56 protein-coding genes, 2 tRNA genes and 1 pseudogene (2 of these 59 running past the window's edge) are annotated in these 55,733 nt (G+C 62.9%); 33 read left to right on the top strand and 26 right to left on the bottom strand.

What is annotated here, in order from left to right; all coding sequences use genetic code 11:
- Positions 1-65, top strand: the 3' portion of a protein-coding gene (locus FJ940_RS08200; RefSeq protein WP_140515740.1) for a glycerophosphodiester phosphodiesterase family protein. The gene continues 994 nt to the left of window position 1, outside the view; the window shows 65 of its 1,059 coding nt (coding positions 995-1,059); the start codon falls outside the window, past its left edge; its stop codon occupies positions 63-65.
- A gap of 81 nt (positions 66-146) precedes the next feature.
- A complete protein-coding gene (locus FJ940_RS08195; protein ID WP_224619368.1) occupies positions 147-1,535 on the top strand; it encodes an MFS transporter in 1,389 nt (462 codons plus the stop codon).
- Positions 1,536-1,595: 60 nt separating this feature from the next.
- Here the strand turns inward: FJ940_RS08195 and rpsI are convergent, their stop codons facing one another.
- The 4 genes from rpsI to FJ940_RS08175 all read right to left on the bottom strand — a co-directional run bounded on the left by rpsI (position 1,596) and on the right by FJ940_RS08175 (position 3,974).
- Positions 1,596-2,078: a 30S ribosomal protein S9 gene (gene rpsI, locus FJ940_RS08190; protein WP_140493960.1), complete on the bottom strand. Its 483-nt coding sequence runs from the start codon at positions 2,076-2,078 to the stop codon at positions 1,596-1,598.
- Between the two features lies 1 nt (position 2,079).
- Positions 2,080-2,544 (bottom strand): 50S ribosomal protein L13, encoded by a 465-nt coding sequence (gene rplM / locus FJ940_RS08185; RefSeq protein WP_010915638.1) that lies wholly within the window; start codon positions 2,542-2,544, stop codon positions 2,080-2,082.
- 273 nt (positions 2,545-2,817) lie between these two features.
- Positions 2,818-3,426 (bottom strand): LysE family translocator, encoded by a 609-nt coding sequence (locus tag FJ940_RS08180; protein ID WP_246670993.1) that lies wholly within the window; start codon positions 3,424-3,426, stop codon positions 2,818-2,820.
- Positions 3,427-3,527: 101 nt separating this feature from the next.
- Positions 3,528-3,974 (bottom strand): PaaI family thioesterase, encoded by a 447-nt coding sequence (locus FJ940_RS08175; RefSeq protein ID WP_140493956.1) that lies wholly within the window; start codon positions 3,972-3,974, stop codon positions 3,528-3,530.
- A 152-nt stretch (positions 3,975-4,126) separates the two neighbouring features.
- On the opposite strand from FJ940_RS08175, the gene FJ940_RS08170 reads away from it, so the two are divergent.
- From FJ940_RS08170 to FJ940_RS08145, 6 genes are all read left to right on the top strand, one after another.
- Positions 4,127-4,948 (top strand): enoyl-CoA hydratase, encoded by an 822-nt coding sequence (locus FJ940_RS08170; protein ID WP_140656099.1) that lies wholly within the window; start codon positions 4,127-4,129, stop codon positions 4,946-4,948.
- 11 nt (positions 4,949-4,959) lie between these two features.
- Positions 4,960-5,382, top strand: a complete 423-nt coding sequence (locus FJ940_RS08165; RefSeq protein ID WP_140521831.1) for a VOC family protein — start codon at positions 4,960-4,962, stop codon at positions 5,380-5,382.
- Positions 5,382-6,164 (top strand): AAA family ATPase, encoded by a 783-nt coding sequence (locus FJ940_RS08160; RefSeq protein ID WP_140521833.1) that lies wholly within the window; start codon positions 5,382-5,384, stop codon positions 6,162-6,164. The genes FJ940_RS08165 and FJ940_RS08160 overlap by 1 nt, the downstream gene beginning before the upstream one ends.
- Positions 6,161-6,682 (top strand): CoA-binding protein, encoded by a 522-nt coding sequence (locus FJ940_RS08155; RefSeq protein WP_140521835.1) that lies wholly within the window; start codon positions 6,161-6,163, stop codon positions 6,680-6,682. Before FJ940_RS08160 ends, FJ940_RS08155 begins: the two co-directional genes overlap by 4 nt.
- A 157-nt stretch (positions 6,683-6,839) precedes the next feature.
- A complete protein-coding gene (locus FJ940_RS08150; protein WP_140493947.1) occupies positions 6,840-8,120 on the top strand; it encodes an O-acetylhomoserine aminocarboxypropyltransferase in 1,281 nt (426 codons plus the stop codon).
- Between the two features lie 84 nt (positions 8,121-8,204).
- Complete coding sequence (locus FJ940_RS08145; protein WP_140656096.1) at positions 8,205-8,555, top strand: cupin domain-containing protein; 351 nt, start codon at positions 8,205-8,207, stop codon at positions 8,553-8,555.
- A gap of 42 nt (positions 8,556-8,597) precedes the next feature.
- On the opposite strand, the gene FJ940_RS08140 is transcribed toward FJ940_RS08145, so the two are convergent.
- Complete coding sequence (locus FJ940_RS08140; protein ID WP_140583434.1) at positions 8,598-9,848, bottom strand: cytochrome P450; 1,251 nt, start codon at positions 9,846-9,848, stop codon at positions 8,598-8,600.
- Positions 9,849-9,952: 104 nt separating this feature from the next.
- Between FJ940_RS08140 and FJ940_RS08135 the strand changes: the two genes are divergently transcribed.
- Entirely contained in the window at positions 9,953-11,056 is a 1,104-nt protein-coding gene (locus FJ940_RS08135; protein ID WP_140656093.1) for an FAD-dependent oxidoreductase, read from the top strand.
- A 2-nt stretch (positions 11,057-11,058) separates the two neighbouring features.
- Here the strand turns inward: FJ940_RS08135 and FJ940_RS08130 are convergent, their stop codons facing one another.
- Positions 11,059-11,649, bottom strand: a complete 591-nt coding sequence (locus tag FJ940_RS08130) for a hypothetical protein (protein WP_140521843.1) — start codon at positions 11,647-11,649, stop codon at positions 11,059-11,061.
- Between the two features lie 338 nt (positions 11,650-11,987).
- Between FJ940_RS08130 and clpP the strand changes: the two genes are divergently transcribed.
- The 4 genes from clpP to FJ940_RS08110 all read left to right on the top strand — a co-directional run bounded on the left by clpP (position 11,988) and on the right by FJ940_RS08110 (position 17,340).
- Entirely contained in the window at positions 11,988-12,617 is a 630-nt protein-coding gene (clpP, locus tag FJ940_RS08125) for an ATP-dependent Clp endopeptidase proteolytic subunit ClpP (RefSeq protein WP_027028064.1), read from the top strand.
- Between the two features lie 295 nt (positions 12,618-12,912).
- Positions 12,913-14,187 (top strand): ATP-dependent Clp protease ATP-binding subunit ClpX, encoded by a 1,275-nt coding sequence (gene clpX, locus FJ940_RS08120; RefSeq protein ID WP_140493939.1) that lies wholly within the window; start codon positions 12,913-12,915, stop codon positions 14,185-14,187.
- Between the two features lie 272 nt (positions 14,188-14,459).
- Entirely contained in the window at positions 14,460-16,871 is a 2,412-nt protein-coding gene (gene lon / locus FJ940_RS08115; protein WP_140656090.1) for an endopeptidase La, read from the top strand.
- A 196-nt stretch (positions 16,872-17,067) separates the two neighbouring features.
- Positions 17,068-17,340 carry an HU family DNA-binding protein gene (locus FJ940_RS08110; RefSeq protein ID WP_006201846.1) on the top strand — a complete coding sequence of 91 codons (273 nt, stop codon included), beginning with the start codon at positions 17,068-17,070 and terminating at the stop codon, positions 17,338-17,340.
- A gap of 93 nt (positions 17,341-17,433) precedes the next feature.
- On the opposite strand, the gene FJ940_RS08105 is transcribed toward FJ940_RS08110, so the two are convergent.
- Positions 17,434-18,456 (bottom strand): aldo/keto reductase, encoded by a 1,023-nt coding sequence (locus tag FJ940_RS08105; RefSeq protein ID WP_140515754.1) that lies wholly within the window; start codon positions 18,454-18,456, stop codon positions 17,434-17,436.
- Between the two features lie 208 nt (positions 18,457-18,664).
- Here FJ940_RS08105 and FJ940_RS08100 point away from each other — a divergent pair, with 208 nt between their 5' ends.
- On the top strand, positions 18,665-19,210 hold the full coding sequence (locus FJ940_RS08100; RefSeq protein WP_140656290.1) for an SIS domain-containing protein: 546 nt from the start codon (positions 18,665-18,667) through the stop codon (positions 19,208-19,210).
- Positions 19,211-19,214: 4 nt separating this feature from the next.
- The gene (locus FJ940_RS08095) at positions 19,215-19,958 is read left to right on the top strand and encodes a creatininase family protein (protein WP_140656088.1); all 744 of its coding nucleotides are present in this window, start codon (positions 19,215-19,217) and stop codon (positions 19,956-19,958) included.
- A 47-nt stretch (positions 19,959-20,005) separates the two neighbouring features.
- On the opposite strand, the gene FJ940_RS08090 is transcribed toward FJ940_RS08095, so the two are convergent.
- The 3 genes from FJ940_RS08090 to FJ940_RS08080 form a co-directional block, all read right to left on the bottom strand.
- Positions 20,006-20,923 carry a carbohydrate ABC transporter permease gene (locus FJ940_RS08090; protein WP_140515758.1) on the bottom strand — a complete coding sequence of 306 codons (918 nt, stop codon included), beginning with the start codon at positions 20,921-20,923 and terminating at the stop codon, positions 20,006-20,008.
- Positions 20,924-20,936: 13 nt separating this feature from the next.
- Positions 20,937-22,058, bottom strand: coding sequence for a sugar ABC transporter permease (locus tag FJ940_RS08085; RefSeq protein ID WP_140521848.1), 1,122 nt, complete (start codon positions 22,056-22,058; stop codon positions 20,937-20,939).
- A gap of 87 nt (positions 22,059-22,145) precedes the next feature.
- Positions 22,146-23,810, bottom strand: a complete 1,665-nt coding sequence (locus FJ940_RS08080; RefSeq protein WP_140493924.1) for a sugar ABC transporter substrate-binding protein — start codon at positions 23,808-23,810, stop codon at positions 22,146-22,148.
- 288 nt (positions 23,811-24,098) lie between these two features.
- On the opposite strand from FJ940_RS08080, the gene ugpC reads away from it, so the two are divergent.
- Genes ugpC through rbsK form a run of 3 tightly spaced genes read left to right on the top strand, consistent with a single transcriptional unit; the run spans position 24,099 to position 26,562 of the window.
- Positions 24,099-25,148 (top strand): sn-glycerol-3-phosphate ABC transporter ATP-binding protein UgpC, encoded by a 1,050-nt coding sequence (gene ugpC / locus FJ940_RS08075; RefSeq protein ID WP_140493922.1) that lies wholly within the window; start codon positions 24,099-24,101, stop codon positions 25,146-25,148.
- 27 nt (positions 25,149-25,175) lie between these two features.
- Complete coding sequence (locus FJ940_RS08070) at positions 25,176-25,628, top strand: RbsD/FucU family protein (RefSeq protein WP_140493920.1); 453 nt, start codon at positions 25,176-25,178, stop codon at positions 25,626-25,628.
- A gap of 4 nt (positions 25,629-25,632) precedes the next feature.
- Entirely contained in the window at positions 25,633-26,562 is a 930-nt protein-coding gene (rbsK, locus tag FJ940_RS08065) for a ribokinase (protein ID WP_140656085.1), read from the top strand.
- Between the two features lie 25 nt (positions 26,563-26,587).
- Here the strand turns inward: rbsK and FJ940_RS08060 are convergent.
- Positions 26,588-26,663: transfer RNA gene (locus FJ940_RS08060), tRNA-Val, on the bottom strand.
- 216 nt (positions 26,664-26,879) lie between these two features.
- Between FJ940_RS08060 and FJ940_RS08055 the strand changes: the two genes are divergently transcribed.
- Positions 26,880-26,956: transfer RNA gene (locus FJ940_RS08055), tRNA-Asp, on the top strand.
- A 187-nt stretch (positions 26,957-27,143) separates the two neighbouring features.
- Here FJ940_RS08055 and FJ940_RS08050 read toward each other — a convergent pair.
- The 7 genes and pseudogenes from FJ940_RS08050 to FJ940_RS08020 form a co-directional block, all read right to left on the bottom strand.
- Positions 27,144-27,549 (bottom strand): annotated as a pseudogene (locus tag FJ940_RS08050) (methyltransferase); the annotation flags it as partial.
- A gap of 379 nt (positions 27,550-27,928) precedes the next feature.
- Positions 27,929-28,132, bottom strand: a complete 204-nt coding sequence (locus FJ940_RS08045; protein WP_140493912.1) for a CsbD family protein — start codon at positions 28,130-28,132, stop codon at positions 27,929-27,931.
- Positions 28,133-28,289: 157 nt separating this feature from the next.
- Positions 28,290-29,075, bottom strand: a complete 786-nt coding sequence (locus tag FJ940_RS08040) for an SDR family oxidoreductase (RefSeq protein WP_140522020.1) — start codon at positions 29,073-29,075, stop codon at positions 28,290-28,292.
- Positions 29,072-30,067 (bottom strand): ABC transporter permease, encoded by a 996-nt coding sequence (locus FJ940_RS08035; RefSeq protein ID WP_140556947.1) that lies wholly within the window; start codon positions 30,065-30,067, stop codon positions 29,072-29,074. Before FJ940_RS08035 ends, FJ940_RS08040 begins: the two co-directional genes overlap by 4 nt.
- A gap of 105 nt (positions 30,068-30,172) precedes the next feature.
- Positions 30,173-31,213 (bottom strand): sugar ABC transporter substrate-binding protein, encoded by a 1,041-nt coding sequence (locus FJ940_RS08030; RefSeq protein ID WP_140515774.1) that lies wholly within the window; start codon positions 31,211-31,213, stop codon positions 30,173-30,175.
- 39 nt (positions 31,214-31,252) lie between these two features.
- Positions 31,253-32,017, bottom strand: coding sequence for an ATP-binding cassette domain-containing protein (locus FJ940_RS08025; RefSeq protein WP_140493903.1), 765 nt, complete (start codon positions 32,015-32,017; stop codon positions 31,253-31,255).
- The gene (locus tag FJ940_RS08020; protein WP_140515776.1) at positions 32,017-33,180 is read right to left on the bottom strand and encodes an ROK family transcriptional regulator; all 1,164 of its coding nucleotides are present in this window, start codon (positions 33,178-33,180) and stop codon (positions 32,017-32,019) included. Before FJ940_RS08020 ends, FJ940_RS08025 begins: the two co-directional genes overlap by 1 nt.
- A 166-nt stretch (positions 33,181-33,346) precedes the next feature.
- Here FJ940_RS08020 and FJ940_RS28410 point away from each other — a divergent pair, with 166 nt between their 5' ends.
- Positions 33,347-33,496, top strand: a complete 150-nt coding sequence (locus FJ940_RS28410; RefSeq protein WP_181171747.1) for a hypothetical protein — start codon at positions 33,347-33,349, stop codon at positions 33,494-33,496.
- A 36-nt stretch (positions 33,497-33,532) separates the two neighbouring features.
- On the opposite strand, the gene FJ940_RS08015 is transcribed toward FJ940_RS28410, so the two are convergent.
- On the bottom strand, positions 33,533-34,837 hold the full coding sequence (locus FJ940_RS08015; protein WP_140656082.1) for a M23 family metallopeptidase: 1,305 nt from the start codon (positions 34,835-34,837) through the stop codon (positions 33,533-33,535).
- Between the two features lie 158 nt (positions 34,838-34,995).
- Complete coding sequence (locus tag FJ940_RS08010) at positions 34,996-35,463, bottom strand: peroxiredoxin (protein ID WP_140493897.1); 468 nt, start codon at positions 35,461-35,463, stop codon at positions 34,996-34,998.
- Between the two features lie 95 nt (positions 35,464-35,558).
- On the opposite strand from FJ940_RS08010, the gene FJ940_RS08005 reads away from it, so the two are divergent.
- The gene (locus FJ940_RS08005; protein ID WP_140656079.1) at positions 35,559-38,948 is read left to right on the top strand and encodes a DUF3971 domain-containing protein; all 3,390 of its coding nucleotides are present in this window, start codon (positions 35,559-35,561) and stop codon (positions 38,946-38,948) included.
- Between the two features lie 7 nt (positions 38,949-38,955).
- Here the strand turns inward: FJ940_RS08005 and tyrS are convergent, their stop codons facing one another.
- A complete protein-coding gene (gene tyrS / locus FJ940_RS08000) occupies positions 38,956-40,209 on the bottom strand; it encodes a tyrosine--tRNA ligase (protein WP_140493893.1) in 1,254 nt (417 codons plus the stop codon).
- Positions 40,210-40,508: 299 nt separating this feature from the next.
- Here tyrS and FJ940_RS07995 point away from each other — a divergent pair, with 299 nt between their 5' ends.
- Genes FJ940_RS07995 through FJ940_RS07980 form a run of 4 tightly spaced genes read left to right on the top strand, consistent with a single transcriptional unit; the run spans position 40,509 to position 44,120 of the window.
- Positions 40,509-41,243, top strand: coding sequence for a glycosyltransferase family 2 protein (locus FJ940_RS07995; protein WP_140515786.1), 735 nt, complete (start codon positions 40,509-40,511; stop codon positions 41,241-41,243).
- Entirely contained in the window at positions 41,236-41,568 is a 333-nt protein-coding gene (locus FJ940_RS07990; protein WP_140493889.1) for a lipid-A-disaccharide synthase N-terminal domain-containing protein, read from the top strand. Before FJ940_RS07995 ends, FJ940_RS07990 begins: the two co-directional genes overlap by 8 nt.
- A 43-nt stretch (positions 41,569-41,611) precedes the next feature.
- A complete protein-coding gene (locus FJ940_RS07985; RefSeq protein ID WP_181167567.1) occupies positions 41,612-43,261 on the top strand; it encodes a glycosyltransferase family 39 protein in 1,650 nt (549 codons plus the stop codon).
- Positions 43,262-43,286: 25 nt separating this feature from the next.
- Positions 43,287-44,120, top strand: a complete 834-nt coding sequence (locus FJ940_RS07980) for a phosphatase PAP2 family protein (protein WP_140656077.1) — start codon at positions 43,287-43,289, stop codon at positions 44,118-44,120.
- 17 nt (positions 44,121-44,137) lie between these two features.
- Here the strand turns inward: FJ940_RS07980 and FJ940_RS07975 are convergent, their stop codons facing one another.
- Together FJ940_RS07975 and FJ940_RS07970 are read right to left on the bottom strand one after the other, a co-directional pair.
- Entirely contained in the window at positions 44,138-44,788 is a 651-nt protein-coding gene (locus FJ940_RS07975; RefSeq protein WP_140656074.1) for an FMN-binding negative transcriptional regulator, read from the bottom strand.
- A 16-nt stretch (positions 44,789-44,804) separates the two neighbouring features.
- Positions 44,805-45,479, bottom strand: coding sequence for an alpha/beta hydrolase (locus tag FJ940_RS07970; protein WP_140493883.1), 675 nt, complete (start codon positions 45,477-45,479; stop codon positions 44,805-44,807).
- 241 nt (positions 45,480-45,720) lie between these two features.
- Between FJ940_RS07970 and FJ940_RS07965 the strand changes: the two genes are divergently transcribed.
- The 7 genes from FJ940_RS07965 (at position 45,721) to sufA (ending at position 52,962) form a co-directional block, all read left to right on the top strand.
- A complete protein-coding gene (locus FJ940_RS07965; RefSeq protein WP_140656072.1) occupies positions 45,721-46,884 on the top strand; it encodes a cysteine desulfurase family protein in 1,164 nt (387 codons plus the stop codon).
- A gap of 185 nt (positions 46,885-47,069) precedes the next feature.
- Entirely contained in the window at positions 47,070-48,587 is a 1,518-nt protein-coding gene (sufB, locus tag FJ940_RS07960) for a Fe-S cluster assembly protein SufB (protein WP_140493879.1), read from the top strand.
- 26 nt (positions 48,588-48,613) lie between these two features.
- Entirely contained in the window at positions 48,614-49,369 is a 756-nt protein-coding gene (sufC, locus tag FJ940_RS07955) for a Fe-S cluster assembly ATPase SufC (protein ID WP_140564708.1), read from the top strand.
- Positions 49,370-49,394: 25 nt separating this feature from the next.
- Positions 49,395-50,663 (top strand): Fe-S cluster assembly protein SufD, encoded by a 1,269-nt coding sequence (gene sufD, locus FJ940_RS07950; protein ID WP_140515796.1) that lies wholly within the window; start codon positions 49,395-49,397, stop codon positions 50,661-50,663.
- A 183-nt stretch (positions 50,664-50,846) separates the two neighbouring features.
- A complete protein-coding gene (locus FJ940_RS07945; protein ID WP_140494998.1) occupies positions 50,847-52,082 on the top strand; it encodes a cysteine desulfurase in 1,236 nt (411 codons plus the stop codon).
- Between the two features lie 5 nt (positions 52,083-52,087).
- A complete protein-coding gene (locus FJ940_RS07940) occupies positions 52,088-52,480 on the top strand; it encodes an SUF system Fe-S cluster assembly protein (protein WP_140493873.1) in 393 nt (130 codons plus the stop codon).
- Between the two features lie 101 nt (positions 52,481-52,581).
- Positions 52,582-52,962 carry a Fe-S cluster assembly scaffold SufA gene (gene sufA / locus FJ940_RS07935; RefSeq protein WP_006206001.1) on the top strand — a complete coding sequence of 127 codons (381 nt, stop codon included), beginning with the start codon at positions 52,582-52,584 and terminating at the stop codon, positions 52,960-52,962.
- A 161-nt stretch (positions 52,963-53,123) separates the two neighbouring features.
- Here sufA and FJ940_RS07930 read toward each other — a convergent pair whose 3' ends face one another.
- On the bottom strand, positions 53,124-53,621 hold the full coding sequence (locus FJ940_RS07930; RefSeq protein WP_140583375.1) for a GFA family protein: 498 nt from the start codon (positions 53,619-53,621) through the stop codon (positions 53,124-53,126).
- A 92-nt stretch (positions 53,622-53,713) separates the two neighbouring features.
- Between FJ940_RS07930 and FJ940_RS07925 the strand changes: the two genes are divergently transcribed.
- On the top strand, positions 53,714-54,037 hold the full coding sequence (locus tag FJ940_RS07925) for a TfoX/Sxy family protein (protein WP_140493867.1): 324 nt from the start codon (positions 53,714-53,716) through the stop codon (positions 54,035-54,037).
- Positions 54,038-54,163: 126 nt separating this feature from the next.
- On the opposite strand, the gene FJ940_RS07920 is transcribed toward FJ940_RS07925, so the two are convergent.
- Together FJ940_RS07920 and FJ940_RS07915 are read right to left on the bottom strand one after the other, a co-directional pair.
- On the bottom strand, positions 54,164-55,081 hold the full coding sequence (locus FJ940_RS07920; RefSeq protein WP_140656069.1) for a pseudouridine-5'-phosphate glycosidase: 918 nt from the start codon (positions 55,079-55,081) through the stop codon (positions 54,164-54,166).
- Positions 55,082-55,157: 76 nt separating this feature from the next.
- Positions 55,158-55,733, bottom strand: partial view of a carbohydrate kinase family protein gene (locus FJ940_RS07915; RefSeq protein ID WP_140560979.1) — the 3' portion only. The gene runs 369 nt beyond the window's last position; only the last 576 of its 945 coding nucleotides appear in the window; its start codon lies beyond the right edge, outside the window; it ends in the stop codon at positions 55,158-55,160.

The raw sequence follows: 55,733 nt of genomic DNA, 5'->3' as shown, positions 1-55,733 counted from the left end.
TTCGCGTGCCCTATGCGGAGACGGGCGAACGCGTCGAACCTGCCGCGACCGCCAGCATCAATTGATTTGCCGCGGCTGAAGTTCCGGCCTTGTTGTCGCAGGCCGGCGCCTGCTGACGCAACGGTGTCAGGGGAAACCCGTTATCCATGGGCATGCCCGATACCATCGTTCTCAAGCGCCCTGCCGCCTATGCCGCCACCGTTGCTGCGACCAGCCTCGGCTTCGTCGTCGTGCAGCTTGATGTCTCCATCGTCAACATCGCGCTGAACAGGATCGGTACTGGGCTGTCGATGGGGGTCGGCGGCCTGCAATGGGTCGTCGACGCCTACACACTTGCCTTCGCCTCGCTGCTGCTCGCCGGCGGCGCCCTCGGCGACAGGGTCGGCGCTCGCCGCGTTTTCGTTGGCGGCATGGCGCTGTTCAGCATTGCTTCGCTGGCTTGCGGCCTGGCTCAGAGTGCCTGGTTGCTGATTGCGGCGCGCGCTGCACAAGGCGCGGGTGCCGCCTTGCTGATGCCGTGTTCGCTGGCACTCCTCAATCGCGCCTACGCGTCCGACAAGGCGCGCCGGGCACGCGCCGTTGGGCTGTGGACGGCGGCGGGCGGCATCGCGCTGTCGGCAGGGCCGGTGCTCGGCGGCTTCATGGTCGCGTCGCTTGGCTGGGCCAGCATCTTTCTGGTCAACCTGCCCATTGGCGCTCTCGCCATCTGGATGGCTTATCGGTTTCTGCAGGAAACGCCGCTCAAGGCCGAGCGGCCGCCGATCGACTGGGTGGGGCAGGGACTTGTCGTGCTGGCGCTGTTTTCGCTGACCGGCGCCTTTATCGAAACCGGTTCATCGGGCTGGACCTCGATGCCGGTCATCGGCGGACTGGTATTGGCGGCGGTGGCCGCAAGCCTGTTCCTGCTGGTCGAGAGCCGGACGAGGGCGCCGATGTTTCCGCTCGGTCTCTTTGCCAGCCGCGTGCCGGCTGTGACGAGCCTTGTCGGACTGGCCGTCAACCTGACGCTCTATGGCACGATCTTCATGCTCAGCCTGTATTTCCAGCAGGAAAGGCATTTTTCTCCCGAGATGACAGGGCTCGCCTTCCTGCCGTTCATGGCGGCGGTCACCCTGTCGAACATTGCCGCCGGGCGCATTGCCGCAAACCATGGCCCACGATTGCCCATGGCGGTTGGCCTGTTCGTCGGAGCAGCCGGTTTCGGACTGATGGCGCTGATCCAGGCCGAAACATCCTACCTGTCGCTGCTGTGGCGCCTGCTGTTCCTGCCGGTCGGCATCGGCCTTGCCGTACCGGCCATGACCACCGCGCTCTTGTCTTCCGTTCCGGCGGAGATGTCGGGAACGGCATCGGGCGTACTCAACACCGTGCGCCAGTCGGGTGGCGCGATCGGGGTGGCGCTGTTCGGGTCCGCCTTGGCGCTGGGCACGATCGATGGCATGCAACTGGCATTCCTGGCCTCGGCGCTCGCGGTGGCCGGCTCGGCACTTTGCGCGTTCCTGTTCATCCGCGACGCCGACCATTCCGCTCAATAGTGATGCGCAACGCAAAAAGGCCGCCCGGAGGCGGCCTTTCGATTGTGAAGCTGCCTGCGCCTAGCGCTTCGAGAACTGGAACGAACGACGGGCCTTCGCCTTGCCGTACTTCTTGCGCTCGACGACGCGGCTGTCGCGGGTCAGGAAGCCGCCCTTTTTGAGCACGGCACGCAGCGCCGGCTCATAATAGGTCAGCGCCTTGGAGATGCCGTGACGCACAGCGCCGGCCTGGCCCGAAAGGCCGCCGCCGATGACGGTGGCGACGATGTCGTACTGGCCCGAGCGGTTGGCGGCGATGATCGGCTGGTTGAGGATCATCTGCAGGACCGGACGCGCGAAATAGGTCGCGAATTCCTTGTCGTTGACGACGATCTTGCCCGAACCTGGCTTCACCCAAACACGCGCGATGGCGTTCTTGCGCTTGCCGGTGGCATACGCGCGGCCCGACTTGTCGAGCTTCTGGACATGGACGGGTGCCGCGGCCTGCGTATTGGTGTTGCCGGTGGCGGCGCCCAGTTCTGCGAGCGAGGAAAGCTCAGCCATCTTATGCGACCTTCTTGTTCTTGGAATTCAGCTTGGCCACGTCGAGGACTTCTGGCTGCTGGGCGACATGCGGATGCTCGGCGCCTGCATAGACGCGCAGGTTCTTCATCTGGCGACGGCCGAGCGGGCCACGCGGAACCATGCGCTCAACGGCCTTCTCGACGACACGCTCGGGGAAACGGCCTTCGAGCAGTTGGCGCGCGGTGCGCTCCTTGATGCCGCCGGGGTGCCCGGTGTGCCAGTAATAGACCTTGTCGGTGAACTTCTTGCCGGTGAACACCACCTTGTCGGCATTGATGACGATGACATTGTCGCCGTCGTCGACATGCGGGGTGAAGGTCGGCTTGTGCTTGCCGCGAAGATGATTGGCGATAACGGTGGCGAGCCGGCCGACGACGAGACCTTCGGCGTCGATCAGGATCCACTTTTTCACCACATCCGCAGGCTTCTGCGAAAAGGTTGTCATGTTTTCTGCTTTCGGTTCGGACCTTCCCCAATCCACAAACGATAAGGAAGGCGTTTCTTGTTGCTTGGATTGGCGAAAAGCGCTTGCCCGCCGCCAATAACAAAACGGCGGCCTTTGCGGGCCGCTGCTTCGTGAGGGCTTATAGGGGAGAGAGTAGCCCTCGTCAAGCATCATTGGGAGTCAACGAAATCGAAAAACCGTTAAATTTCAAGTGCTAAACTATGTGGTATTATTTTACAACACGGCCTACCGCCAAAACGGCTGGTATTTCGCTCACCGCCGGCCACTCGTCACTGCAAGCAGGAGTCTGATGCCAACGCCGACCATAATGGCTCCGGCCAGCCTTCCCTGCCACACGACGAAGCTGCTTCGGCGCGACAGCCAGCCGCCGACCGCGCCGGAGGTCAGCGCGACAGCGCCGAGGACAAACATTCCCATCATCTTCATAGTCGTGCCGAGAATGACGAACTGCAACGCCGCTGGACCGGCCCAAGGGTGAACGAATTGCGGCAGCACCGCTAACATGAAGGCAAGCGTCGTCGGATTGGTGAGATTGCAGATCATGCCCTGCCGGAAAGCGGCTGTAGTGCCACCGGTGTTGGCAAAGGCAAAGGTACGACTTTCATCCTGCCGGCGCGCCAGCAGGAATTTGACCCCGATGGCGATCAGATAGATGGCGCCGACGATTTGGAGAAAGCTGTAAAGAGGCGGCGAGGATGTGATCAGCGTGGCAAGTCCCATCGCAAGTAATGGAATTTGCACGACGCCGGCCGATACGCAGCCCGTCGCGGCCGCCAGCGCGTGGCGCCAGCCCTGTCCGACGCCGCGACTGATCACAAGCATCATATCGGGCCCGACGCCGGAAAGCTGGTAGGCAAGCACGGCGCCGAGAAAGGCAAGGTATGTGGTCAGATCGGGCATGCCGCAAAACGGACGTGTCGATCGGGAGTTCCGGCCAGGATGCCGGATCGGCCTTCTCCGTGTCAGCGTTTCGGCGGGATCGAATAGGTTCCGGTGGCGTGCGCCACTGTCTGCCCCTCCGGGCCGGCGACGATGTCGATGTCGAAGACCATCAGGTTCTTTCCGAGCTTCAGAATGCGGCAATGGCCATCGATCGGTCCTGCCTCGGCCTTGCGGACGAAATTGATGTTCAGATTGGTGGTGACCGAGAGCGCATCGGGCCCGGCATGGCTGAGCACGCAGACATAGCCGCCAATGTCGGCCAGCGTGAACAAGGCAGGGCCGGACACCGTACCGCCGGGACGCAAATGCCGTTCGCCGGCATTGAGCCGCACGGTGCAGCCGCCGGGAAACACGTCGGTTGCCTCAAAGGCCGCGCCCTTTTCGTTGAGCTGCGGAAACACGGTCTCCATCAGCGCATTGACCTGGGCTGCTGTCAGCACCGGCTCGAGCTTGGTCTGGGCGGGCATCTCGGTCCTCATTCTGCGCCAAGCCTGTATGGGCGAAGCGGCGCGTTTCTGGCAACACCTTCATCCTACTGGCGCAAGCGATACGGTGTTGATGAAACCCCAGCCGATATTAGATACCTTGCCAGCGGAACGGAATCGCGGAGACCTTAGCCATGGCCGAAATCCTTGCCATCAAGCCTGTCGCAGTTGAAGGGCCGGTTGTGGCTAGGCGCGACGAGGGCCTGCTGCGCCTGACGCTTGCCAATCCCCCCGCGAACGCGCTTTCCCTGGCGGCGATGACGGCGCTGACGGAGGAACTGGACCGTGCCAGGGCCGACAAGGCCGTTCGCGTCATAGTGCTGTCGGCGGCCGGAAAGGTATTCTGCGCCGGCCACGATCTCAAGGAGATGACAGCGCGCCGCGCCGACGCCGATCGCGGCAAGGCCTTCTTCGAAGAGACGTTTGCCGCCTGCGCTACGCTGATGCAGGCGATCGTGCGCCACCCCAAGCCGGTGATCGCCGAAGTGGATGGCCTTGCCACCGCCGCCGGCCTGCAGCTTGTCGCCAGTTGCGACCTCGCCATCGCCTCGCATGAGGCGACGTTCTGCACGCCGGGCGTCAACATCGGCCTGTTCTGCTCGACGCCGATGGTGGCGTTGTCCCGCAACGTCTCGCGCAAGCACGCCATGGAAATGCTCCTGACTGGCGAAACCATCGATGCCGCGACCGCCAAGGAGTTCGGCTTGGTCAACCGCATAGTGCCGCGCGAGTACCTGAATCAGATTGTCAACAAATACGCGCAAACCATTGCTTCAAAATCACCTTCGGTGCTGAAGACCGGCAAGGAAGCGTTTTATGCGCAGGCCGAGATGGGGCTGGCGGATGCCTATGCCTATACCGGCCGGGTCATGGTCGAGAACATGCTGGCGCGTGACGCCCAGGAGGGCATCGGCGCCTTCATCGGCAAACGCAAGCCGGAATGGATCGACGAATAGGGACGAAAGTCATGGAGCCGCGCATCTCCATCATCACCATCGCCACCGACGATCTCGATCGTGCGGTGCGCTTCTACGAGACGATGGGCCTGAAGCGTCATGCCGGCATCACCGATGGCGTCGCCTTCTTCCAGATGGGTGGTGTTATACTCGGCCTGTTCCCGCGCGTCAGCGCCGAGGAGGATTCCGGCATCACCTTCGCCAAGGCGCCTTCCGCCGTCTATCTCGCCTACAACACCCGCTCCGATGCCGAAGTCGACGCGGTGCTTGCGATGGCTGAAGAGGCCGGCGGCCGCATCGTCAAGCCGGCAGGCCGTGCCTTCTGGGGCGGCTGGTACGGCTATTTCGCCGATGCCGACGGACATGTCTGGGAAGTGGCGCACAACCCGGCCTTTCCGATCGCGGAAGACGGTACGATCTCGCTGCCCGATTGATGGCTCACCGCAGGCAGTTGACGCGGCTCAAGGCGCCCTATCTCAAGCGCATTCTGCTCGATTCCGAGCGGGTGACCGATTGGGAAAAATACCCGTGGAACCTGCCGCTGTTTCGCGGTCACGCCTTCGAACTCGAATTCACCACACCAATTACCATCATCGTCGGTGAGAACGGCACCGGCAAATCGACATTGCTCGAGGCGATCGGCGCGCTCGCCGGTTACGACGAAGCCGGAGGCGGCAAGGGCTACCGGCCTGTCGACCATTCCGGCGCCATCGACAGGAGTGGTGCCGCGCTGGCAGATACCTTCCGTGGCCATTGGTTGCCAAAAGTCACCGCCGGCTGGTTCTTTCGCGCCGAATCCTTCTACTCGGTGGCTCGCTATCTTGACCAGGTGGCCCTGGAAGATCCGTTCAAGCCACCTCCGCCCGACTTTCTGTCCTGGTCGCATGGCGAAGGGTTCATCCGCTTCTTCGAGGAACGTTGCCGCAGGCAAGGCATCTACATCCTCGACGAGCCCGAAAGTGCGCTGTCTCCATCGCGCCAGATCGAACTTCTCAAGATGCTGCGGCGCATGGATCGGTCGGGCACTGCGCAAGTGATCATGGCGACGCATTCGCCGCTGCTGATGGCCTGTCCAGGCGCGCGGCTGTTCCGCATCAGCCGGTTCGGGCTAGATTCGACCGATTTTCGTGATACGGACCACTTCCGCATGATGCGCGATTTCAGCAGTGATCCTGATGGCTTTCTCGCCGAGGCGTTGTATGAGGACGAGCCATGAATCACGATAGCTATGACAACGCCTACATCGCCGGCATCCTCAATTCGGTGAAGACCATCGCCATGGTCGGCGCGTCCGCCAACGACGTTCGTCCAAGCTATTTCGTGTTGAAATACCTGCTGGCCAAGGGGTTTGAGGTGTTCCCCATCAATCCGGGCCATGCTGGCAAGGAGATACTCGGCCGTACGGTCTATGGCAGCCTTGCCGAGATTGCCCAGCCCATCGACATGGTCGACATCTTTCGCGCCTCGGCGGCGGTGGCCGGCGTTGTCGACCAGGTACTGAAGCTCGATCCCCTGCCGAAAGTGATCTGGATGCAACTCGGCGTGCGCCACGACGAAGCCGCCGCACGCGCCGAAGCCGCCGGCGTTAAGGTGGTGATGAACCGCTGCCCCAAGATCGAATATGGCAAGCTGTCCGGCGAGATCGGCTGGACCGGGGTCAATTCCGGTGTGCTGTCGTCGAAGAAGCCGCTGATGCGGTCGGGATTCCAGAGTTTCGGCGTGCGGCAAAAATAGACAACGGGAAGGCGCAAAATTATTCCGGCAGGAGCCGTATTTTCCTGCTGCCTGGTCGAAGATGACACGCCGAAGGGTATTTTCTTCTTTGCATTCGTGGTTGAGCTTGGCCAAGAATGGCCGGCGAATTTCAGAAGTTTTTTCGAGGGAGGTTTCAGTGACCCGCACGCCCGGTTTCAACACGCTCGCCGTCCATGCCGGCGCCAAGCCCGATCCGGCCACCGGCGCACGCGCCACGCCGATCTACCAGACGACCTCCTTTGTTTTCGACGACGCCGATCATGCTGCCTCGCTGTTCGGGCTGAAGGCCTTCGGCAACATCTACACCCGCATCATGAACCCGACGCAGGCGGTGCTCGAAGAACGCATAGCGGCGCTCGAGGGCGGCACGGCCGCCCTTGCGGTGGCGTCCGGCCACGCCGCCCAGGTAATCGTGTTCCACAATCTGTTGCAGCCGGGCGACAATTTCGTTGCCGCTAACAAGCTCTATGGCGGTTCGATCAACCAGTTCGGCCATGCCTTCAAGAACTTTGGCTGGGAGGTGCGCTGGGCCGAAGCGAACGATCCGTCAACCTTCGAGAGCCAGATCGATGACAAGACCAAGGCGATCTTCATCGAGAGCCTGGCCAATCCCGGCGGCACCTTCGTCGATATCGAGAAGATCGGCGACATCGCGCGCAAGCATGGCCTGCCGCTGATCGTCGACAACACCCTGGCCTCGCCCTACCTGATCCGGCCGATCGAGCACGGCGCCGACATTGTCGTCCATTCGCTGACAAAGTTCATTGGCGGTCACGGCAACTCGATCGGCGGCGCCATCGTTGATGGCGGCACGTTCGACTGGTCGAAATCAGGGAAGTACCCGATGTTGTCGGAACCGCGCCCCGAATATGGCGGCCTGGTACTGCACGAAACCTTCGGCAATTTCGCCTTCGCCATCGCCGCGCGCGTGCTTGGTCTGCGAGATCTCGGCCCGGCGATTTCGCCGTTCAACGCCTTTCTCATTCTGACAGGCCTCGAAACTTTGCCGCTGCGCATGCAGCGCCATTGCGACAATGCGATCACCGTCGCGGGCTGGCTGTCCAACCATCCCAAGGTGGCCTGGGTCAACTATCCCGGCCTTCCCAGCGACAAGAACAACGCCCTGCAAAAGAAATACTCGCCGCAAGGCGCCGGCGCGGTCTTCACCTTCGGCCTCAAGGGCGGTTACGAGGCCGGCGTCAAATTCGTCGAAGCGTTGGAGTTGTTCTCGCACTTGGCCAATGTCGGCGACACCAAGTCGTTGGTCATCCATCCGGCGTCGACCACGCACCGACAGCTGTCCGACGAGCAGAAGGTCAAGGCGGGTGCGGGACCGGACACGGTGCGGCTGTCCATCGGCATCGAGGACGTCACCGACATCGTCGCCGACCTCGAACAGGCACTCGCCAAAGTTTGATCTATTCTCTCCCTCGTTGGAGGGTCGGCGCAAAGCGCCGGGGTAGGGCGAGCCGGCCCGAGGCCGGTTCTTTCATGGAGGCAAATCCTGTCCGCGCATTACCTGACGATATCGACGGACTCTGTCGACGCCGAAGAAGGCGCGCCGGCGCCCGATCGCCTGATCTCGGGCGATCCGAAATTCCGCACCTGGAACGTCGAGGAGCGCGAAGGCGGTCTTTATGCCGGTATCTGGGAATCGACTCCGGGCAAGTGGCGCATCGTCTACGACGAATGGGAATTCTGTCACATCCTTTCCGGCGTTTCGGTGATCGAAGAGGAGGGTGGCGAAGCGCGCACCGTCAGGGCCGGCGACAGCTTCGTGCTGCGGCCTGGCTTTAAGGGAAGCTGGGAAGTGCTTGAAACCACCCGCAAGGAGTATGTGATCAGGCTGTGATCACTTTGCTGCGCGCAGCTCACAGCTCAGGCCTGCGCTCCTTCAGAAGCCGACGGTGAGCGCTTCCAGCCCGTGGAAGTGATACGTGTCGCGGAAGCTTGGGCTTTCGGCAAGACGAAGCTTTGGGTGCCGCTCGAACAATGTTTTCAGCGACACCTGCAATTCGAGCCTGGCCAGGGGCGCGCCGATGCAGAAATGGATGCCGGCGCCGAACGACACGTTCTTCTGGTCGGCACGATCCGGCCGGAAGGCTCGCGGCTCGGCAAAGGCATGAGGGTCATGGTTGGCCATGCCAAGCAGCAGGCCGATCGTCTGGCCGGGCTGCACGACGATCCCGGGAGCGATTTCGATCTCCTGGTAGGCGTAGCGGGTGAACATGTGCAGCGGCGCGTCGAAACGCAGGCATTCCTCGACAGCGGCCGCCGTTGCCTCGGCTGAGGTGAAGAAACGGCGCGGGTCGCCGCCTTGCGCCAAGATCGAGCGCACCGCATTGCCGGTCTGGTGCACGGTCGCTTCGTGGCCGGCATTGAGCAGCAGGATCGCCGAGGACACCATTTCGTCTTCCGACAATTTTTGGCCGCCCTCCTGCGCCGAGATCAGCAGCGACAGCAGGTCGTCGCCGGGATTTTTGCGCCGTTCGGCGATGGTGCCGCGCAGGAAATCGGCGAAATCCTGAGTCGCGCGATTGGCCGTCTCCTCGATCTCGCGAGTGCGGCCATGCACGTACATGGCGACCATTCGATGTGACCAGTCGAGCAGTTGCGGTCCCATTTCGACCGGCACGCCGAGCATCTCGGCAATGATGGTGATGGGCAGGGGAGAAGCGAAGGCGGGCAGCAGGTCGACTTGCTTGCCCGGCTCGAAACGATCGATCAGTTCGTTGGCGAGTGCCTCCACGCGCGGCCGCAGCCGCTCGACCTGGCGCGACACGAAGGCGCGGTTGACCAGTGTTCGAAGCCGCGTGTGTACCGGCGGCTCCAGTTCCAGCATGGAATTGGCTTCGATGCCGTCGAATGCCTTGAGATGTGTTCTATCCCGGCCGATGCCACGACTGTCGGGAATGCCCGCCGGGTTCTGGCGGCCGAAGCGGCGGTCGCGCAACAGCTTGTTGACGTCGTCGAAGCCGCCAAAGCACCAGAATCCGAATTCTTCCCAGAAAAAGACGTTCGATGCATCGTGCAGGAACGTGTAGGCCTCGTACGGATCCTGGAAGAAAGCCCACTCGTGCGGGTCAAGCCTCAGGCGACGGGTCGCTGGATCAAAGGCTAGGTAGGATGGCGTCGATTTGGTCATGCCAGACCAATAGCGCGGCTTGCCAGCCTGGTTCCAGACCGTATGTTGGCGCCCGCAATCCAATGCGTTGAGCCAGCCGCAACGGCTGCGGAAAGTCTGATTTGATGAATGTGATCGTTGTCGGCGCGGGCATCGCCGGTCTCTCCACCGCATGGTCGCTGGTCAAGGCCGGCCATAGCGCTTCCATCGTCGAGCAGGGGCCGATCCCCAATCCGTTGGCGGCATCCGGCGACCATCACCGCATCATTCGCCGTGCCTACCGGGCCGGGACCGGCTACGGCCGGCTGATCGGCGAGGCCTATGAAGCCTGGGACGAGATGTGGGCCGACCTCGGCGAGAACCATCTCGATTCCAGGGGCTTCCTCTGCGTCTCGCGCGAGCCGGGCGACGAAGCCGAGGAATACCGGGAAGGGCTGGAGGAGGGAAACTATCCGTTCGACCTGCTGGAACCTGATGCCGCGGTCGAACGCTGGCCTTTCCTGGAGCCGGGCTCGTTCCGCTACGCCTATTTTTCGCCGGAAGGCGGCGCGCTGCATTGCCGCAAGATCGCGTCCGGCCTGGCCAAGTGGCTGCGCGCCAACGGCGCCAACGTCTACGAGAACAGCAAGGTGACGGCGGTCGACTCCGAGGCAGGGCATATCGTGCTCGCGTCCGGCGAGACGATGCAGGCCGACCGCATCGTCGTCGCTGCGGGCGCCTGGGTGCTGAAACTGTTCCCCGAACTCGGCGGCGAACTGAAGACGTACCGAACCGCGCTCGCCTATGTCGAACCGCCGGCGGACCTCAAGGCCGTCTGGGAAGTTGCGCCCGTAGTCCTCGATGTAGGTGGCAAGACCGACGGTTACATGATCCCGCTGACCCGAGGTGCCGGCATGAAATTCGGTTCAGGCCTGCACAGGGTGCCGACCAGCGACGCCGACTGGAACCGGGAGCCGGTGCCGGGCGAGGGCGAGGCGATTCGCAACCTGTTTTCGCCGCCGATCGCCCGCATCGAGGAGTATGAGGTGACCGAAGTGGTCACCTGCGCCTATACATTCACGGACGATGAGAAATTCCTGGCGCATGAGACGGGCAAATGCCTGATCGTCTCGGCCTGCTCGGGCCATGGCTACAAGTTCGGCGCGGCGGTCGGCCGGCGCGTGGCGGCGGCTGTCGATGATGGCGATATTGCCGGCCTGAAACGTTGGTTGCGAGCCGAAATCGCCTGAATTCAGTCCTGGCAATGCCTGGGAATATGCACGCGCCGCCAGCCGGATGAGCCTTCGCGCACCAGCACGCGCCGCGCGACGGTCTGGTAGGCGGCGGGAATGTCGACGACGCGCCTTTGCTCCGGTCGCACCAGCACCTCCTCGGCGATCCTGTCATATTGCGCCGGGATGACGGTGCGCCTCGTGCGCTCCGGCCGGATCACCACCGTTTCGGCGACGCGTTCATAGCGCGCCCCGTGCCGGACCTTGCACAGCACCTTGCGGCCGTGGATGACGCGCCATTCCCAGGAATAGCCGCCATCGTCGACCTTGACTGTGTGGTAGACGGTGCGGGTGATTGCGGGCACCACCTCATAGGTCACCTGTGCCGGAACCGTCATCACCACGCGCTCGCGCGTGCCGTAGATCGGCGCTTCATAATCGACCTGCTGGCTGGGCGGACTGATCATCACGTCCTCATACACGGTATCATAGACATCAGGCGTGCGGACCGGCTCATAGCATTCGACGGCGCGGCCGCCCGCGGCCGTCTGCGAAATCGAGCCAAGCATGGTCAGCCCGGCCATGGCGAAGCATGCGGTTTTCCTGGACATCACATTCCCCCTGTTGAACCGTGGACACAAGTTCAACGTTGAATTGTAGGGGAAGCGGTCCGCGAGAAAAGCAGTTTCGGCGCATTTCGTTAAGTGATGCGGTTAAGAAACTGCTACCTGTCTTCGGCCGCAGGTGCCGTCGCGAGCCTGCGGAAGCGCCCGCCGCTGCGAATCTCGCCTGGAAAGCTTGATTCGACTTACCCAGATGGCTAGGAGGGGTCGGCCTTGCACAAGGATGAGCCGGCATCCTATTTACACAATAACGATCCAGAACCGATTCTGCCCGAGTTGCCAGCATGTCCGGCGCCGGAATCCCACCGCGAGACAAGAGATAACGAATGAAGAACCCCGTCGAAACCTACATGAACCTCGTTCCGATGGTGGTCGAACAGACCAATCGCGGCGAGCGGGCCTACGACATTTTCTCGCGCCTCCTCAAGGAGCGCATCATTTTCATCACCGGTCCGGTCGAGGACGGCATGGCGACGCTGGTCTGCGCGCAGCTTCTGTTCCTGGAAGCCGAGAATCCGAAGAAGGAAATCAACCTCTACATCAATTCGCCCGGTGGCGTCGTCACCTCGGGCATGGCCATCTACGACACCATGCAATTCATCAAGCCGGCCGTGTCGACGCTGTGCATCGGCCAGGCGGCCTCCATGGGCTCGCTGCTCCTGACCGCCGGCCACAAGGACATGCGCTTCGCCACGCCGAACGCCCGCATCATGGTTCACCAGCCGTCCGGCGGCTTCCAGGGCCAGGCGTCCGACATCGAGCGTCATGCCCAGGACATCATCAAACTGAAGCGCCGCCTCAACGAGGTGTACGTCAAGCACACCGGCAAGAGCTACGACGAGATTGAAAAGACGCTCGACCGTGACCATTTCATGACCGCGGACGAGGCCAAGGACTTCGGCCTGATCGACAAGGTCATTTCGTCGCGCGAAGCGGCCGAAGGGGCGCTGGCATAACGGCATATTGGCAGTTGGATGGCGGCATCACGCGCTTTTGGCGCGTCTTGCGGCATTTCGGCCACAATTGGCTGTTCCCTCGACGATCGGGATTGCCTACGTTAAGGCTATGTTGATTTTCGACGGCTTAGCTTTGTGTGGGGTTGCTGCGAATCATTGCCACGTTTTCTGATTTGTGTTTCGTACGGAATACGTTGCGGGAGCCGGGATACTGGCGGCGGCGGATTCCCGCGATAAATAGAGTATGCGCCCTTTCAGCCAGACCATCGGCGGGCGGCCATGAAAGGACATGAAAATGAGCAAAGTCGGCAACAACAGCGGCGATTCCAAGAACACGCTTTATTGCTCGTTTTGCGGCAAAAGCCAGCATGAGGTGCGCAAGCTGATCGCCGGCCCGACGGTCTTCATCTGCGACGAATGCGTCGAGCTGTGCATGGACATCATCCGCGAGGAGAACAAGACCTCGATGGTGAAGTCGCGCGAGGGTGTGCCGACCCCGCAGGAGATCCTCAAGGTTCTCGACGACTACGTTATCGGCCAGCCGTACGCCAAGCGCGTGCTTTCGGTGGCCGTCCACAATCACTACAAGCGCCTCGCCCATGCCGGCAAGAACAACGATGTCGAACTGGCCAAGTCCAACATCCTGTTGATCGGCCCGACCGGTTGCGGCAAGACGCTGCTGGCGCAGACGCTGGCCCGCATCATCGACGTGCCCTTCACCATGGCCGATGCCACGACGCTGACCGAGGCCGGCTATGTCGGCGAGGACGTCGAGAACATCATCCTGAAGCTGTTGCAGTCGGCCGACTACAATGTCGAACGCGCCCAGCGCGGCATCGTCTACATCGACGAGATCGACAAGATCTCGCGCAAGTCCGATAACCCCTCCATCACCCGCGACGTGTCGGGCGAGGGCGTGCAGCAGGCGCTGTTGAAGATCATGGAAGGCACTGTCGCCTCGGTACCGCCACAGGGCGGCAGGAAACATCCGCAGCAGGAGTTCCTGCAGGTCGACACCGCCAACATCCTGTTTATCTGCGGCGGCGCCTTCGCCGGGCTGGATAAGATCATATCGGATCGTGGCCGCAAGACCTCGATCGGCTTCGGCGCCACCGTGGCATCGCCCGAGGATCGCCGCACCGGCGATGTCTTCCGCCTTGTGGAGCCAGAGGACCTCTTGAAGTTCGGCCTCATTCCCGAGTTTGTCGGCCGTCTGCCGGTCCTGGCGACGCTGGAAGACCTCGACGAGCCGGCGCTGATCCAGATCCTGACCGAACCGAAGAACGCACTGGTCAAGCAATACCAGCGGCTGTTCGAGATGGAGAATGTCGACCTGACCTTCCACGAGAACGCATTGTCTGCGATCGCCAAGCGCGCCATCGAGCGCAAGACCGGCGCGCGTGGCCTGCGCTCCATCATGGAAGCGATCCTGCTCGACACCATGTTCGAACTGCCGGCGCTCGAAGGCGTGCGCGAAGTGGTGATTTCGGAAGAAGTGGTGACCGGCAGCGCCCGGCCGCTCTACATCTATTCCGAACAGAAGGAAAAGAAGGGCAATGTCAGCGCCTGACATGCCACTTGAGCCCATATTTTTGTGGAACGGCGCCCTCGGGGCGCCGTTTTGCCATGAGGGGCGTGCGACCTTCGTGATGGAATGGAAAGCCGGCGATGTTAACTCTTGATCTTTGGCCCTCCTGCATCCACCTAACATGGGAAGGCCGAGGTGCCCGATTTCTGTGCTGTAAAACTCCCGTCACAACGGTGGTAGGCGGAACGATCCCCGGTCGTTAATATAAGATTCGCGGTTGGCCGATTGGCGGCCGCGACATGAAAGGTTGGACAATGGCCAAAATAACCAAGGCTCCCAGCGACGGCGTCTTCGCAGTCCTCCCACTGCGCGACATCGTGGTGTTCCCGCACATGATCGTTCCGCTCTTTGTCGGGCGTGAAAAGTCGATCAAGGCGCTGGAAGAGGTGATGGGTCAGGAAAAGCAGATCCTGCTCGCCACCCAGATGAATGCCGCCGATGACGATCCGGAGCCCGATGCCATCTTTGATATCGGCACGCTCGCCAACGTGCTGCAATTGCTGAAGCTGCCCGACGGCACCGTCAAGGTACTGGTCGAAGGCGCCTCGCGCGCGAAAATCACCGCGTTCACCGACCGTCCCGACTTCCATGAGGCCCGCGCCACCGCGCTGGTCGAGCCGGAAGAGGAAGAGGTTGAGGTCGAGGCGCTGGCTCGTTCGGTCGTCACCGACTTCGAGAACTACGTCAAGCTCAACAAGAAGATCTCGCCCGAGGTGGTTGGTGCCGCCAGCCAGATCGACGACTATTCCAAGCTCGCCGACACGGTCGCTTCGCACCTCGCCATCAAGATCCCCGAGAAGCAGGAGATGCTGGCCACGCTCTCGGTCAAGGAGCGGCTGGAAAAGGCGATGGGCTTCATGGAAGCCGAGATATCCGTCCTGCAGGTGGAGAAGCGCATCCGCTCGCGCGTCAAGCGCCAGATGGAGAAGACGCAGCGCGAATACTACCTCAACGAGCAGATGAAGGCGATCCAGAAGGAGCTCGGCGAAGGCGAGGACGGCCGCGACGAGGCCGCCGAGATCGAGGCCCGCATCAAGAAGACCAAGCTCTCCAAGGAGGCCCGCGAAAAGGCGGAAGCCGAATTGAAGAAGCTGAGGACGATGTCGCCTATGTCGGCGGAATCCACCGTGGTGCGTAATTATCTCGACTGGATCCTGTCGATTCCGTGGGGCAAGAACTCCAAGGTCAAGCAGGACCTGGCGTTCGCGCAGAACGTGCTCGACACCGACCATTTCGGTCTCGACAAGGTCAAGGACCGTATCGTCGAGTATCTCGCCGTGCAAAGCCGCCAGAAGAAGCTCAAGGGGCCCATCCTGTGCCTCGTCGGCCCTCCCGGCGTCGGCAAGACCTCGCTCGGCAAGTCGATCGCCAAGGCGACCGGCCGCGAGTTCATCCGCATGGCGCTGGGCGGCGTGCGTGACGAGGCCGAGATCCGCGGCCACCGGCGCACCTATATCGGCTCGATGCCCGGCAAGGTCATCCAGTCGATGAAGAAGGCGAAGAAATCCAATCCGCTCTTCCTGCTCGACGAGATCGACAAGATGGGCCAGGATTTCCGCGGCGATCCGTCGTCGGCTTTGCTGGAGGTGCTCGACCCCGAGCAGAACTCGACGTTCATGGACCACTATCTGGAGGTCGAGTACGACCTGTCGAGTGTGATGTTCGTGACGACGGCGAACACGCTGAACATCCCTGCGCCCTTGATGGACCGCATGGAAATCATCCGTATCGCCGGCTACACCGAGGACGAGAAGATCGAGATCGCCAAGCGGCATTTGCTGCCGAAGGTGGTGCGCGATCACGCGCTGCAGCCGAAGGAGTTCTCCGTCAGTGAGGACGCGATCCGCGCCATCATCCAGACCTACACCCGTGAAGCGGGCGTCAGGAGCCTGGAGCGCGAGCTGATGAAGCTCGGGCGCAAGGCGGTGACCGAGATCCTGAAGACGAAGAAGAAGACTGTGAACATCGCGGCGGACAATCTCGCCGATTATCTCGGTGTTCCGCGCTTCCGCTTCGGTCAGGTCGAGGCAGACGACCAGGTCGGCGTCATCACCGGACTTGCCTGGACGGAAGTCGGCGGCGAGCTGCTGACGGTTGAAGGCGTCATGATGCCCGGCAAGGGCCGCATGACGGTGACCGGCAATCTGCGCGACGTGATGAAGGAATCGATTTCGGCGGCGGCCTCCTATGTCCGCTCGCGCGCTCTCGATTTCGGCATCGAGCCGCCGCTGTTCGACAAGCGCGACATCCACGTCCACGTGCCGGAGGGTGCCACGCCCAAGGATGGGCCGTCGGCCGGTGTGGCGATGGCGACCGCGATCGTCTCCGTGCTGACCGGCATTCCGGTCAGGGCCGATGTCGCCATGACCGGCGAGATCACGCTGCGCGGCAGGGTGCTGCCGATCGGCGGTCTGAAGGAGAAGTTGCTTGCCGCACTGCGCGGCGGCATCAAGAAAGTGCTGATCCCGGAAGACAACGCCAAGGATCTGGCGGATATTCCTGACAACGTGAAGAACGGTATGGAAATCATCCCGGTCTCGCGGGTCGGCGAGGCGTTGCGCCACGCGTTGGTGCGTATGCCGGAGCCAATCGAATGGGTCGAACCGGTCAATCCTCCTGCCGCGACGGACACTGCGGATGACGCCGGAAAGTCGCTTGCGCATTAGTTCTTGCTAAAGTTGCAGCGCACAAACAGAAAGCCGGGCCTCGCGCCCGGCTTTTTCATGTGAAAAACCCCGGAATTCCGGGCTTTTTTCCATCCTTTCCCGGCTTTTCGACTTGGTTGCGGGAGCGCTTCTTTCTAAAGTCCGTTTCCTGCCGGATGAGTCGTGAGTTCCGGTGTTCTCATGGAAGGGAATTTTTATGAACAAGAACGAACTGGTGTCCGCTGTTGCCGACGCCGCGAGCATTTCGAAGGGTGACGCGCAGTCGGCTGTCGATGCGGTATTCTCCGTCATCACCGGCGAACTGAAGAAGGGCGGCGATGTCCGGCTTGTCGGCTTTGGCAATTTCACCGTGTCAAAGCGCGCAGCCTCGACCGGCCGCAACCCTCAGACCGGCGCCGAAGTAAAGATCCCGGCGCGCACCGTGCCGAAGTTCTCGGCCGGCAAGGGTCTCAAGGACGCCGTCAATTAAGCGCCTTTTTTAAATTTCAAAATATCAGAAAAGCCGGGCAAGCCCCGGCTTTTCTTTTGCGCTCCTACTGGTCGATAGGTTCGCGATTGCGAGCTACCCGGTCGGCGCGTCCGCCCGCATCAGGCCGTCCTTCTTCAGGTCGGCCCAGAGTGCCGCCGGCAGTCTCGCATCGAGCAGTGACCGATTGCTTTCGACCTCGCTTGGCCGCTGGCCACCGGGGATCACCGACACGACGGACGGATGCAGCAACGGGAACTGCAGCGCTGCTTCGATCAAGCGCACGTCATGCCGTCGGCAGACCGCCTCGATGCGCGCCACCCGGTCGAGCACGTCCCGCGGCGCTTCGGTGTAGTTGTAGAAGGCACCCGGCTTCGGCCCCGTGGCCAGGATTCCGGAATTGTAGGGGCCGCCCAAAACGATGCCGATGCCGCGCTTCTGGCAGAGCGGCAGGAAGGATGTCAGCGCCTCCTGCTCGAGCAGCGTATAGCGGCCGGCGAGCAGAAACAGATCGAAATCACCGCGCTCGGCCAATGTCTGGGCAACCTGCCATTCGTTGATGCCGCCACCGAAGGCCTTGATGACGCCCTGGTCGCGCAAGGCAAGCAGCCCGTAATAGCCGGAGCGCATAAACTCCTCTATGCGCTGGTCGGACGCTTCCTTGCTGCCATGGGTGAAGATGTCGACGTCGTGCACGAACAGAATGTCGATGCGGTCGACGCCGAGCCGTTCCAGGGACGCTTCGAAGGAGCGCATCACGCCGTCATAGCTGTAGTCGTAGACCTCCTTGCGCGACGGCGTGTCGAAGAACTTGCCGATGCCGGTGCGCTCTTGCGGCGGACAGGCGCGCATGATGCGGCCGACCTTGCTCGACAGCACGTAGTCGTCGCGCTTCTTGCCGCGCAGGAAGGGGTTGAGCCGCGTCTCCGACAAGCCAAGCCCATAGAGCGGCGCGGTGTCGTAATAGCGGCAGCCGGTCGCCCATGCAGCCTCCAGCGTCGCATTGGCGTCCTCGTCGGAGACCGCGCGGTAGAGGTTGCCGAGCGGCGCCGTGCCGAAGCCGAGTTCGGTGAAGCTGATGCCGCCATTGCCGATGCGGTCGAAATGCCGTGTCTTCATATCCTGCCGTTTGCCTCATTGATTTGTCTGACATGACACTATCACGCTCGTGGCACAGCAAAAGCGCGCAGGGGCGTTGGACACGGATTTTGGCGGTGATAGCATGAATAAAAACAAGCTGTTCGGGGAGAGACGTGACCGGGAATTTCCACTCTTCTTCGACCTCGGATCGTTGGACGGCACCGTCGTGAGCGATGGGGGCTCGCAGATGTTCAGGACCGCTCTGGACGAGCTCGGCACTGTGCTGGCGCGCGTCGACGACGGCCGGATCGATGCCGCCTGCGAGATACTTGCAGGAGCACGCCAGATCGTCGTCTATGGCTGCGGCCGCGAGGCCTTGCAGGTCAAGGGCTTCGCCATGCGCCTCCATCATCTGGGCCTCCCGGTGTCGGTGGTCGGCGACATGACCACGCCGCCCGTGGGGCAGGGCGATATCTTCCTGGTCAGTTCCGGGCCTGGAGAAACCGCGACCGTGCTGACCCTGATGCAGGTGGCGCGCCAGGCCGGCGCGACGGTTCTGCTTCTGACCGCTCAGCCGGGCGGCAGTGCAGCGCGCTTGGCTGACTTCACGCTGCTCGTGCCGGCGCAAACCATGGCTGACGACCAGGGTCCGCAAAAAACATCGGTCCTGCCGATGGGATCGGTGTTCGAAGGCGCGCTGTTCCTGCTGTTCGAGGTCATGGTGCTGAAGCTCAGGGGGTTGACCGCGGCCTCGCCGGAGGCGATGCGGGCCCGTCACACCAATATGGAGTAGTGCGATGCGCTACGAGTTGATGCTGCCGCACCAGATCCGCAAGGCGATCGCCCAGAACTGGCCGATCGCGCTGCCGCTCGGCGTGCTCGAATACCATGGCGAGCACATGGCGGTCGGCATGGACACGCTGGCGGTCGTCAAGACGCTGGAGCTGTTTGAGAAGGAGCGGGAGATCGTCATCCTGCCGCCCTTCTACTACGGCGCGGCGAGCTACGCCGTGGCGCCGCCGGAGGGCACAGGCTCGGTGCAGGTTGGCGGCAATCAACTGGCGCCCTTCGCGGAGGAACTGTTCTACAGCCTGCTGCGCATCGGTTTTCGCAACATCCACGCCATAATCCACCACCAGACCGAGAATTTCGCCGCCGGCATGCCGACCGATCTCGCCTTCAAGGCCGCCGGACGTCAGGCGATCTTCCGCTTCCTTGAGAAGGAACGAGGTGAAGGCTGGTGGGGCTCCGAGGCGATGGCCGCCTACTATGCCGAGCATGCCGAGGGCAGCAATTTTTTCAACTGGGTGCAGGTGCATCCGCTGATGCCGGCCTCGATGAACGGCAAGTACCCGTTCGATCATGCCGGCATCGGCGAGACCTCGCTGATGCTGGCGCTATGCCCTGAGGCTGTCGATGCCGGCCATTTCGCCGACAATACGAGCTGGTATACGGCCAGTGCTCCGGATGCCTCGGCTGCGCTCGGAGCAGAGGGCGTTGCCATGATCATGGATCACCTGCGCACGATCCTGAGGGGCTAGCGCGGTTCTTCCTTCTCCCTTGTGGGAGAAGGTAAGGACGGCGCCGCCTATTTCACCGCTCCCGCGGTCATGCCCATGATCAGATAGCGCTCCAGCGCGATGCCGATGACGGCCAAGGGCGCGATTGCCGCCGTGGCAAGCGCTGCCATCGACCACCAGTTGATGCCTTGCGAACCGGTCTGGCTCGCCACCATGACCGGAATTGTCTTGGCGTCGGTCGAGGTCAAAAGGGCGGCGAAGAAATACTCGTTCCAGCACAGCACCATCGCCAGGATGAAAGCGGCGACCATGCCGGGCAGGGCGATCGGCATGACGATGCGAAAGAACGCGCCCCAGATCGACAACCCGTCGACGAGGGCCGCTTCCTCAAGCTCGACCGGGATGGAATTGAACTGGTCGCGCATGATCCAGATGACGATCGGCAGCACCATCAGCGTGTAGAGCAGGATCAGCCCGATGCGCGTGTCGAGCAGTCCGACTTCGCGGTAAAGCACCAGGAACGGCAGTGCGAGCACGACTGGCGGCAGGATGAGCTGCGACAGGAAGAAGAAGGAAATGTCCTCGTTCTTGAACCAGGCGAAGTGATAGCGGTAGCGCGTGAGGCCGTAGGCGGCGAGGCTGCCGATGACGATGGCGAGGCTCGACGCGCCGACCGAAGTGATGACCGAATTCATGAAGCGCTTGAAGAATTCGTCGCGGACGGTCGACGTCTGGAAGATCGAATCCGGCGACAGGCCAAGCGATCGCCAGCCCTTCCAGTCCGGCTGGAAGTCGACGAAGGGGATCAGATGCCCCTGGGTCACGTCTACCGCCGACTTGAACGAGGTCGTGATCGTCCAGTAGATCGGAAAGAGGCAGATGAAGGCCCAGAACACAAGCGCGCCATAGATGAAGACGCGGCTGGTGATGAAGCTCGCCGGTGAGCGGATTTCGGAGACGGTATAGTCGGTGGTCTGAACGCTCATGATCCCTGCCGCACTAGTTCACATTGCGCACGAAGCGGTTGGCGACCTTCAGCAGCCAGGTCACGAACACCACGATGATGACGAGATAGGCCATCGCCAGCATCGTGCCGTAGCCGACATTGGAACGGTCCCGGTACTCGCGATAAATAAAGCTCGACACGGAATCGGTGGCGCCGCCCGGACCACCCGAGGTGACCGTGATGATGATGTCTGCCAGTTTCAGCTTGAAGATGATGCGCAACACGACGGCGGTCACCGACACCGGCAGCATCAGCGGGAAGGTGACCTGCCAGAAGGTTTGCCAGGCCGTGGCGCCGTCGACGCGCGCGGCCTCCAGCACCTCGCGCGACATCGCCTGCAAGCCGGCAAGCAGCATGATCATCATGAAGGGGATGAAGGTCCAGGCGTCGAGCATCATGATCGAGATACGGGCGGTGATCGGGTTGGAGAAGAAGGCGGGGTTGTCCCAGCCGAGGTGGCGGGCCAGTGTCGCCGCCGGCCCGAACCGGTACTCCATCAGCGATTTGCCGATCATCCACGAGACCGCGACCGGTGACAGCATCAGCGGCATCAGGAAGACGACGCGGAAGAATTTGCGCGCCCGGATCTGCGCGTTGAGCAGCAGCGCCAGGCCGAAGGCGATGACATATTCGACCAGCACCGCCAGCACATAGAGCACCATGTTGAACAGCGCGTTGCGATAATAGGGATCGCCGAGCATCTGCCAGAAATTGTCGAGCCCGTTGAACTTGCGGCCCGAGAATGAACTCAGGTTCCAGTCGGTCAGCGCGATGTAGAAGCCGAACAGGGTCGGGAAGATCACCATGGCGATGGTGAACAGCAGCGCCGGCAGCAGGAACAGCGCCCGCTGGCCGTCTTCGCCGCGCGTCAGCACCTGGCCGACGCCGAGCGCCACGCCCCACAGCACATAGGCGTAGACCACGGGCCGCCATGTCTCGAAGCCGATCGTGTCGACCTCGCTCTTGTAGAGGATTTGCACCAGGATCGTTGCCAGAAGGCCGAGCGTCGCGACGGCCATCAGGGCCCAACCAAGCCGTTTGCGGCCGGGCGGGATCAGATCGGTCGGTACGGAATTTGCCGGCCACGCATTCGTGGTCGAAGTCTGGTCAGCCACGCCTCTTGCCTCTTTTGCGCAAATGACCGGCCGAAGCCGGCCGAGATACGGCCCGGCGAACAGGTTCCGCCGGGCCATAACGCCTGCCTACAGACCGAGCGAGGCCTTGTAGAGCTTGATCTGGTTGTCACGGCCGATCTGGTCGGTCAGCTTCTCCCAGGCCGCGGCAATGGCATCTGCGCCCTCCTGGGCCTTCATCTTGCCGGCGAAGGTGTTAGCCAGAATGTCCTCGGCGGCTGAATAGTATTGGAAGATGCCGGGAATGCGTGGCTCGATCGCCGCGTTCGGGTGGTTGTAGCTGTCCGATTCCGACTTGAGATAGGAGGTGATGAAGGCTTCGTCATAGCCCGCCGCCACCCACTCCGGAATGTCGAAATGTGAGTTGCGGTAGGGCTGGAAGCCGGACGGGTACATCGCCGTCCAGATCGACAGGTCCTTGCCGCCGAGATGGGCGGCGGCGGACCATGCCGCCTTCTTCTTCTTCTCGTCGCTATCGACGCGGGCCATGACGTATACGCCCCAGCCGAGATAGGCGCAGTTCGGCGCATAGTTCGGTCCGCTGGCGAGTTTGTCCCACTGCCCGGTCTTGGAGTTGTAGACATCGTCGGAGCCGGGCAGGATCGAGAAGCCGGTGACGTCGCCCACGACGGAGGAGTCGTTGGTCTTGACGTTCGAGCCGACATCGCCCCACCAGGTGACCATCGAGCCGGTGCCGGCCAGGAACTGCTGGAAGGCGGTGGTGTTTGGATCGGCGTTGATTTGGTCGGCAGGCTCCGAAGGCAGCGCGTCGATCACGTCCTGTATGGCGCGCACCCAGGCCGGATTGTTGATGCGCGGCTTCATCGTGTCGGCGTCGAACAGCCAGGCCTTGTCGTCGGGGTGCTTGGCGTAGGCGGTGGCGCGGCTGCCGAGGAAATAGAAGCCGAATCCGCCCCAGGGTTTCGGCGCGTCGAGATAGCCGTAGACGTCCTGACCCTTGACCTGCTTGCCCTTGAGGAACTTGGTGACCGCCTGGACCTGCTGCCAGGTCTTCGGCACGCCCCATTCACCGCCGCCGCCGCCGTCCTTCCAGGCCTTGGCGAGGTCGGCATCGGAAAACACATCGGTGCGGTAATTGAAATTATGCGCGTCGCCGTCGACGGTCACGCGGTACTGCTTGCCGTTCCAGGTGCCGACAGGCGGCTTCAGATAATTGACGAGGTCGTCGAAATCGATCTGGGTCTTGACCCAGTCGGGCATCTCGGACGTGAGGCCCTTGCCGCAGACGTCGCCCTCGAACGGAGCGCCCATCTCGATGATGTCGAAGTCGACCGTGCCGGTGGCGATCGACTGCTGCAGGCGGGCATTGTAGTCGGCCTGCGCCAGATCGATCCAGTTGATCTTGGCGCCGGTATAGGTTTCCCAGGGCTTCAGGAAGCCGCGGAATAGCACATTGTGCAGGTTCTGGTTGTTGAGACCCATGAAGGTAAGCTCGACGCCGGCGAATTCGCCTTCCTTGACATTGGCCTTGGTCGCCTCGAGGCAGAGCTCGCCGACCTTCTGGAAGTCGGCGTCGGTCGGCTGACCCTTGCCCACGCCGGGGATCTGCAGGATTTTCGAGCGCAGCTCACTGGCGGCGGAGGCCGGGCGCGTGAGGGCGCCGAGCCCGGCGCCGGATGCGGCAGCGATCGCGGCCATCGAGGCCGCGCCCTTCAATATGTCGCGTCGGGTTGCCCCCGCGCGGACCAGCGTTTCGTAGAGACCTGTTTTCATCGATGTTCCTCCCAGAATATCTGTTGTGAATGCGGCCAAATTTCTCAGGCGCTGGAGCGCCAAACGATTCTCCCGGTTCGGAAACGAACGACGCAGGACCCCACCTGCTCGATTGAAGTTCCGTTTTTTTGGTTCGGGCAACCGGTATTCGGACCAGCGCCCGTCACTATTCTCGCAACCAAACGCCGTGTCAACGAGACCGGGTTTTGTCGGGAAGAGACCGGCTTGCCCTGGCAGGTCGCGTTGGTTAGCTTCTGCGCATACGGCAATGGAGCCGATGGGGGAGATATGGCTCAAGTCGCGATCAGCAAAGTGGCCAAGGCGTTTGGAACCGTCAAGGTTCTGCACGAAGTCAGCGTCGATATATCTGACGGCCAATTCGTGGTGCTGGTCGGTCCTTCGGGTTGCGGCAAGTCCACGCTGCTGAGAATGGTGGCGGGGCTGGAGACCGTCTCCGGCGGCACGATCGCCATCGGCGACCGTGTGGTCAACCACTTGCCGCCGGCCAAGCGCGACATCGCCATGGTGTTCCAGAACTATGCGCTCTATCCGCACAAGACAGTCGAGCAGAACATGGCCTTTGCGCTCAAGCTGCGCAAAACCGATCCGGCCGTGGTTGCCGAGCGGGTCAAGCGCGCCGCCGACATCCTCGACCTCAACCCTTATCTGAAACGCTATCCCCGGCAGCTTTCCGGCGGCCAGCGCCAGCGCGTCGCCATGGGCCGCGCCATCGTGCGCAACCCGCAGGTGTTCCTGTTTGACGAGCCGCTCTCAAATCTCGACGCCAAGCTGCGCGTGCAGATGCGCACCGAGATCAAGGAATTGCACCAGCGGCTGAAGACCACCACCATCTATGTCACGCATGACCAGATCGAAGCCATGACCATGGCCGACAAGATCGTGGTGATGCGCGACGGCCGCATTGAACAGGTCGGCGCACCGCTGGAACTGTTCGACCGGCCTGCCAACTTGTTTGTCGCCGGCTTCATTGGCTCTCCGTCGATGAACCTGCTCAAGGGCGTCGCGCGCAAGGGCGGTGTCGACATCGCCGGCGCTCTGTTCCCGGTCACGCCCGGCAGCGCCGTGGAGGAAGGGCGCGCCGTCGTCTATGGCGTGCGGCCGGAGCATCTCGAGATTCATGCCGATGGCGTGCCTGCCAAGATTTCGGTGGTCGAGCCGACTGGCTCGGAAACCCTGGTCTTCCTGCGTTTCGGGGACGGCGAGATGGTGGCGCTGTTCCGCGAACGCCACGACTTCAAGCCCGGCGATACGCTCAAGCTCAGGCCGCGGCTCGACCACATCCATCTGTTCGATGCCGAGACCGGCAGGCGTCTCTGATCTCAAACTCATTTCACGAGGAATATCATGCTCAAAGGGATCAATCCGCTCCTCAATGCCGACGTGCTCCAGGCATTGCGGGCGATGGGACACGGCGACGACCTGATTGTCGCCGACACCAACTTCCCCTCCGATTCGGTGGCGCGCCAGACGGCGCTCGGGCGGCTGCTGCGCATCGACGCGCCGGCGGCGCAAGTCGTGAAGGCGGTGCTGTCGCTCTACCCGCTGGATACGTTCGTCGACGATTCGGCCGCGCGCATGGAGATCGTCGGCAAGCCGGACGAGATCCCGCCCGTCCAGCAGGAAGTGCAAAAGGAGATCGACGCCGCCGAGGGCAAGCCATGGCCGATGCTGCCGGTCGAGCGCTACGCTTTCTACGAGCGCGCCAAGCAGGCTTACTGCGTCATCCAGACCGGCGAGCGCCGTTTCTACGGCTGTTTTGCCTTCCGCAAGGGCGTGGTCCCGCCGGATGCGGAGTAGCGGCATGCTGGCCGGCAAGCCGATCGTCATCCTCGGAGTCTTTGTCGCCGACACGGCCTATCGCGCCGCGCGGCAGCCGCGCATGGGCGAGACGATCCTTGGAACGTCCTTCACCCTCGGTCCCGGCGGCAAGGGTTCGAACCAGGCGGTTGCGGCCGGTAAGCTCGGCGCCGATGCAACCTTCCTCACGCGCCTCGGCGTCGATGCCTTCGCCGACATGGCCAAGCGCACCTGGAAGGACGCCGGCGTGAAGAATGCCGTGATCGACACGCCCGACAGCTATACGGGCGCTGCCTATATCTTCGTCGAGGAGGGCACCGGCAATAACGCCATCATCGTCAGCCCCGGCGCGGCGATGCTGATCTCGCCCGACGACATCGAGGCCAATGCCGCCTTGATTCGTGGCGCCGGCGTCTTCGTGACGCAACTCGAACAGCCCATCGAGGCGGCGCTGCGGGCGCTGGAGATCGCGCGCGGGGCAGGGGTGACGACCATCCTCAACCCGGCTCCGGCGGCCAGGCTCCCCGACCGCATCTATTCGCTCTGCGACTACCTCACGCCCAACGAGACCGAGACGGAGGAGTTGACCGGCATGAAGGTGGCCTCGGTCGATGACGCCCGCGCAGCCGCCGGCAAGCTGCTCGAAAGAGGCGCCGGCGCCGTCATCGTCACGTTGGGAGAGAAAGGCGCATTGCTGCACACGAGGGATCGGTCCGAACATGTCGCCGCCGTCAGCGCCGGCCCGGTGGTCGAGACCACGGGAGCCGGCGATGCCTTCAATGGCGGCCTGGCCGCCGCGCTGTCGCGTGGGATGGAGCCCCTGCAAGCCGTGCGCTTTGCTTGCGCCGTTGCGGGCATTTCGGTGACGAGGCCAGGCACCGCGCCGTCCATGCCGGACTTGCACGAGGTCGAGGCGCTGCTGGCGAGGGGCTGAGGCGTTTGAATGAAAGGCGCCTGAATGGTGGGCGATGACGGGCTCGAACCGCCGACATCTTCGGTGTAAACGAAGCGCTCTACCAACTGAGCTAATCGCCCGCTCCGGGCCGGACCTTTAAGCGGTCGGGGCCAGCTTCGCAAGGCCAAATGAGCGTGGGACGCCGTCGTTGCGGGCCGTATTTGCGAACAACACGCCGGCTGTCAAAAAACCTTCTCCAGTTTGATGTTATGATGGTTTCGTGCGCTTGACACCCGGTGGCGAACCCCTTATCCAGCGCCCAACGACGAACACGGCTGACACGTGCTCGTCAATGCGCGGGTGTAGCTCAGTTGGTTAGAGTGCCGGCCTGTCACGCCGGAGGTCGCGGGTTCGAGCCCCGTCACTCGCGCCATTTCTCCTAGGGAACAAACCCTTGGCTTGGGAGAAATGTCGATGTTGAATGTCAAAGTGTCTTCTTGCCGGGGATAACCCAGACCTTGCGGATCTGGGACGTGGCTCCGCGCGCCGAACCGCGGCTGCTTGTTAAAAACATCCACACAGTGAAAGCGTTTCCGGACGATCAAGGCGGCAAGAGCCAATCACCTTGTCGCCGTATGAGCTGTGATGATCCACGCGCGCGAGTGAAAGAGTACGCCCTCGCTGGTCATATGCGCCTCCAGTAGATCGCGCAGCCGCAGCAATGCCTTGTCGGCCGCCTCATCGGTTCGCGCGAGCGCGTCCTTTACAAGTTAAAGGTTGATGATCGCATCAAACGCTCTATCGACGTCTGGCCCATAGAAGACCGGTTCCCGCACGTCGATGAAATCGATCGAAACAAAGCCTGTCGTGCCCAGAAGTTCTGTAGCGAGGGTGGGATCGCCAAGTGAATACGGTTTGCGGGCATCTGCGGAAACCGCAGTTCCCGGGGCCAAAGGTTTGCCGAATGGCACCAGACCACTCGTTATTCTCCTGATTCTGCCACACCATCCACGCAAGGCGCGCGCCGTGCCGAGCGGAGGTGGCCGGCGCCCTTTTTTGGGGGCGGGTGGGGTAAACCCGACTTGCAGGACGCCGGCCAGGCGGGTTGGGGTCCGCCAGGAAGTATAATGACGGAAAACCTTATGGTTCGATATTCCGCGATAACGGAACATCTGCGCGACATGGGCGAGTTCCAGCCGATCTCAAGGGCCTATGATCCGGCTGCTCATCCACCGGCGTAGGTAGCGCATATCGGCTTTCTGGCCGCAGATCTTGTAGGTGTAGACGTTGTGCCTTTTTGCGCGCCGGAGCGCCATTATGCCGATGACCGGGAAGGCGGAGAGAGCCCGCCGACCGCTGGCATAACGGCTCTCGGCAAAGACGCCTCCCCTGGCAGCTCTGCTATCTACCAGCCCTGCCGACTATACCAGTCGTCGACGTCTCGGCGTACGCGATCCTTCTCGATGCCGTAGCGTTCCTGGATAATGCCCTCAAGCTGATCGCGTTTGCCAGCGATGCGGTCGAGATCATCATCAGTGAGCTTGCCCCACTGCTCCTTGACTTTACCCTTGACCTGCTTCCAATTTCCTTCGACGCGGTTCCAATCCATTGTGGCTATCTCCTGAATCACACATGGAAGAACGGGTGTATCGCCATGAGGTTCCGGTGGGCCAAATCCCCGCCGATCACCGCCAGCGGGGACGCTGCGGCTGCGCTTGGCATCAGTGATGATGTGCGCTGGCTTTCTTGTTCCCCTCACGCGTTGTTCACGGCGGCGCCAGCCTGAAGTCGCTCCCCTCCGGCAGCAATTGCCCGCCATCGACGACAATCGTGGTGCCGGTGATGTAGCTGGCATCGTCGGAGGCCAGGAACAGGAAGGCATTGGCGACGTCGCGCGGGCTGCCCAGCCGGCCGAGCGGAATGGCGTCTTCCATGTTCTTGATGAAGGCAGCACCCCGGTGAAGCTCCATTCCCTCGGTGAGAATGTTGCCGGGTTCGACGCCGTTGACGGTTATGCCGTAGCCGGCGAATTCGAGCGCCGCCGAACGGATCAGCCCGTTTATGCCTGCCTTGGTCGCGGAATAGTGGCCGTGGCCGGGACTGGTGACGTGCGGTCCGGTGATCGAGGAGGTGAACAGCATGCGCCCGCGGCGCTGCGCCTTCATCGGCACCAGTGCGGCGCGGGCGGCATTGAAACTGCCGCGCAGATTGACCGCCATGACGCGATCCCAGTCGTCCGGGCTGGTGTTCTCCAGCAATTGCCAGGGATAAATGCCGGCATTCTGGACGATGATGTCGAGGCGGCCATGGTGCGCGAGCGCCAGCGCGACGGCGGCCTCGACATCGGCCAAAAGCGAGATGTCCGTGCCGATGAAGGCGGCGTCAAGTTCACTGGCGGTCGCTCGCCCCACCTCGATCTCGGTGTCGGCAAGCACAAGCCTGGCGCCTTCTTCGGCGAAACGTTGGGCGATGCCCTTGCCGATGCCGCGCGCGGCGCCGACGATCAGCGCTACTTTGCCCGACAGTCTTCCGGTCTCTGGCCGTACGGTCATGCGAGCCTCTGGCGAATGGTTTGCTTGAAGGCGTCGAGCAGAACCGCCGCCAGCACCAGCAGGCCGTGAATGACCTGGGTGAAGTTGGCGGGCAGGCCCATCAGATTGATCGCCGTGTTGATTGCCGACAAAAGCAGCACGCCGGCATAGACGCCGGGTAAGGTGCCGACGCCGCCCTTCAGGCTGACGCCGCCGATGACGACGGCGGCAAAGGCGTTGAACAGCAGGCCGACGCCGAGATTGGCGGTGGCGCCCGATGTGCGGATGGCGAGCAGCCAGCCGGCAAGGCCGGCTATGGCGCCGGCAAGCACGAAGGCGATGATCAGGTTGCGGTTGACGCGAATGCCGGCGCGGAAGGTCGCTGTCTCGTTGCCGCCGATCATCACCAGATGCCTGCCGAAAGGCGTCTTGGCCATGATCAGCGAGAAGACGACGAAGCAGGCGATCGCGATCCAGGCGGTGAGCGGCAGGCCGATCAGCCGCTGGATGCCGAACCAGCGGATGGCAGGCGCCAGATCCTGCGCCGAGCGGCCGCCCGAAATGACCAGCACCAGGCCACGCACCCAGATGTAGGAGGCCAGCGTGATGATGAAGGCGCTCATCTTGACCTTGACGACCAGGAATCCGTTGAAAGCGCCGATGACGCCGCCGACGGCAAGCGCCAGCAGCAGCGAGACCGGCACCATCAGCCAGTCCGGATGCAACTGTACGCCGAAGCCGATGCCCGAAGAGCAGAACAGGATGCCGACCACCATGGCGCTGAGCGCGGCCACCGATTCGACCGACAGGTCCATGTGCCCGGCGATGATGACAAGCGCCAGGCCGATCGACATCACGCCCAGCACGCTGGAGGCTTCGATGATGTTGGCGAAAATACCGAGCTGGAAATAGTTGGGAATGAAAAGGGAGAACACCACCAGCACGAAGACCAGCATGAACCAGACGAGATTATCGAGGACGAACTCGAGGATTTGACGGGTGCGGGGGCTCATGGGCTGATCCGGTTTGGGTTCGAATGCCGCGGCGGCTCTATGCCGGGCAATTCTGCCGGGCAGGGCGGCTCCGGGCGGGTGGCCCGGAGCCGTTCTGGGGAAGGTTTATTCGACGGGCTTAACGGTGTCCGTCGGCGGCTTCTGGTTGCCCCAGAAGGCTGGATTGTCGACGTTCTCCTTGGTGATCGCGGCACCCGGGATCTTGATGTTCGGGCCCCAGGCCTCCTTGGTCACCACTGATTTCAGCCCAAGCACGTCATAGTCGCCGGGCTTGATTTCCTGCTTGTTGACGACCTTGTCCATGAACATGGCGACGGCCGCGGCCTGCGCGTAGAGCGGCTGTTCGACTTCGACGTTGAGCCAGCCCTTGCGGATCAGGTCGAGGCCGACCGGCGCGCCGTTCGAACTCATCAGCATGACGTCGCCCGGCTTCTTGCCGGCGGCCTCGAGCGAGGCGACGGCGGCGACCGAAAGATGCGCGGCGTGGCTGAAGATCAGGTCGATGTCGGGGTTGGCAAGCATCTGGTCGGCGACGATGGTGCCGGCGTTGCTGGCCTCCCATTGCATGGCCGGCAGCGAGATGATCTTGACGTCCGGGAACGCCTTCATCTTCTCTTCAAAGCCCTTTTGGATGTCGAGCGTGTAGGGATCGCCGGGGTCGCCGAGCACCTGCAGGATCTTGCCCTTCACAGCGCCGTTCTTGGCCTTCAGCAGCGCTTCGGCCTGTTCGGCGGCGACGTGGCCGATCTCGACAGTGCCGGCTACCGAGGTGAAGTCGGACGGAGTGGAGGTGATCTGGCGATCGAATTCCACGACAGGTATGCCGGCCGCGCGCGCGGCCTCGATCGACGGCTTCAGCGCGTTGAAGTCGACGGCGGCCAGGATGATCGCCTTCGGTTTCAGCGCGATGACGTCGTTCATCTGCGATTGCTGGGCGTCGGTCTTGTTGTCGGCGTTCAGCGTCTTCATCTCGTAGCCGACCTGCTTCAGGAACAGTTCCAGCGCGCTCACCGAGCCGGTCTGGAACTCATCGAGCAAGGTCGGCACCATGTAGTAGACGGTACCCTTGGACTGGGCGAATGCCGGCGTGAGCGTGGCAACTGCCAGTGCCAGGATACCGAGGACAGAAAGAAGTATTCGTTTCATGTCGTTGGCTCCTCTAGTGCCGGACCCCTCTTTTGTCCCTCAGCCCGCCGGTCCGGCACCGGCAAGCGTCTCCCCGGTGATCATGTTGATCACCGCATCGGGACTTGTTTTGTTGCGTGCGACATCGCCGGCCACGACGCCTTGCCGGATCACCACGATCCGGTCTGCGACCTGGAAGGCCTGCTGCATGATGTGGGTGATGATGACGACGCCGATGCCCTGGTTCGCCACCTGGCGGATCATGTCGAGGCCGCGCCGCGTCTGTTCGACGCCAAGCGCTGCAAACGGCTCGTCGAGCAGCACAAGCTTGCCGCCCCAGTGCACGAAGCGGTTGAGCTCGATGGCTTGCCGCTGCCCGCCCGAGAGATGCTCGACATTGGTGCGCAATGACGGAATACGGGTGCCGGCGCTGGCAAGCGCCTTGCCGACCACGGCCTCCATCGCCCGCTCGTCGAGCACTGGAATGCCGAGCACCTTGCGCGTGATCTCACGGCCCATGAAGAAATTGGCCACCACGTCGACATTCGTGCACAGCGACAGGTCCTGGTAGACGGTCTCGATGCCCGCTGCCTTGGCCTCCGCGGGGGATTTGGCAAGGAACTCCTTGCCTTCGAACAGCATGCGGCCGGAGGTGGGCTCCAGGCCGCCGGCGATGATCTTGACCAGCGTCGACTTCCCGGCGCCGTTATCGCCCAGCAACGCGACCACCTCGCCCTTGCCGATCGAGAAGCTGATACCCTTCAGCGCCTGGATCGCGCCGTAGTTCTTGGTGACGTTGTCGAGCACCAGCAAGGGTTCGCTCATCAGGCAACCTCCCTGGCTGTCAGAATATCGCGGCCGCGTTCGCGCTCGGCGGTGAACATCTGGCCGAAGCGTGGCGACAACACGCCAGAGACGGCCAATGCGGCCGCGCCGCGCAGCACGGCTTGCTGGCCGCCGCCGGCGACGACGATGCGTGGCGTCTTGCGGTCCTTGCGGGCCGAAACCGAATTGTGCAGAGGCGCAGCCGATCTCGCCAGGCGTTCGAGCAGGTCCGGCGCCGCCAGCCCGCCGAGCACGACCGTCTCGGGGTCGAAAAGGTTCTCGATGATGGCAATGGCGTTGCGGAAGATCGGGCCGACCTCGGCGACCCAATCGGCATCGCTGCCCTTCCAGCGCCCTCGCGCTTCGAGCGAGACATAACGTTCGAGGCAACCGCGATTGCCGCACGGGCAAAGCTCGCCATTGGGAACGACGGGAATATGGCCGATCTCGCCGGCATTGCCCCAGGCGCCGCGCAGCACGCTGCCGTCATGCATCATGGCGCTGCCAAGTCCGACGCCGAAATAGAGATAGTAATATTCGGAATGCTGGGCGCCGATGCCGTAGAGGCGCTCGCCCATGGCGGCCGCAGCCATGTCGCCGTCGAAAAAGGCCGGCAATCCCGTCGCCGCCGTCAGCCGCTCGCGCAGCGCCACGTCCTTCCAGCCGGCCATTGTGGTCGGCCCGATGAAGCTCATCGTGTCCACGCCGAACGGGCCGGGAAGCGCCATGCCGATGCCGATGACGCGGCCCGCGGCGCGCGTTCCGGTCAGGTCGCGGACCATGGCGCGGACCTGGTCGAACGCATGATCGGGCGTCGCGTTGGGGGCCTCGCGGTGCAAGCTGTCGATCACGTCACCGCTGAGATTGATCAGCGCCGCGTCGATCCCCAGCGGCGTCAGGTGGATGCCGACGGCATAGCCGCCCTCGGGATTGATGCGCAGCGTCGCCGGTGGCAGGCCACGGCCCTTCGGCTCCTCGCGTACGGACAGGACGTAACCCTGCTCCTCCAGTTCGCGAACGATGGTCGATACGGTTTGAACGGTCAGGCCGACGTGCCTGGCGATATCGCCTCTGGCGATGGGGCCGTACCGGCGGATCGATTCGAGCACGATGCGCCGGTTGTACGGCCGCCCGAACTCCTGATTGGTCCCTCGCAATGCCATGCCTTGCGTCCCCGGTTGAGGCAAGGTTGGCACCAAATATTTATTCAGTCAAATGGAATTCAAAAATGCGCCGCATTTGAGGGCGCGCCCGCTACGGCGGAAAAGCCGGCCGGTGTCCGGCTGATCACCGCGCCCTAGATAGCGGGACATGGATAAGATTTATGTCTTGCTGATCTTTGCCGCGGCCATTGCCATCATCTGCCTGGGCGGCAGATGGAACACATCTGATACCGACCACTATATGGGCTTCGACAATTTGCGGTCGCCCCGAAAGGGAAAAGCCCTGAACGGCGACAAGGATGCGAAAAAGCGATGAGGACGGCGCGGGATGGCGGCGGCCTGGGCCCGTTCGTTAGAGATACTGCGCGACCTTCTTGCCGACCGTGAGGAAACGCAAAGGATCGATCGCTTCGCCATTGTGGCGGACTTCGTAATGCAGATGCGGGCCGGTCGAGCGACCGCTGCTGCCGGTCTTGCCGATGACAGCGCCGGCATCCACTTTTTCGCCCACGGTCACGTCGATTTCGCTGAGATGTCCATAGCGCGTGGCAAACCCATTGCCGTGATCGACTTCGACCATGCGGCCATAGCCGCCATTCCAGCCGGCCTTGGTGACCACGCCTGGCGCGGTGACCTTGGCCGCCATGCCGATCGGCGCCCTGAAGTCCATTCCTGAATGCAGGGCGGCCGTGCCGAGGATCGGGTCGGTGCGCACCCCGAACGGGCTGGTGACGGAATGACCGGGTGCGGGATTCGCGAGCGGCAGTCGGCGTGCTTCCTTCTTGAGTTGGTCGAGCGTGTCCAGCGCCTCGTCCAGTTCCTTGACCTTGCTGTCGAAAAACATCGAGCTATCGAGCGGGATCAGCGGTCCGCCGACATCGCTTTCGTTCTTGCCGAAGTCGCTGTCGACCGGCAGCCCGGCCGCCTCGAGCGCCTGGGTTATGGCGTCGGCATTCTTGTAGGCGTTGTCAGCAAGTATGCTGATGCGCGTGAGCTGGTCGTTCTCGATGGATTTCAACGACTTGTTGATCGAAATGAACAGTTTGTCGGCACGATCGGCGGCTGAATCGTTCGGCAGCGGATCGGAGCGGGTCGCCCACAGGGAGAACGGCCTGGTGTCGGCGGTGCCAGTGGCGGCGCCGAGGCTGGCCAGCGCGTAGCTTTGAGCAGGCTGGGCGATGCTGCCGGTCACTTCGGCGTGTTTGTCAGGCTTTGCCGGCACTGCCGGATCTTCGGCCGTCGCTGCGCCGACTTCATTTTCGGCGCGGTCGAGCAGCGGGCCGAGGCGGCCGTGGCGCTGGCTGAGCTGCGTCTGGCGCTCCAAAAGCTCGCTCACCTTGGTTTCCATCAATTGCTGGTCAAGCAACTGCCGGCTGGTGATGCGGTCGACCTGGGCGCGAAGCGCCGAGATGCGGTCTTCGTAAGCCTGCTGCATGCGGGCCTGGCGCGCGGTGGTGGCGCCGATCAGGTCGTCGCGCAGCACGAGATAGGAGGTGGCCAGCAGGTAACCGATGGCGATCGCCGCCAGCGCCGAACAGAGAAATACAACCAGCCAGGGCCGGATCGTGAAGTGCCTGATCTCGCTGCCGCGAGCGATGATGACTGTATGCGGTTCCTTGCGCCTGCCAAAGATCGCGGACTGACCGGTTGCGTTCACGGGACCAAGCTTTCGTTTACGACACCACGACAGCCCGACTACACATTATTAAGGTTAACAAAGCTTTGCCGAAGCAAGACGCCGGCAAGAATTGCCCGCAAAGCGAGCATGGGGTTGCTTCGCGTCGCTTTCTGAAAACAAGGGCGCGGAGGCGCCCCTCAAATCGCCCGCACAGCTTCCAGCACCTCCTCGGCATGGCCCTTGACGCGCACCTTGCGCCAGATCCTGGCGATGCGCCCGTCGCGGCCGATCAGGAACGTCGCGCGCTCGACACCCATGTATTTGCGGCCATACATCGATTTTTCGACCCAAAGGTGGTAGGCCTCGATCACCTTGCGCTCCTCGTCGGAGGCAAGGTCGATGGTAAGATCGTATTTCGACTTGAACTTGTCGTGCTTCCTGGCGCTGTCGGGCGACAGGCCGATGACGACGGCGCCGGCCTTCTCGAACTCCGGCTTCAGCTGCGAAAAGCTGATCGCTTCGGCGGTGCAGCCGGTGGTGTCGTCCTGTGGGTAGAAGTAGAGGACGACAGGTCTGCCGGCAAAGCCGGCCAGGCTGAGCGAACCACCGCCGTCCCGCGGCAACTCGAATTGCGGCGCGGGATCGCCCACATTGAGGTCAGCCATATCCATGCCCTTGTTTGAGGTTACGCGCGAAGCCACACCGATATAGTGTCGAGCGGGGATTCGTCCACGAGCGAGTTCGTAGAACGGAAAATTGCGTGGATCAGGAGCAACCGCAGCACGAGAAGATCAGGTTCAGGCGGGATGAAATCACCGACCTGGGCGCCTTGCCATCGGCTTGCCGCGTTCCGCCGCTCGGCCAGGCGGCGATCGGCCGCGGCTTTCGTATCCTATCGCGGCTGTTTGCCGGCGCCGTTGCGCTGGTGCTGCTGGCGGGGGTGGCTGTCTATCTCATCGGTGTCTCCGGAATAGGGGCCGACCGGCTGCGCGTCGAGGCGGAGGCCGCCATCGAGAAGCTAGCGGGTGTCGATGTCGATGTTGCGGTCGGGCCGGCCCGCATCACCCTCGACAGTTCGAGCTTCGTCGCGCTCCAGGTGAGCGACGTCAGCCTGAAGGCCAGCGACGGTAAACCCATGGCCGATGCGGGCAGGGTGCGTTTCGGCATCCGCCTGCTGCCGCTGCTTCGAGGCGAGGTGCGGCTGACCAGCGCCAGGATTTCCGATGCGCGCATCGTTACCGCGGCGATGCCGTCGGGCGGCGACTGGACGGCCGAGCTGCGCAATCGGGACGGGCTGATCGATCCCGAAAAATTGTCCGATGCGCTCTTTGCCAATATCAATCACGCTCTCGATGCGGTGCGCGAGGAATCGCTGCACCGTATCGATCTTCACAATGTGGCATTCGTCTTGCCCGACACCGAGGCGGTCAGGTTGATCACCGTCGCCGACGCGGTCGTCCTGCAGTCGGGGACAGGCGGCATGGAGTTCTCCTCGCAGGCAAATGTCGACGGCAAGGCGGTGACCGTCGCCGCATCCGCCAGCCGCGATGCCGAGACCCGGCGCGTGATGTCGCTGGATGCCACCGTCGGCATCGCCGAAGACGGCGGCGAAAGCGGCGCAATGGCGTCCGGCGGCAAGTTGGGGGCGCTCAGCATGACGCTCAAAGGGTCGCAGGGGGCCGACGACACCGCGTCGCGGCTGACGGCTGCCCTGTCGTCCAGGGGATCGGTGCTTGATCTCGGCACGCGTGGCCTGCTGTCGGCCGATGTCGATCTCGGCGCCACGCTCGTCCGCGGCAGCAACAAGATCCAGGTGGACAGGCTGTTGCTGAAGACCGGCCGCTCGACCTTCGATTTCGCCGGCTCGATCGGGCCCAGGCCCGCGACCGGCGCCGCCGGAGAGGAGCCGGCCTACCGATACGATCTGACCAGTGACGGCTCGACGCTGGCGCCTTCGGAATCGCCGGAGCCAGCGCTCACCTTCCTTGCCCGCATCGCCGGCGTCTACCAGACAAAAAGCCATAAATTGGTAGCCGATCAGATCGCAGTCCGGTCGGCCGCTTCCAGCGAGGTCCTTGGAACCGCGGCCGTGGAGTTCGTTGACGGCAAGGCTCCCGGCATCAATCTGGCGCTCAACGTGCACGACATGCCGGTCTCGCACGTCAAGCAGCTTTGGCCATGGTTTTCGGCGCGCAACGCGCGGCTCTGGGTATTGGACAATCTGTTCGGCGGCCGCGTCGTCGATGCCAATCTTCAATTCCAGGTGGTGCCTGATCGCCTCGGCAATGGCGTGCCGCTTTCCGCCGACGAGGTGTTCGGCCGCTTCCAGATCGAAGGATCGCGTTTCGACACGGCTGGCCGCATCCCGCCGATACGCGATGCCGTCGGCGTCGTCGCCTTCCACGGCAATGACGTCGATATCTCCCTGTCTTCCGGTACTGTCTTCATGCCCAGCGGCCGCACGGTGGCGGCCAGCAACGGCACGCTGACGGTCAAGGCGGCCAACCGCCCGCCGGTCGTCGGCGCGCTCGACATCGACGTTGCCGGCGAAGCGTCCGCGGTCGCTGAACTTGCCTCCTACGAGCCGATCAATGCCATGCGCCATGTCGGCTTCCTGCCCGAAGACCTGTCCGGCAGCGTCACCGGCCATGTCAGGGCCGATATTCCGCTGCAATCCGGCGTCGACAGCTCGAAGCTCGATTGGCTGGTATCGCTCGACTACAGCGGGCTTTCACTGGCCAAGCCGTTCGAAGGCCAGAGCGTCACGGATGCCGACGGTTCCGTCACGGTCGACCCTGAAAAGGCTGTGATTTCCGCCAAGGCATCCCTGAACGGCATTCCGGCCGAACTCGACCTGATCGAGCCGCTGGAGAATGGCGGACCGGCACGCAGCCGCAAGGTGGCCCTGGTGCTCGACGACAAGATCCGCGCCGCCGCCATGCCGGGGCTGGCCCCGTTGCTGGGCGGAACCGTGAAAGTCGCGATCGACAAAAGCGGCGACGGCAACCAGAACGTCTCGGCCGACCTGACCAATGCCAGGCTCGACATCCCCTGGGCCGGATGGAGCAAGGGGGCAGGGATTCCCGCAAGTGCTACATTCGTCATGACCACGTCCGGCGATACCACGACGCTGTCCGACTTCGACCTCGGCGGCAAGACATTTTCCGTCGACGGCAACATCGTGCTGGTCAACGGGGCCCTGTCGTCGGCAAAGTTCAGCAAAGTCGCGCTGAACCGGGGCGACGACGTGGCGGTATCCGTCAAGCGATCGGGCAGGGGCTATGCAGTCAACATCAGCGGCAACGCCCTGGATGCCCGCTCGCTGATCAAGCAGTTCACCTCCGACGTCGACACCGCGACCAAGACGACGGGCGCCGACGCGATTTCCGTCAGCGCCGACGTCGATCGGCTGACCGGTTTCCACGACGAGCAACTGTCCAACCTCAAGCTCGACTACAGCGCGGCCGGTTCGAAGGTGAACGGGCTGAAGGTCAGCGCCACTGCAAGTTCGGGAGCCGCCATAGCCATCAGCAACACGAGCAGCGCCGGCCGACGCTCGCTCAACGTACAGTCGGCGGACGCCGGTGCGATACTGAGATTCCTCAACATCTACGAGCACATGGAAGGTGGGGCGATTGCCCTGGCCTTGTCGGGAGCGGGCGACGGGCCGATGAAGGGCAAGGTGGACACGACGAACTTCTTCGTCGTCAACGAACCGAAGCTCGCATCCATCGTCTCGACCACACCCGCAGGCGACAGCCGCAGCCTCAATCAGGCGGTCAAGGGCAAGCTCGACACCTCGCGGGTACAGTTCGAACGCGGTTACGCCGAGATCGAGAAGGGCAGCGGCTATCTCAGGCTGGCCAACGGCGTGCTGCGCGGTCCCCGCATCGGCACGACGTTCCAGGGCACGCTCTATGACCAGAACAACAATATGGACATGACCGGCACCTTCATGCCGGTATACGGCCTCAACCGCATCTTCGGTGAACTGCCCATCGTCGGCGCGCTTTTGGGCAATGGCCGCGACCGCGGCCTGATCGGCGTGACCTACCGGCTCAAGGGCAACGCCAACAAGCCGCTGCTCGACATCAACCCGCTCTCGGTGATCGCGCCGGGGATATTCAGGTCGATCTTCGAGTACCGGTGAAGGGGCCTCAGATCGGCCGCACCAGAATGTGTTTTTTCCTGCCCAGTGAAAGCTTTACGACGTTTTCCGGACTCAAATCCTGAAGCGTGACCGTGCGACGGTCATCGCTGACAGGCTGATCATTGAGCCGCACCGCACCGCCTTGCACATGCCGCCGCGCTTCGCCGTTGGACGCCGCCAGCCCGGCGGTCACCAGCAGCGCCAGGATGCCGACGCCGGCTTCGAGCTTGGCGTTTTCAACCTCGACGCTCGGCAGCGTCTCGGCGAGGGCACCTTCCTCGAAGGTCTTGCGTGCGGTTTCGCTGGCCTGTTCGGCGGCGCCGCGACCATGGAGCAACGCGGTGATCTCCGTGGCGAGGATCTTTTTCGCCTCGTTGATCTCGGACCCACCGAGCTTCTCCAGGCGCGCCACCTCGTCCAACGGCAGCGTCGTGTAGAGCTTCAGGAAACGGCCGACATCGGCGTCCTCGGTGTTGCGCCAATACTGCCAGAATTCGTAGGGCGAGAGCATCTCGGCATCGAGCCAGACCGCGCCCGTGGCGGACTTGCCCATCTTGGCGCCCGACGAGGTGGTGAGCAGCGGCGTCGTCAGCGCATAAAGCTGCGCGTCCTCCATGCGGCGACCGAGATCGATGCCGTTGATGATGTTGCCCCACTGGTCGGAGCCGCCCATCTGCAGACGGCAGCCGAGGCGCTTGTAGAGCTCGACGAAGTCGTAGGCCTGCAGGATCATGTAGTTGAATTCGAGGAAGGACAACGACTGCTCGCGGTCGAGCCGCAGCTTGACGGAATCGAACGCCAGCATGCGGTTGACCGAAAAGTGACGGCCGACGTCGCGCAGGAAATTGACGTAGTTGATCTCCATCAGCCAGTCGGCGTTGTTGACCATGATCGCGTCATTCGGGCCGCTGCCGAATTTGAGATACGGCATGAAATTGCGGCGGATGCCGGCGAGATTGTCGTCGATGTCGCGCGGGGTCAGAAGCTTGCGCGCCTCGTCCTTGAAGGAAGGGTCGCCGATCATCGAGGTGCCGCCGCCCATCAAGGCGATCGGCCGATGGCCGGTCTGCTGCAGCCAGTGCAACATCATGATCTGGATCAGCGAGCCGGCGTGCAGGCTCTTGGCGGTCGCGTCGAAGCCGATATAGGCCGTCACCGTCTCCTTGGCGAAGAGATCGTCCAGCCCGGCATCATCCGAAGTCTGGTGGATGAAGCCGCGCTCGCTCATCGTGCGCAGGAAATCGGATTTGAAGGCAGGCATTTTTTCTTTCCCGAAGCGTCCGCCCGTCCGGCGCGGGCGTATGTGAAAGCGCGCGTTTAGCACCCAAGCGCGATCAGCAAAAGTGGATTCCGGTTTTGCGCCCGATCGCACTTCGACCAGGGGCTTGGCAATCACTTGTTGTTGAAACGCCGCAAGCCGCCTCTCGGCGCGGATGCTTGCTTCATTGTTTGTGCTGGCGTAATGAGGCGCGCGCCAAAAGGTCCTTGCAGCCCACGACCTCAAGCGGCACCGCACGGCATCCACCCAATGCCATATCCGACGACAGAGCCCCACGCGACATGCCGGACGCATTGATATCCATCGTCATTCCTTGCAGGAACGAGGCGGCAAACCTGCCGCTGCTGATCGATGAGATCGAGGCGGCGATGACCGGGCGCGACTTCGAACTGATCATCGTCAACGACGGCTCGACCGACGAAACCGCAGCCGTTCTCGCCAGGCAGGCAGCACTTCGCCCGTTTCCAGTCAGGGAATTGCGGCACGAGAAATCCGCCGGCCAGAGCCTCTCGGTACGCTCCGGCGCCTGGGCGGCGCGCGGAAGCATCGTCGCCACGATCGACGGCGATGGCCAGAACGATCCTCAGTACATTCCCATGCTGGTCGACGCCTTGCGGCGGGCCGGGCCCGGCTACGGCGCCGCGCAAGGGCAGCGCCTGAAGCGCCGCGACAGCAAGGTCAAGCAACTGGCATCGCGGTTCGCCAACTGGCTGAGAAACGCCATCCTGCATGACGAGACGCGCGACACAGGCTGCGGCCTGAAGGCGGTCCACACCGAGATCCTGCGCAAGCTGCCGTTCTTCGACGGCACCCATCGTTTCGTTCCGGCGCTGGTCATCCAGGAAGGATACCATGTCGTGCATTGCGACGTCGTCGACCGCTCCCGCCGCCACGGCAAGTCGAACTACGGAATTTTCGACCGTGGCCTGCAGGGCGTGCTCGATCTCTGCGGCGTCTGGTGGCTGCGCCGCAGGCGTCGCCGGATGCCAAAAGTAGAGGAAATCACGCATGGTTAACGTGCTTCAGGAACTGGTGACCTGGATCCACCGGGTCTTCATCGAACAGTTCAACGCGTGGATCCTGCTCGGCTTCGTCGCCCAGTTCTTTTTCACCATGCGCTTCGTCGTGCAGTGGCTCGCATCGGAAAAGGCCAAGCGAAGCGTCGTGCCGATCGCCTTCTGGTTCTTCTCGCTGTTCGGCGGAGGTCTGTTGCTGATTTATGCGATCAAGCGGCAGGACCCGGTGTTCATCGCCGGCCAGGGCATGGGCTTGTTCATCTACATCAGAAATCTCTGGCTGATCGCCAATGAACGCAAGGCGGCGATGACGAAGGTCGATTGAGCGGCTTTGCGCATCAGGGAAGAATGGTCGGAGAGGCTGGAATATGGCGCTGAACAGGAACTACATCCTTCTTTTCCTGTTCAGCCTGGTGATGACGGTGTCGGGACTTGCGTCCATGCCGCCGCTGGACCGTGACGAGCCGCGCTTCGTCCAGGCCACCAAGCAGATGGTCGAGAGCGGCGATTATGTCGACATCCGCTTTCAGGACGCTTCGCGCTACCAGAAGCCGATCGGCATCTATTGGCTGCAATCCGCGGCCGTGGCTCTAAGCGGCAAGGGCGCCGCCGCACCAATATGGGTCTACCGCCTGGTGTCGACGCTGGGCATCGCCCTGGCCGTTCTCGGCATCGCCTGGACGGGCACCAGGCTTTTCGGAGCCAGTGCCGGCATCGCCGCCGGCCTGGTGATGGCGGCGATCTTCGCCACCGCCTTCGAGGGCCGCGACGCCAAGACCGATGCGATGCTGCTGGCCTGCTGCGTGGCGGCGCAGGGCGCGCTGGCGCAGATTTACCTGGCATCGCGCCGCAACGAGCCCGTCGCCGGCCATCTGTGGTGGATATTCTGGCTGGCGCAAGGGGCCGCGATCCTCATCAAGGGGCCGATCGCCCCACTGCTGTCGGCGCTCACCATCGCTGTCTTGTTTGCATTCGAACGCGACGGGCGCTGGCTGTCGAAGCTCAAGGTGGGGCGCGGCCTGCTGCTCGTCGTCCTGATCGTGTTGCCCTGGCTCGCCCTGATCACCTGGAAAAGCGACGGCGCCTTCCTCCAGCAGGCTGTCGGCAAGGATATGCTCGGCAAGGTCGCCCAGGGCGAGGAATCGCACGGCCTGCCGCCCGGCTTCTACATGTTGACCTATTCGCTGTTCATGTGGCCGTTCGGCCTGATCGCCGTCGGCGCCGGCCTGCAAGCCCTCAACCGGCTGCGCGATGATGTCAGGCTGCGCTTCTGCCTCGCTTGGTACATCCCCTTCTGGCTGGTATTCGAACTGATTCCGACCAAGCTGCCGCACTACGTGCTGCCGGCCTATCCCGGCATGGCGCTGCTGATCGGCTGGCTTTTGACATTGCAGCCGCAGGAAGCCAATGCGCCGCTCCGGCGCTGGCAGCAATGGTTATGGTGGTCGACTGCATTCGGCCTGGTCGTGGTCAGCCTCGGCCTGGCTGCGGTCTCCGTGGGCGCCCCGATCTATCTCACCCATACTTTCTCGTGGTGGAGCATTCCGGCCGCCGCGTCGGCGCTCGGCGCCGGCTATCTGGCCTTCTCGCGACAGTTGCAAGTGCCGCTTGCCCGTATCGGCGCCGTCGCCGCCTGTGCGGGCATCGCCTACGGGTTGCTGTTTGGTATCATCGCCCCGTCCTTGAAGCCGATATGGCTGAGCCCGGCGATCAACCAGGCTGTGCGCGTCTACAAGCCTTGCGACACCTCGATGCTGGCGTCGGCGCGGTATCACGAGCCGAGCCTTGTGTTCCTGGTGGGCACGAAAACGATACTGACCGACATCGATGGCGTGGCAAAGCATCTGCTTGCCGACCCCGCCTGCGCGCTGGGACTGGCGCCGGTCGAGGATGAGCAGAAACTCAATGGATTGCTGGCCGGGCAAGGCAAGGCGGCGAGCCGTCTTACGACGATCGACGGGGTCAACTTTTCATCGGGAGACAAAATGTCGCTCGGCCTCTACCGTATCGCCCAATGAGTTCGACAACGGGATCGGGTTTTCAATGCTGGTGAAACCGCGCCCTTCCGTTTCCGTTGCGCCCGCTGCGGTGGTGCGTCGGTCGGTCGGCAATTTCCGCGACACGCTGCGGATCGTGAGAGGGCGCTTCGCCGCTCGTTCCGCCTCGTATCCCAAGGTCATATGGCCGCTCTGGATCTCGGCCTGGATTTTGCTCACGGCAGCGGCCTTCGCCGGCCTCGACACGCCGGCGGGACTGCTGCACGGCCGGTGGTCGGCGGGCTTCGGCCGGCTTGCCGAGTTCCTGACGCAGTTCGGCCTAGGCGGCTGGTATCTCATCCCTCCGGCACTCTTGCTCATAGGGGCCAATCTGACGGACTGGCGAAGCCTGTCGCGGCGGTCATTGATACTCGTCTACAATTGGACCTGCCTGGCGTTCCTTGCGTTGAGCGCCATCGGCCTGTCCGGCCTGCTGGTCAATGTCCTGAAATATGCGATCGGCCGCGCGCGCCCGCTCTATTTTCAGGATCTTGGTGTGCTGTCTCTGCGTCCCTTCGCCTTCGATGCGCGCTTTGCCGGTTTTCCGTCCGGTCACGCCACGACGATGGGGGCCGTGTTCGGCATCCTGCTGCTTTTGTTCCCGCGGCGCTGGTACATCGCCTTGCCGGTCACGGCCTGCATAGCCTCGACGCGGGTCTTCGTCGGCGCGCATTATCCGAGTGATACCGTCGCCGGCTTTGGTCTTGGCTTTGCCTTCGCGCTGGTTTGCGGACTGGTCTTTGCCCGGCTCGGCTTCATCTTCAGCCCGACACGATCGGGATTGCCGGTGCGCAAGCAGACGTTTCGGCTGATCGGTCGAACAAGCCGAACGGCCGTCTGATCCATCGAGCCTGGGATTTAGTCGCCGTTCAGTCCGCCATAGGACCTTACCAGGTTCACCATGTCGGACGAATTTGCCGTCTCGCTTTCAAGCCCGTGCGCAACGCCTGCGCGATCCGCGACGGGACGGTTCTGGCTGACCTTCCATTTGCCATGGATTTCGGCGATCTCGATCTCCAGCCCGATGATGCCCTTGATCTGCGACTGGATGAACGGGGCAGGCGCATCCGTTACCGCCCATGGCGCCTCACGCGTGCCTTCCTGCGAAGCCGTCAGGTCGGCGATCTGCCGCGCCAGCCAGTCCTGATCGTCGATCACCTTCGCGATGCCGCGCACCTGCACGATGGCATAGTTCCAGGTCGGCACCACCTTGCCGGTCTCGCGCTTGGTCTCGTACCAGGACGGCGTCACATAGGCGTCGGTACCCTGGAAGACGATCAGCACGGGCGATGCCGGGTTGTCGGCGATGAGGCGCCATTGAGGATTGGCTTTGGCCAGATGTGCGCGCAGCCTGCCATTTGGCCCGACATCGGCGTCGATCAGGAACGGAATGGCGTCGGCGACCGGCCCCTCGGGTCCGCTGGAAACCAAGAGGCCGAGCGGATGTGCCCGGATCAGCCCGTGCAGCACCTCCGGCCGTGTTTCCTGGAAATGAGGAGGCTGGTACATCGCGATCATCCGTCCTTTAGCGCAGCCGCTTCGGGCGCGGATCCGACAATTCGCCGGCCAGCCGGCGATCGAGATAATCCGCGCATTCCTCGATCAGCAGTTCGGCATCGTTGGCGAAGAAATGATTGGCGCCGGGCAATGTCTTCTGCGTGATGGTGATGCCCTTTTGCGTGTGCAGCTTGTCGACCAGGCCTTGCACGTCCTTCGGCGGCGCCACCTTGTCAGCGTCGCCATGGATGATGAGCCCCGAGGAGGGGCAGGGCGCCAGGAAGGAAAAGTCGTAGGTGTTGGGTTGCGGCGCGACCGAGATGAAGCCTTCGATCTCGGGCCGGCGCATCAAAAGCTGCATGCCGATCCACGAGCCGAACGAATAGCCGGCAACCCAGCAACTCTTGGAATCCGGATGCAGCGACTGCACCCAGTCGAGTGCGGCGGCCGCATCCGACAATTCGCCGGTACCGTGATCGAATTCGCCCTGGCTGCGCCCGATGCCGCGGAAATTGAAGCGCAGCGTGGTGAAGTCGCGCTTCTGGAACATGTAGAAGAGGTCGTAGACGATTTTGTTGTTCATCGTCCCGCCGAATTGCGGGTGCGGATGCAAGACAATGGCAATCGGCGCGCTCTTTTCCTTCGAGGGCTGGTATCGACCCTCCAGACGGCCGGCCGGACCGGTGAAAATGACCTCAGGCATGAAATACTCCAACTTGGGTAATAAGAATGCGCGGCGCCCGGAGAACCTTCCTCTGGCCTTGACGCAGGGCGAGCGTCTTCATAGAAGCTAGTTTAGAATTGTTCAAAACTGGGTGGCCGGAACGCAATCGTCCGGCTGCCCGCGCCGCAAGCCGCGTAAATAGGACGGCTTGCCTTGGAATTTCAAGGAAATAACGCGATATCTCGGTGGAATGGCTTCTGACGGGACCAGCTGGAAGAAAATGGCCGGAATGCGCGCCTATCTCGACTACAATGCCAGTGCGCCCCTGCTTGCAGCGGCACGCGAGGCTATGGTCGCGGCGCTCGATGTGGCCGCCAACCCATCATCGGTCCATGCCGAAGGGCGTGCGGCGCGTCGCCTGATCGAAACTGCAAGGCGTGATGTGGCGGAATTGGTGAAGGCCAAGGCTGGGCATGTCGTGTTCACGTCAGGCGCCACGGAAGCCGCCTCGACGCTGCTGACGCCCGATTGGCGGATGGGGCGCGGGACCATCCGCATGAGCCATCTCTATGTCTGCGAAGCCGACCACCCCTGCCTGTTGAACGGCGGGTCCTTCCCGGCCTCGCAGGTGACGCGGATCGGCGTCGACGCCAATGGAATTGTCGACCTCGAAGCAATGGCAAACGCGCTTGCCGCGCACGATAAGGCCGCCGGCCTGCCGCTGGTGGCAATCCATGCCGCCAACAATGAGACTGGTGTCATCCAGCCGGTCGATCGTATCGCCGAAATCGTAAAGGCGGTCGACGGTGTCCTCGTCGTAGACGCGGTTCAGGCGGCAGGGCGCATTTCGATCGACATTTCGGCGGGTTACGCCGACTATCTGATACTGTCGTCGCACAAGATTGGCGGCCCCAAGGGCGTCGGCGCCATCGTCGCCGCTGCCGATCTGATGATGCCGAAGCCGCTCATCAACGGCGGTGGCCAGGAAAAGGGCCATCGCGGCGGCACCGAGAACCTGCCCGGCATTGCGGGATTTGGCGCGGCGGCGCGGGAGGCTCTCATCGGATTGGAGGCCATCGATGCCCTGCGTCGGCGTCGCGACGAGATCGAGGCCATCGTTAAAATGTTGATACCGGACGTGGAAATCTTCGGAACTGGCGCGCCGAGGCTTGCCAACACGACATTCTTCGCTATTCCCGGCGTCAAGGCCGAGACTGTACAGATCGCCTTCGACCTGGCCGGTGTGGCGCTGTCGGCGGGTTCCGCCTGCTCGTCGGGTAAAGTCGGCCCGAGCCATGTGCTGAAGGCCATGGGTCACGGTGACAGTCTGGGTGCGTTGCGCTTGTCGATCGGCGCGGCGACCGGCGCGCAGGACATCGAGGCGTTCCGCCTGGCGTTGGCAGAAATCGCCGCACGTCGGGTGGGCAAGGAGAAGGCCGCGTAGCGGTTGGACGAATTTGGGCCTTTCGGCCTGGTAGAGCCGTGCGTTTCATGCTGGCCGGGTGAATTTCCGGCCGAGGCGCACTATATGAAACTTACGCCGCCGCGGGTGCTCCTTGGGTGCTTATCCGGCGGTGCCATAGTTTGAAAACTGTCGGGCCTTGACCCCGGCGTGGATGGAGAACGCATATGCCTGCTGTGCAGGACACGATCGATCGGGTCCGAAAGATCGACGTCGACCAATACAAATACGGGTTCCAGACCGAAATCGCTGTCGACAAGGCCCCCAAGGGCCTGAGCGAAGACATCATCCGTTTCATTTCGGCGAAGAAGGACGAACCGTCCTGGATGCTGGAATGGCGTCTGGAAGCCTATCGGCGCTGGCTGACGCTGGAAGAGCCGACCTGGGCGCGCGTTAACTATCCCAAGATCGATTTCCAGGACATCTATTACTACGCGGCGCCGAAGAGCACGCCCGGACCGAGCTCGCTCAGCGACGTCGATCCGGAGATCTTGAAGGTCTACGAGAAACTCGGCATTCCGCTGAAGGAGCAGGAGATCCTGGCCGGCGTGCAGAAGACCGATGCGTCCGAGCTCGAGGAAGCCAGCGACAACGTCTACAAGTCCGGCCGCGTCGCCGTCGACGCCGTGTTCGATTCGGTATCCGTCGTCACCACGTTCAAGAAGGAACTGGCGCAGGCGGGCGTCATCTTCTGCTCGATCTCGGAAGCCATCCGCGAGCATCCGGAACTGGTGAAGAAATATCTCGGCTCGGTCGTGCCGACGTCGGATAATTTTTATGCGACGCTGAATTCGGCCGTCTTCACCGACGGCTCGTTTGTCTTCGTGCCCAAGGGCGTTCGCTGCCCGATGGAACTGTCGACCTATTTCCGCATGAACGAGAAGAACACCGGCCAGTTCGAGCGCACGCTGATCATCGCCGAGGAGGGGGCCTACGTCTCCTATCTCGAAGGCTGCACGGCGCCGCAGCGCGACGAGAACCAGCTCCATGCCGCAGTCGTCGAACTGGTGGCGCTAGACGATGCCGAGATCAAATATTCGACGGTGCAGAACTGGTACCCCGGCGACGCCGAGGGCAAGGGCGGCATCTATAACTTCGTTACCAAGCGCGGCGATTGCCGTGGCCACCGCTCGAAGATCTCGTGGACGCAGGTCGAGACCGGCTCGGCGATCACGTGGAAATACCCGAGCTGCATCCTGCGCGGCGACGATTCCAGCGGCGAGTTCTATTCGATCGCCGTGTCGAACGGCTACCAACAGGTCGACAGCGGCACCAAGATGATCCATCTCGGCAAGAACACGTCGAGCCGCATCATCTCCAAGGGCATCGCCGCCGGTTTTTCGCAGAACACCTATCGCGGCCAGGTTTCGGCGCATCGCAAGGCGACCAATGCGCGCAACTTCACCAATTGCGACTCGCTGCTGATCGGCGACCAGTGCGGCGCCCACACGGTGCCTTACATGGAAGCCAAGAACGCGACCGCGCAGTTCGAGCACGAAGCGACGACATCGAAGATTTCCGAGGACCAGAAATTCTATGTCATGCAGCGCGGCATTCCGGAGGAGGAAGCGATCGCGCTGATCGTCAACGGGTTCGTCAAGGACGTCATCCAGCAGCTGCCGATGGAATTCGCCGTCGAGGCACAGAAGCTGATCGGGATTTCGCTCGAGGGCTCGGTCGGCTGACCGGACAGATATTCAGGAAGAAAAGAATGCTTGAGATCAAGAACCTGCATGCCCGCATCGTCGATGACGGCACCGAAATCATCCGCGGCCTGAATCTCTCGGTAAAAGCCGGCGAGGTCGCCGCGATCATGGGGCCGAATGGCTCGGGCAAGTCGACGCTGTCCTACATCCTCGCCGGCCGCGAGGACTACGAGGTCACCGAGGGCGATATCCTCTACAACGGCCAGTCGATCCTCGAAATGGATCCGGCCGAGCGCGCGACTTCGGGCATTTTCCTGGCCTTCCAGTATCCGATGGAGATACCGGGCGTGGCGACCATGGAATTCCTGAAGGTTGCCATGAACGAGCAGCGCAAGGCGCGCGGCGAGGAGCCGCTGAAGATCCCCGAATTCCTGAAGCGGGTGAAGGATGCCGCAGCCTCGCTCAACATGGACATGAACATGCTCAAGCGGCCGCTCAATGTCGGCTTCTCCGGCGGCGAGAAGAAGCGCGCCGAGATTCTGCAGATGAAGCTTTTGGAGCCAAAGCTCTGCGTGCTTGACGAGACCGATTCCGGGCTCGACATCGATGCGCTCAAGATCGTCTCCGATGGCGTCAACGCGTTGCGCTCGCCCGAGCGCGCCATCGTCGTCATCACGCACTATCAGCGGCTGCTCGAACACATCGTGCCCGACACCGTGCACGTGCTCTACAAGGGCCAGGTCATCAAGTCCGGCGACAAGTCGCTGGCGCTCGACCTCGAGGCCAATGGCTATGCCGGCGTGATCGGTGAAGCCGCGTGAGATGCCAGAAGGCAAGGCAAGACTGATGAACATGCACACACAACCCCAGCGGACACCGGCCGAAACAGCGTTGATCGACGCTTTCGGCGAACGGTTGTCGCTGCTGCCAGGCGACGGCGCGGTGATGTTGAAGCGCGACGACGCCATCGAGGCGGTAAAGCACGGACTGCCGACACGGCGCATCGAATCCTGGCACTACACCGACCTGCGGCGGCTGCTGAATGCGGTGCCGGACTTCGACCCGACGGCCGTGGCCAAAGCCATCGCGCCAGTTGTTGAAGGTTCCACCGTGTTGCCGCTTCTCAACGGCGTGTCGAGCGCCAAAACGCCCGCAATCGAAGGCGTCAGCGTCCAGTGCCTGTCGGAGAAACTGACCGACGGCAGCATCGCGCCTGGGCTCGATCCCTACGGCAGCGACGATGCCATCGGGGCGTTGAACACGGCTTTCGTCGCCGACGGTTATTTCGTCGACATCGCCGATGGCACCCAAGTGGAAAAGCCGATCGAATTGCAAAACCTGCAGGCCGGCGGCCAGACGCATGTACGCCTGGCCGTGCGCGCCGGCGCCGACGCGAAGGCTGTGATCGTCGAACGCCAGGCCGGCGAGGGCGCGGCCCTTGTCAGCTCGGTCAGCCAGCTCGTGCTCGGCGAAGGCGCCGAGGTGACGTGGCTGATCATCCAGGAGCAGCCGGACACGGCAACGCATCTGGCGCAGTTCAAGGCTCATATCGGCAAGAATGCGAAGCTGACGCTGTTCGTCATGAACGCCGGCGGCAAGCTCGTGCGCCAGGAGGTCGTGGTGAAGACGACGGGCGAGGGCGCTGACTTCCAATTGCGCGGCATCAACCTGCTGGCCGGCGACGCCCACACGGACACCACCATGGTGCTCGATCATGCGGTGCCGCACACCACGTCGACGGAAGTGATCCGCAATGTCGTGACCGGCAAGGCCCGTGGCGTCTTCCAGGGCCGCATCAACGTCCATCAATACGCGCAGAAGACCAACGCCAAAATGGCTTGCAACACGCTGCTTCTGTCGGACGACGGCGAGTTCTCGACCAAGCCGGAACTCGAAATCTTCGCCGACGACGTGGTCTGCGGTCATGGCGCCACCGTCACCGAGATCGACCACAACCATCTGTTTTACCTGATGGCGCGCGGCATCGACGAGAAGAGCGCCCGTGGTCTGCTGGTGAAGGCCTTCATCGCCGAGGTGATCGAGGAACTGGACGACGAGGTGATCGTCGAGGCCCTGGAGACCAGGCTCGACGGCTGGTTTGCGGCGCATGGATGAGTGGATAGGGCTCGCTCCGGCGAACACCCCTGATCCGGCCGCTTCGCGGCCACCTTCTCCCACAAGGGGAGAAGGAAGAGCGCCTGACCTTCTCCCCTTGTGGGAGAAGGTGGATCGGCGCGAAGCGCCGAGACGGATGAGAGGCGTTGCACGGAATGAGGCGGTGCCTCAAGAGAGCTTATGATGGACCAGAAAGTCGAAACCTACGACGTCGAGGCGATCCGCCGCGATTTCCCGATTCTGTCACGCGAAGTCTACGGCAAACCTCTCGTCTATCTCGACAATGGCGCCTCGGCGCAGAAGCCGCAGGCGGTGCTCGACGCGGTCCAGCACGCCTATGCCCAGGAATACGCCAACGTCCATCGCGGCCTGCACTTCCTGTCCAATGCAGCGACCGACGCCTATGAGAAGGCGCGGGAGACGGTTCGCCGCTTCCTCAATGCGCCGAGCACCGACAATATCGTCTTCACCTCGAACACGACATCGGCGATCAACACGGTCGCCTATGGCTATGGCATGCCCAATATCGGCGAGGGCGACGAGATCGTGCTGTCGATCATGGAGCACCACTCCAACATCGTGCCATGGCATTTCATCCGCGAGCGGCAGGGCGCCAAACTGGTCTGGGTGCCGGTCGACGATCTCGGCGTCTTCCACATCGAGGAATTCGAGAAGCGACTGACCGACCGCACAAAGCTGGTCGCTATCACGCAGATGTCGAACGCGCTGGGCACGGTGACGCCGATCAAGGAGATCGTGCGCATCGCGCATTCGCGCGGCATTCCCGTGCTCGTCGACGGCAGCCAGAGCGCTGTCCATATGCCCATCGACGTGCAGGACCTCGACTGCGATTTCTTCGTCTTCACCGGCCACAAGGTCTACGGTCCCTCCGGCATCGGTGTGCTCTATGGCAAGAAGGACATCTTGCAGCGCATGCGTCCGTTCATGGGCGGCGGCGAGATGATCGAGGAGGTGACCGAAGACATCGTCACCTACAACGACCCGCCGCACCGCTTCGAGGCCGGTACGCCGCCGATCGTCCAGGCGATCGGGCTCGGCGCCGCGCTCGATTACATGGAAAAGATCGGCCGCGAGCGCATCGCCGCGCACGAGGCCGATTTGAAGGACTATGCGCACGAGCGGCTGCGCGCCATCAACTCGCTGCGCATCTTCGGCGACGCGCCCGGCAAGGGCGCCATCATCTCGTTCGAGCTGCAAGGCATTCATGCCCATGACGTGTCGATGGTGATCGACCGGCAAGGCGTGGCTGTGCGCGCGGGCACCCATTGCGCCCAGCCCCTGTTGAAACGCTTCGGCGTAACCTCCACATGCCGGGCGTCGTTCGGCATGTATAATACGCGAGCCGAAGTCGATGCTTTGGCTGATGCGTTGGAAAAAGCGCGCAAGTTTTTCGGGTGACGATAATGGAAGATGCCAGCACAGCCACCGATGCTGTTCCCGACGCGGCCGCCAATGCGGTGGTTTCCGCGTCCGCCATTCCCGCCGACGAACTGGCGCGGCTGACCGACGACATCGTTTCGGCGCTGAAGACGGTCTACGACCCGGAAATCCCGGCCGATATTTACGAGCTTGGCCTCGTCTACAAGATCGACATCGAGGACGACCGCTCAGTCAAGATCGACATGACGCTGACCGCGCCCGGCTGCCCGGTGGCCGGCGAGATGCCGGGCTGGGTTGAGAACGCCGTCGGCGCCGTCGAAGGCGTGTCGGGCGTCGAGGTCAACATGACATTCGACCCGCCCTGGTCGCCCGATCGCATGTCGGAAGAGGCGCAGGTGGCGGTGGGCTGGTACTGACGTCGAGTCCGGCACACTTGCGCCAGTGGTAAAACTTCACCATTTTAGGTGAGGAATCATTCGGCAGGCCTTGAACCTGCATGGAATGGAGAAGGAAAAAGATGGGACGCTTTGCCGTCATCACGATGACCGAAAAGGCCGCCGACCGGGTGCGCGAGATCGTCGCCACGCGTGAGAATGCGCATGGCATTCGCCTCGGTATCAAGAAGGGCGGTTGCGCCGGCATGGAATACACGGTCGACCTGGTGACCGAACCCAATACCAAGGACGACCACATCGAGCGCGACGGCGCCCATGTCTATGTCGCGCCGGAAGCAGCACTTTTCCTGTTCGGCACCGAGATGGATTTCGAGCAGACGACGCTGCGCACCGGCTTCACCTTCCGCAACCCGAACCAGAGCTCGGCCTGCGGCTGCGGCGAATCCGTCGAACTGAAGCCGGCCGACCTCAAGGCGCTGGCAGAAGCACGCGCCTCCGCCTGACCTTCCTTCGTCCCGTTTACGGGGAGAAGGTGTCCCCCAGGGCCGGATGAGGGGCAGCGATAGCCCCGCTGCCGGCGTTCGTCATTCGAAAAGCCGCGCAATTGGCTTCCCGCCTGCTGCGCAGACCACTCCTCACCTCCCTTAGAACGCAGCGAAGACACTCACTCCACCCACGTCCCGGTCCGCTTATGCCAGTCGGCGATCGATTCCTCGGGATAGACGTCGAACACCTTGTCGCTCGGCCCGACATCGGGCTCGACCCAGTTGGCCTTGTATTTCAGCATCAGATGCACCTTGCTTGGCGGTTTCGGCAGGTCGCTGTCGATCGCCGAGGCGAAGGGATGGACGAGTTCCGGCCAGGTCGGGTCGTAGAGCCACAGCGCCGATCCGCATTTGCGGCAGAAATTGCGCTCTCCGGTCGAGATTTCGCAATGCGGATGTTCGTCGTCCTCGATCTCGGCCCGATAGACGCCGAGGCTGCTCTTGCCGCGGATGGTCATCGTCTCGTAGTCGGCGCCGAGATTGATGGCAAAACCGCCGCCGCCCTGCTGCTTGCGGCAGATCGAGCAGTAGCACAGCATGAATGGCACGGGCGTGTGGCTTTCCACCTCGAAACGAACGGCATTGCAGCGGCAGGAGCCTTTGAGCAGGACAGGCATGACGGGAAACTCCGGTCGATCCCCTTTCAACCTGTCAGCATGGTTTTGGTTGCGGCGATGACAAGGCCGGATCGCGGTGACATGATCCGCGCATGGACAATGAACGCATAGAAGAACTCTTCCAGAGCCTGGGCCCGGTCAGCATCCGCAAACTGTTCGGCGGCAAGGGCATCTATGCCGACGGCGTCATCGTCGCCATCGTGTTGCGCGGCGAATTGATGCTGAAAGCGGACGAGCAAAGCGCGCCCGACTTCGAGGCCGCCGGCTGCGCGCAGTGGACCTACACCGGGTCTCGCCACGGCAAGCTGGTGGCGATGCCCTATTGGAGTATTCCCGATAGTGCCTTCGACGACCCCGACGAGATGGCGGTATGGGCGCGGCGGGCCTATGAGGCGGGGCGGCGGGCGGGAAAATAACGCTAGGACCTCGGGGCGATGAGGCAGTGCAGACTTTTTCGGAGACGTCCAGCAGGACAGAGGAGGGCGTGACGGAACTCGGTGGTCGCGAGTAGCCGTGGTGCCGCCGCTCGTATTTCCGGCGTCCTACAGCGCCCCGGCAATTCGCGCTGCCAGCCGAGCATTGTTTTCGACCAGCGCGATGTTGGTCTTCAGGCTCCGGCCGCCGGTGAGTTCGAGGATTTTGGAGAGCAGGAACGGCGTCACCGCCTTGCCGGTAACGTTGAGCGCCTCGGCGGCCTTCTGGGCGGCCTCGATGTAGCCGGCCATCTCGCCGGCCGGGATTTCGTGATCCTCCGGCACCGGATTGGCGATCAGCATGCCGCCGCTCAGGCCCAGCGCCTGTCGCGTCTTGTAAAAATGCGCGATCTCTTCCGGCGCGTGCAAGGTCAGCGGCGCGCGGAACGGCGACTGCCGCGACCAGAAGGCCGGCATGGTCTCGCAGCCATGGCCGATCACGGGCACGCCGCGGGTCTCCAGCACCTCCAGCGTCTTTTCGATGTCGAGGATGGCCTTGGCCCCAGCCGAGACGACGATGACGGGCGTGCGCGCCAGCTCATCGAGGTCGGCGGAAATGTCGAAGCTTTTTTCGGCGCCCTTGTGCACGCCGCCGATGCCGCCGGTGGCGAACACCTTTATCCCAACCATATGCGCGGCGATCATTGTGGCGGCAACCGTGGTGCCGCCGGTGCGCCCTTGCGCGACGGCGAAGCCGAGATCGGCGCGAGAGAGCTTCATGGCGTCGCCGGTCATGGCGAGCGATTCGCGTTCTCCGTCGGAGAGGCCGATCTTGATGCGGCCCGCCACCACGGCGATCGTCGCCGGCACCGCGCCGCCGTCCGCAATGATCCTTTCCACGTCGGCCGCCATGGCGCCATTGTCGGGGTAGGGCATGCCGTGGGTTATGATGGTGCTTTCCAGCGCCACCACGGGCTTCCCGGCCGACAGGGCCTGCGCCACCGGCGCGTGGACATCGATGAAGGGGCGGGCGGTGTCTGGGGTCATCTTGATCTCCAATCCGGAGTGCGGCGCATCTTTTTGGACGCTCGATCGGCACTGCGGCACTGTGAACTGGCCGGTCTCATGCCATTTCCTGCTCTTCGGGCACAAGAGCCAGCGCTTGCGCGAAAGTCGCCGTGGTGAAATCGGGAACGGCGCCCGCGCTTTCAATAGCCAGCGTCGCGGCGGCGACGCCCTCGCGCAACGCCGCGCGCAAGGGCATGCCGCGCAGCAGGGCGGCGACCGTCGCGCCGGCAAGCGCATCGCCGGCGCCGGTGACGTCCACGACCTTTCTTGGAGGGGGCGGGACGACGGCAAAGCTGCCGTCGCGGTCGAAGCCCAGCACCGGGCCGCCGCCCGCCGTGACCACCGCGCTGTCGAGGCCGGCGCTTCTCAGCCCGTCGAGGATAGTTTTTTGAGAGGCGGCATCGTCAAGTCCGGCAAGCGCCACCGCCTCGCGCCTGTTCATGAAGGCGACGGCCAGGCCGCCGAGCACCGGTGTCAAGCGCACGACCTTGGCCGGTGAAATGGCAATGGCGAACACGGGCTTGCCGGCGGCAAGCGACACCAGCCGCTCCAGAGCCGCCGATGGCAGGTTGGCGTCGCACAGGACGGCATCGGCGGCGGCGATCTCCTCCCGCACCCTGGAGCGGCGGAT

Source organism: Mesorhizobium sp. B2-3-7 (genome assembly GCF_006442695.1).
Classification (GTDB): Bacteria; Pseudomonadota; Alphaproteobacteria; order Rhizobiales; family Rhizobiaceae; genus Mesorhizobium.
Note: the sequence above shows the minus strand (reverse complement) of the source record. Positions and strands in the feature narration are given on the sequence as shown.

Coding starts and splice junctions, on each gene's coding strand:
- sufD (WP_140515796.1), top strand. CDS start 49,395: ATGAACATGCACACACAACCCCAGCGGACACCGGCCGAAACAGCGTTG.
- sufA (WP_006206001.1), top strand. CDS start 52,582: ATGGGACGCTTTGCCGTCATCACGATGACCGAAAAGGCCGCCGACCGG.
- tyrS (WP_140493893.1), bottom strand. CDS start 40,209: ATGCCTGCCTTCAAATCCGATTTCCTGCGCACGATGAGCGAGCGCGGC.
- FJ940_RS08170 (WP_140656099.1), top strand. CDS start 4,127: ATGGCCGAAATCCTTGCCATCAAGCCTGTCGCAGTTGAAGGGCCGGTT.
- FJ940_RS08195 (WP_224619368.1), top strand. CDS start 147: ATGGGCATGCCCGATACCATCGTTCTCAAGCGCCCTGCCGCCTATGCC.
- FJ940_RS08130 (WP_140521843.1), bottom strand. CDS start 11,649: ATGTCCAGGAAAACCGCATGCTTCGCCATGGCCGGGCTGACCATGCTT.
- FJ940_RS08080 (WP_140493924.1), bottom strand. CDS start 23,810: ATGAAAACAGGTCTCTACGAAACGCTGGTCCGCGCGGGGGCAACCCGA.
- FJ940_RS08030 (WP_140515774.1), bottom strand. CDS start 31,213: ATGAAACGAATACTTCTTTCTGTCCTCGGTATCCTGGCACTGGCAGTT.
- ugpC (WP_140493922.1), top strand. CDS start 24,099: ATGGCTCAAGTCGCGATCAGCAAAGTGGCCAAGGCGTTTGGAACCGTC.
- clpX (WP_140493939.1), top strand. CDS start 12,913: ATGAGCAAAGTCGGCAACAACAGCGGCGATTCCAAGAACACGCTTTAT.
- FJ940_RS08160 (WP_140521833.1), top strand. CDS start 5,382: ATGGCTCACCGCAGGCAGTTGACGCGGCTCAAGGCGCCCTATCTCAAG.
- FJ940_RS08070 (WP_140493920.1), top strand. CDS start 25,176: ATGCTCAAAGGGATCAATCCGCTCCTCAATGCCGACGTGCTCCAGGCA.
- FJ940_RS08135 (WP_140656093.1), top strand. CDS start 9,953: ATGAATGTGATCGTTGTCGGCGCGGGCATCGCCGGTCTCTCCACCGCA.
- FJ940_RS07980 (WP_140656077.1), top strand. CDS start 43,287: ATGCTGGTGAAACCGCGCCCTTCCGTTTCCGTTGCGCCCGCTGCGGTG.
- clpP (WP_027028064.1), top strand. CDS start 11,988: ATGAAGAACCCCGTCGAAACCTACATGAACCTCGTTCCGATGGTGGTC.
- FJ940_RS07970 (WP_140493883.1), bottom strand. CDS start 45,479: ATGCCTGAGGTCATTTTCACCGGTCCGGCCGGCCGTCTGGAGGGTCGA.
- lon (WP_140656090.1), top strand. CDS start 14,460: ATGGCCAAAATAACCAAGGCTCCCAGCGACGGCGTCTTCGCAGTCCTC.
- FJ940_RS07945 (WP_140494998.1), top strand. CDS start 50,847: ATGGACCAGAAAGTCGAAACCTACGACGTCGAGGCGATCCGCCGCGAT.
- FJ940_RS08175 (WP_140493956.1), bottom strand. CDS start 3,974: ATGCCCGCCCAGACCAAGCTCGAGCCGGTGCTGACAGCAGCCCAGGTC.
- sufB (WP_140493879.1), top strand. CDS start 47,070: ATGCCTGCTGTGCAGGACACGATCGATCGGGTCCGAAAGATCGACGTC.
- FJ940_RS08010 (WP_140493897.1), bottom strand. CDS start 35,463: ATGGCTGACCTCAATGTGGGCGATCCCGCGCCGCAATTCGAGTTGCCG.
- rbsK (WP_140656085.1), top strand. CDS start 25,633: ATGCTGGCCGGCAAGCCGATCGTCATCCTCGGAGTCTTTGTCGCCGAC.
- FJ940_RS07925 (WP_140493867.1), top strand. CDS start 53,714: ATGGACAATGAACGCATAGAAGAACTCTTCCAGAGCCTGGGCCCGGTC.
- FJ940_RS08100 (WP_140656290.1), top strand. CDS start 18,665: ATGTTCAGGACCGCTCTGGACGAGCTCGGCACTGTGCTGGCGCGCGTC.
- FJ940_RS07995 (WP_140515786.1), top strand. CDS start 40,509: ATGCCGGACGCATTGATATCCATCGTCATTCCTTGCAGGAACGAGGCG.
- FJ940_RS08035 (WP_140556947.1), bottom strand. CDS start 30,067: ATGAGCCCCCGCACCCGTCAAATCCTCGAGTTCGTCCTCGATAATCTC.
- rplM (WP_010915638.1), bottom strand. CDS start 2,544: ATGACAACCTTTTCGCAGAAGCCTGCGGATGTGGTGAAAAAGTGGATC.
- FJ940_RS08090 (WP_140515758.1), bottom strand. CDS start 20,923: ATGAGCGTTCAGACCACCGACTATACCGTCTCCGAAATCCGCTCACCG.
- FJ940_RS07985 (WP_181167567.1), top strand. CDS start 41,612: ATGGCGCTGAACAGGAACTACATCCTTCTTTTCCTGTTCAGCCTGGTG.
- FJ940_RS08025 (WP_140493903.1), bottom strand. CDS start 32,017: ATGAGCGAACCCTTGCTGGTGCTCGACAACGTCACCAAGAACTACGGC.
- FJ940_RS08095 (WP_140656088.1), top strand. CDS start 19,215: ATGCGCTACGAGTTGATGCTGCCGCACCAGATCCGCAAGGCGATCGCC.
- FJ940_RS08040 (WP_140522020.1), bottom strand. CDS start 29,075: ATGACCGTACGGCCAGAGACCGGAAGACTGTCGGGCAAAGTAGCGCTG.
- FJ940_RS08155 (WP_140521835.1), top strand. CDS start 6,161: ATGAATCACGATAGCTATGACAACGCCTACATCGCCGGCATCCTCAAT.
- FJ940_RS07990 (WP_140493889.1), top strand. CDS start 41,236: ATGGTTAACGTGCTTCAGGAACTGGTGACCTGGATCCACCGGGTCTTC.
- FJ940_RS08020 (WP_140515776.1), bottom strand. CDS start 33,180: ATGGCATTGCGAGGGACCAATCAGGAGTTCGGGCGGCCGTACAACCGG.
- FJ940_RS08110 (WP_006201846.1), top strand. CDS start 17,068: ATGAACAAGAACGAACTGGTGTCCGCTGTTGCCGACGCCGCGAGCATT.
- FJ940_RS07930 (WP_140583375.1), bottom strand. CDS start 53,621: ATGCCTGTCCTGCTCAAAGGCTCCTGCCGCTGCAATGCCGTTCGTTTC.
- FJ940_RS07940 (WP_140493873.1), top strand. CDS start 52,088: ATGGAAGATGCCAGCACAGCCACCGATGCTGTTCCCGACGCGGCCGCC.
- sufC (WP_140564708.1), top strand. CDS start 48,614: ATGCTTGAGATCAAGAACCTGCATGCCCGCATCGTCGATGACGGCACC.
- FJ940_RS08045 (WP_140493912.1), bottom strand. CDS start 28,132: ATGGATTGGAACCGCGTCGAAGGAAATTGGAAGCAGGTCAAGGGTAAA.
- FJ940_RS07965 (WP_140656072.1), top strand. CDS start 45,721: ATGGCCGGAATGCGCGCCTATCTCGACTACAATGCCAGTGCGCCCCTG.
- rpsI (WP_140493960.1), bottom strand. CDS start 2,078: ATGGCTGAGCTTTCCTCGCTCGCAGAACTGGGCGCCGCCACCGGCAAC.
- FJ940_RS08140 (WP_140583434.1), bottom strand. CDS start 9,848: ATGACCAAATCGACGCCATCCTACCTAGCCTTTGATCCAGCGACCCGT.
- FJ940_RS08105 (WP_140515754.1), bottom strand. CDS start 18,456: ATGAAGACACGGCATTTCGACCGCATCGGCAATGGCGGCATCAGCTTC.
- FJ940_RS08165 (WP_140521831.1), top strand. CDS start 4,960: ATGGAGCCGCGCATCTCCATCATCACCATCGCCACCGACGATCTCGAT.
- FJ940_RS07975 (WP_140656074.1), bottom strand. CDS start 44,788: ATGTACCAGCCTCCTCATTTCCAGGAAACACGGCCGGAGGTGCTGCAC.
- FJ940_RS07920 (WP_140656069.1), bottom strand. CDS start 55,081: ATGACCCCAGACACCGCCCGCCCCTTCATCGATGTCCACGCGCCGGTG.